The sequence below is a fragment of the Pseudomonas sp. AC211 genome (genome assembly GCF_979258055.1).
On sequence record NZ_OZ409830.1, the window covers coordinates 915,551 to 970,908 of the forward strand.

Here is a 55,358-nt window from a genome sequence, read left to right on the forward strand (position 1 = left end):
TGGCCGGGCTTTTTTGTGGCTGTCGTGGGCGTGGCTTACAGCGCGCCGAACACTTTTTTGGCCAGGCTGGTTGCCGCTGCCGCCGGGTTTTCGCGGATGGTGGCTTCCTGTTTAGCGATCATTTCAAACAAGCCATCGAGCGCTTTCTCCGTCACGTAGTTTTCGATATTGGCGCTTTTTGCATCCACAGCGCCAAGGGTCGCAGCCTGGCTGGCGAAGGCGTTGTACTGCTTAGCCAGGCCAACCTGGTCAGTGGCTTGCTTGACGATGGGCAAGAACTTGGCGCGAATCTGCTCGCGGCTGCTTTTGTTCAAGTATTGGGTGGCGGCGTCATCCTTGCCGGCGAGAATGCCTTTGGCGTCGGCCACAGTCATTTTCTTCACGGCATCTACCAGCAGCGCCTGAGCTTGCGGCACCGCGGCTTCGGCGGCTTTGTTCATGCTGGTTTCGAGTTGGTCGACCTGCGCGCCCATGCCCATCATTTTCATGGCCTTGGCGGCTTTGCCCAGTTTGCCGGGCAACTCGATGCGCACCTCGTCGTTGTTGCTGAAGCCGCCCGGTTTGCCGAGCTCTTTCACGGCAATTTGTGCACCTTGGGTCAGGGCATCTTTAAGGCCGCTGCTGGCGTCGGTTTGCGAGAGGTCGCTAATGGACAACGCGAACGCCTGCGCAGAAAGCGCAATGCCGGCGAGCAAGGTGGCGAAGGTGGCAGTGGAGCGAAGCATGGGCGCATTCCTGTTGTGATGAATGGCCGGAGCTTAGCTGAGCGCACCGCCCAAGCAAACCCGGGCGGTGTGTTGACGATGGTTACTGGCCCATCGGGCCGCGCAGGTATTCCGGCGGCAGGTAGAAGTACCAATACAGAATCGCCGACACCAGCACCGTGGTCAGCGTCAGCACGGAAACGCCCCACACGCTGGAGGCGAACAGGAAGCCTTGCTTCTGGTTATTACGCATAAAAGTGGGCAGGCCAACGTACAGCAGGAACGTTGAATAAGCGCAGGCGGCCAGTAGCACAAACACAGCCAACCAGCGGCTCGGGTAGAGCCCGGCCAAGCCGGCGACAAACAGCGGCGAGGCGGTGTACGCCGCGAAGCCGATGCATTGGTTCAAGGTGGGGCGGGCGTCGAATGTGCGGGACATCCAGCGGATGAAAAAGCCCATTAATGCCGTACCGATCAGCGTGGCGGCATAAATCATGGCGCTCAGGGCTATTGCACTGTCGGCAGTGAGGCGAACGGTCTCGTTCTCCGCCAGGCTCCAGCCCACACGGGTAGTGCCTATAAACAGGGCGAAGGGCGGAATCAACCCAAGAAAAATCAGATGCGGCCAGTAGTTACGGGGTTTCTCTTCCTCTTCCTTGCGGATTTCAGTCCAGACGCGGTCCGGCTGGGTGAAGAGTTTGATCAGGTGCGTACTCATCATTCGGGTCCTCGCGCAGATCGGAGCGACGTATCGATGGATGTCGCCCGGTTACAGGTTTAGACGCGACCTGCGCTGAGGGTTTCAAGAGTTTTTGCCGCTTCGGGCTCAACGGTTGGCAGACGATGGGCTGAGCATGACCACGGGGCGAATGTCGAAATCGCGGGTGAGGTAGTCCATGCGCGTCTCAGCGAAACGCTGCATATGCGGCAGCGCCGAGTGCACGTCGAGGTGCGCTTTGCTTTGCCAGATCTCATAAAAGATGAACAGCGTCGGGTCCTGGGCGTCGCGCAGCATGTGGTACTCGATGCAGCCCGGTTCCGCGCGGCTGGGTTCGACATAAGTGCTGAACAGCGCCTCGAAGGCATCAGACATTTCCGGTTTTGTGTAAGCGTGCAGGATAAAGCCGTAGGGTTGGTCGCTCATGTGAGTCGCTCCAAGGTGAGGTTGATTGCTGCAGTTTAAATGGGCAGTCGGTGAGCTATTCGTGCTTTTTGAGCAAATATCATTTGCGCCCCCTGCGGTTTTTCTCCTCGCGTGAGGCCGGTAGTCTGCCGGCCATCGACTCACTCACCGAGGTTTTCCCCGTGAAAAATATCCTTCTGCTTAATGGCGGCAAACAGTTCGCCCACTCCGATGGCCGCTACAACCAGACCCTGCACGACGCCGCGCTGAGCTTTCTCGATCGCTCCGGTTTTGACGTTCGCGAAACCTTTATCGACGGCGGCTACGACGTGGCCGAGGAAGTGCAAAAGTTTCTCTGGGCCGACGTGATCATTTATCAGATGCCGGGCTGGTGGATGGGCGCGCCTTGGACCGTGAAAAAGTACATCGACGAAGTGTTCACCGAAGGTCACGGCAGCCTGTACGCCAACGACGGCCGCACCCGCTCCGATGCTTCGCAGAAATACGGCAGCGGCGGCTTGCTGCACGGTAAGCAGTACATGATTTCCGCAACCTGGAACGCGCCCCAGCAAGCCTTCGATGACCCCACCGATTTCTTCGAAGGCAAAGGCGTGGACGCGGTGTACTTCCCGTTTCACAAAGCCAATCAATTCCTCGGCATGACCGGCTTGCCGACCTTTCTCAGCGTGGATGTGATGAAGCGTCCGAACGTGGAAGCTGATATCGCTCGTTACGAGCAGCACTTGGCGAGCGTGTTCAAGGTCTGACCTCGCAGCACGTAAGTGCCAGGAGACGGGAGGGCTGGCATTACAAGTGGCAGGTTGGCACTATGCGCGCCCGCCAACGTTCCAGGCGGCGACTATAAGGACATTCCGCGCAATGAAGTTCTCCCGTATTGCCGGCGCGTTGGCGCTGGCCGCTCTGGTGAGTGGCTGCTCCACCGCCGCCTATTTCAAGCTGCCTGAGCACAGCAAAGTCGAAATCTACAAACGCGACACCCAGTACAGCCAAGGGTTGATCAAAACCCGTCCGTTCGCCTGGAGTGCAGCGGGTGGCATTCCCTACAAAATCACCGACGACAACGGCGCCGTGTTGCAAGAAGGCAAACTGCGTGCGCGTTTCCGCGTGGGTTCGATTTTCTGGCCACCGTTCGCGATCATTTATTGGCCAATGAAATTCGGCCAGACCTGCTACGACCTGACCGGCGCATCGCCGCTGACCTGTACACATCAGGACATGATCGACCTGCGCCGCAATCAGCGTTTGCCGCGTTGATCGCCAAGCGTGGTGTTGGCAGGAATCGCGGCTAAAGCCGCTCCCCCAAACACCGCGATTTCTGTAGGAGCGGCTTCAGCCGCGATCCCTGTAAAAGGTGATCTACAGGCAAAAAAAGGGAGCGCTCAGCGCTCCCTTTTTCATTTCTGCCAAACCCTTACAACCCGTCCACCAAATCTTCGCTGCGATCCATCGCCACCTGGCGAATGGACAGCCGAATCTCTGCCGGCAACACGCGTTTGGCGGCGCCTTCAGCCAGCTCGTTAAGCAGCGGATGGTGGCTGAGCTTGCCGGCCTGGTCCTGACGCAGCACGCCTTGGTCGAGCAGCGTCTGGATGAAGTGGCGGAACAGGCTCTTATCGAAAAACTCCGGCGCATTCAGGCCGTGGAGAATCGACAAGCGCTGCGCCATCACCGTACACAGGTCTTCCAGCTCTTCCGCGCTTATGGTGTTCTGCCCGGCATTTAGCAGCAGGGCCGTGGCCATGTAGAAGCGCTGCAAGGTTTGCGCGATGGCGCGCGACAGCAGCGTCAGCAACACGAAATTGCGCGAGCTCGGCGCCGGGCGCACGTAGGCATCGTTCTCGAACTTCAGCAGCCCTTGCTCCACAAACGCTGCCAGCCATTGATCCACCACCGGCTCCAATTCATCCACGCTCCAGCGGATAAATAGCTCCGACTGCAAGTACGGATACAGCGCGCGGGTGTAACGCAGAATCTGCTCGCGGCTCATGCGCGCGCTGCTCTGGAAGAAGCTGGCGAGCAACGCCGGCAGGGCGAAAATGTGCAGCACGTTGTTGCGGTAGTAGGTCATCAGGATGGCGTTCTGCTCATCCAGATACAGAATCTTGCCCAGCGAATCTTTCTGCTCGGCGAGCAGCTTCATGCCTTGCACGTACTGAATCAGCGCCTGGCCGTCGCCCTCGGGCAGCGTGGTGTGCGGCGAATACGGCACGGCGCGCAGCAGCGTCAGGTACAGGTCGAGCACGCGGGTGAGGGCGCGGTCGTCGAGGGCCAACTTGCTGGTGGACAACAGCGCCAGCGCCACCAGGTTCACCGGGTTCACGGCCGCCGCCTCGTTGAGGTGCTGCGCCACGCGCTCGGACAAACGATGGGTGCTGTCGCTCAGCCACTCGGGGCGGTACTGCGGCCCCAGTTCCTGCTCGCGCCAGCCGGGTTGGTCGGCATCGAGGAATTCGGCCAGCTTGATTGGCTCGCCGAAGTTCACCCACACACTGCCAAAACGCTGCTTGAGCGCGCCGATGACTTTGAAAATATCGAAGATCGACTCTTTCTTCTTACTTGCCCCGCGCAGCTCGCCCAAATACGTGCGGCCTTCGAGCACGCGCTCATAACCGATGTACACCGGCACGAATACCACCGGCAGGCGGTTGGAGCGCAAGAAGCTGCGCAAGGTGATCGCCAGCATGCCGGTCTTGGGCTGCAACATGCGCCCGGTGCGCGAGCGACCGCCTTCCACAAAGTATTCAACCGGGAAGCCCTTGCTGAATAAGGTGTGCAGGTATTCGTTGAACACCGCCGTGTACAGCGGATTGCCTTTGAAGGTGCGGCGCATAAAGAAGGCGCCGCCACGGCGGAGCAGGCCGCCAATGACCGGCATGTTCAGGTTGATGCCGGCGGCGATATGCGGCGGTGTCAGGCCGTTGCGGAACAGCAGGTAGGAGAGCAGCAAGTAGTCGATATGGCTGCGGTGGCACGGCACGTAAATCACCTCGTGCCCCTGCGCTACGTCTTGCACGCCCTCGATGTGGTTGACCTTGATGCCGTCGTAAATCTTGTTCCAGAACCAGCTCAGCACCAGCTCCAGGAAACGGATGGCGGTATAGGTGTAGTCCGAGGCGATTTCGTTGCCGTAGCGCAGCGCCAGGGCTTCAGCTTTAGCCGGCGAGATTTTCTCGCGCTCGACTTCCTCGGCAATGGCTTGGCGCACCAACGGACCGTGCACCAGGCCTTTCACCAGATTGCGTCGGTGCGACACGTCCGGCCCAATGACGGCCGCGCGCTGGTTGCGAAAGTGCACCCGCAACAGGCGCTGCACCATGCGCAGGGTGCGCTCGTGGCCTTTGTCTTGCGCCACGATCTCGCGCAGGTGAATAGGCGCCGAAAACTGCACGCGGGTTTTGCGCCCCAGAATCAGAATGCTCACCAGGCGGCGAAGGCGCCCGGTCACGGCCCAGCTGTCGGCAAACAGCAGCTTCCACGGGCTGGTTTCGCGGTCGGGCGACTGCCCCCAAAACACGCTCACCGGCACGATTTGCGCGTCTTCCACGGCATGCTGATTCAGCGCGCCGACCAGGCGTACCAAGGTCGGCGAGGTGCCAGGCTTGCTCGGCGTGCCCAACCAACCCGGCTCGGGGTTGAGATAGAAGAATGCAGCCGGCTCAATCAGATCGCCAACGGCCACCGGCACCACGGGGCGCGGCAGGCCGGCCTTGGTGCACTCTCTGTCGAGCACCGCCAGGTCACTCAGCGACGGCTGTTGCAGCACATAGAGCACCGGTTTGCTGCGGTCGAGCTTGAGGGTAAAGGCGGACTGGTTGATGGTTTCCGAGCGCACCCAGAGATACAGGAGGCGGCGCAAGGTACCGAAGACGAGACGGCGAAACGGGGAGCGGGTCATACGGAGTCTGTCGAAATCGAGCCTCGGCTCGGGGACGCTAGTTTGCCGTATGAAGGGGCCGGCGGCAAAAGGCATCTGGCAGGCGAGCCACCGTCGTTTGAGGGCGCCACAGAGGCGGGGTTACGCCGCTTGCCGCAAGCGGGGGCTGAGCGCTTCGAACGCGCACCGAAATGTTACCGATGCCCACAGACGAGGCTGGGCTGAACGTCTTTTTCGTACGTGCGTACCTGACCTAAAAAGCGGCTGGAGCGCTCTATCACGAGGTGTGTGGCGCTTTGGCGGAAATTGCTTGGCAGGCTTTGTGCTTACGCAATCAGCCGGCGCCGCTTCGCTTCGATGTGCCGCCGCTGATCCGTCGATACCTCCTTCGAGAGGACATAAAAAAATGCGAGTTGGAGAAAGTAGTAATGGCTGAACGCGAGACAGGAACCGTTAAGTGGTTCAATGATTCCAAAGGCTATGGCTTCATTCAGCGTGAAAGTGGCGCCGATGTGTTTGTTCACTACCGCGCGATTCGCGGCGAAGGCCACCGGTCCCTGAATGAAGGCGATCGCGTTGAGTTTGCTGTAATCGATGGTCAAAAGGGCCCGCAGGCCGAGGACGTAACCAAAGGCTGAATGCTCCGGTTACCCAACAAAAAGCCCCGCTCGTGCAGGGCTTTTTGCTTTCAAACGTCAACAGCATCGCGGCTAAAGCCGCTCCCACAAGTTCTGCACCATCTGTAGGAGCGGCTTTAGCCGCGATCCCTGCAAACGACAGTCGTGGGCGCTCTGCTCAACTGGTATGCCAGGTAATCTCTTCTTCCCCATCCGCGCTGATGCGAATCCAGCGATCAGCCTGTTCTTCGGCCTCTTCCTCACTCCAACCACCCGGTGCGCAACGTACTTCCACGTTCAGCGCAGCGAAGGCGGCGCGGGCGCAGGCGAGGTCGTCGTCCCACGGGGTGATGTCGCTTTCCAGAAACAGGCTGTTCCACTTGCCCACGGCTTTGGGCAGCCAGGTCACGGGGATCAGCCCTTCGCTGGTGGTGATGCTGCATTTGTAGGTCTGCCCTTGTTGCCGCCACGCTGAACACGGGCCCAGCGCCTTACTCAGCCAGTCGGTGATGGCGTTGTGGTCGGCGTCTTTTATGTAGATTTCGATGTCGGGTTGGCGCATGGGGGTTCTCTTTGTTCGGGGCCTTACAGTGATGGAGGAAAGTCTCCGAGCGAAGGTCAGGCTAGGCAAAAACAAGCGAGGGTGCGGAGTTGGCTGTAGCCAATGAGCAACCCGAGCTTGTTTTTAACGACGCATGGCCGATGCGCAGGATCTTTCAAACTCGTTCAAACCAATCGTAGCGCATGGAAACGGTGACCTTCAGGGCCGCGGCGATTACTGCCTCACGTCGCTCGGCACTGGCGCGCCAGCCATGAGGCGTCATGGCCAGCAGGTCGGCGCGGGCTTGTTCGCTGTCCACGCTCAGGGTGAATTGCAGCGTTTCGCTGTGGGCGTGGCGCATGCCCTCGGGCACCAGGGCCAGGTGTTTGTCGTCGCTGTAGTCGCGCACCTGGTCGTAGAGCTTTTCGCGCAACTCCATCAGGTGCTCGTTGGTTGGGCCGATGCGCAGCAAGCCGCCGCCGGGGCTGAGCACGCGCTTGGCTTCCTGCCAGTCCAGCGGGCTGAATACGCTGATCAGCGCCTGGCAACTGGCATCGCTCAAGGGAATGCGCGCCATGCTCGCCACCAGCCACGTCAACTGCGGGCTGCGTTTGCACGCGCGCTTCACCGCCTCGCGGGAAATATCCAGCGCATAACCATCAGCAGCCGGCACGGCATCTGCCACGTGCGCGGTGTAATAGCCTTCGCCGCAGCCGATATCCAGCCAGTGCTCCGGCGCGCGTTCGGCCACAAGCTCAGCCAGACGCTTGACCACCGGCGCGTAATGCCCACCTTCGAGAAAGCGCCGACGTGCTTCGACCATGGCCTGGTTGTCGCCAGGTTCGCGGCTGTTTTTGTGCTGCACCGGCAGCAAGTTTAGATAACCCTGGCGTGCGCGGTCGAAGCGGTGGTTGGCCGGGCAGGCGACACCGTTATCGACCGCGTGCAGCGGCGCGCTGCAAATGGGGCAGGCGAGCATCAGGCGAGCAGGTTGACGAGGGTTTGGTAGTAGATCTCGGTGAGGGTGTCGAGATCGCTGGCCAGTACCCGTTCGTTGATTTGGTGAATGGTGGCGTTAACCGGGCCGAGCTCAACGACTTGTGTGCCAAGGGTGGCGATAAAGCGCCCATCGGACGTGCCACCGCTGGTGGACGGCTTGGTGTCGCGGCCGGTAACCGACTTGATCGCCGCCGCCACGCCATCGAGCAAGTCGCCCGGTTCGGTAAGGAATGGCAAGCCCGACAGCGACCACTCCACATGCCAGTCCAGGCCGTGTTTGTCGAGAATCACCGCCACGCGCTGCTGCAATCCCTCAACCGTGGATTCGGTGGAGAAACGGAAATTGAACACCGCCTCCAACTCGCCGGGAATGACGTTGGTGGCGCCGGTGCCGGCGTTGAGGTTGGAAATCTGGAAGCTGGTCGGCGGGAAGAATGTATTGCCGTCGTCCCAATGCTCGGCGGCCAATTCGCTCAGGGCCGGCGCGGCCAGGTGAATCGGGTTTTTCGCCAGGTGCGGATAGGCCACATGGCCTTGCACGCCGCGCACGGTGAGCTTGGCACCGAGCGAGCCGCGGCGGCCGTTCTTGACCACATCGCCCACCAGGGTGGTGCTCGACGGTTCGCCGACAATGCACCAGTCCAGCCGCTCGTTTCGTGCCGCCAAACGCTCGACAACGGCTTTGGTGCCGTGATGCGCCGGGCCTTCTTCGTCGCTGGTAATCAGAAAGGCGATGCGCCCTTTGTGGTTAGGGTGGTCCGCCACAAAGCGCTCCACGGCGATGATCATCGACGCCAGACTGCCTTTCATATCCGCCGCGCCACGGCCGCAGAGCATGCCGTCTTCATCAACCTTGGCATCGAACGGCGCGTGCTGCCACGCCTGCAGTGGGCCAGTCGGCACTACGTCGGTGTGGCCAGCGAAACACAGCACCGGACCTTCGCCGCCGTGGGTCGCCCAGAAATTATCGACGTCTTCGATGCGCATCGGCTCGATGGCGAAACCCAGCGCCCGCAGCCGCTCGATCATCACCGCCTGGCAATCGGCATCCACCGGGGTAACCGAAGGACGGCGGATCAGATCGCAAGCCAATTGCAACGTGGGCGAAAGGGGGGACGAAACGACGGTCATGAAGCAGCTCCAACGGCGGCGTACGAATTGGGGGGGGGGGGCATTCTAGCAATATCGAAGCGGGGTGCCTCGGGTAAAAGCGTCGTCACCAGGCAGCCCAAGGTTAAGACCAAAGGCTGCACTTGTGTGGGAGGCGACGTTAGTTTCCCTGTTATGCCGTTCGCCGCCGCTGGCCAGGAGTGGGGTTGGCTCGCTCGTTTATAAGTGGGTGTCTGCTCCGCTGTCGAGCGAACCTTCCTTTACCTTGAAGCTGTTTTCGTCCCTGCCCAACATCTTTCCCAGTTGGCTTAAAACAACGTCGGTCGAAAGAGTCGGTTTGGCCGGGTCAAGCAGAAGATAAACCTTGGTTGGAATATCGGAACGGAAGTTTGGCGCGATACCAGATTCGTAATGTAGGCCCTTCGAGTCGCCTGCAAAAGTAATGCTACTTGAGGGATGCGCGGCCTGTATTTTGGTTACTTCAGCTGCCGCCTTATCCCCTACAAGATTCACGATTACATGGCTTCTATTTTTCCGTTCCTGGTAAATCCCTTGTGAGTTGTTCGGCTGGTCATGTTCAGGTACGAACTTGAAAGGATGAGCGATTGACGCGCCTGCATGGCTGGCTTTGGGTTGAGTGAGCGATGGGAAGTATTCTTTACCGGATTGAAGGTCTGTGAACATTGGCATGATCTGATGAACTCGATCTTCGGGTACGTTTAGAAGCTCTTGTAAAGCAGGATTCAGGGTGCCTTGATTGGAAACGGAGGTTTTTAGGTGATCCAGTCCGAACAGCCCAAGTGTGCCGGCGGCAATCTCATTTCCATCGGGCTTTATCCGGTTGGCCATGTCCAAGTTTCGCAGGTGAAAAGAATCGCCATCGTACAAGGCTGTACTTTTATCATCGATGTGTTCAACGAGCGTCCTGCCTCCGTCGACGAAGGCTATTTGAGTTCCTGAGCTAAGCGCATGAGTAGCTAGGGTGTTGTACTCGTCAGAGCCTACTGCTGCGGTTGCTTCGCTGAATAAATACTGCGCCTGATGGAAGGTTTCCGATGCAGTATCGCTAGGCTGAAAATTGGCAAGGTAGTTTTCCAGGGAGGCCCATCCAGAACTGTTTAGCTTGTCGGCGAAGGGCTTTATTTTTTCTTGCCAATGTAGAACTGCCTCGATGTGTTCTGAAGACTCTCCCAGCGCTGGAAGGAGGGGAGCGAGCGCCTCAAAGGAAGGTATATTTTTTTCCATCATATAGTTGCTGATGTTGGCGGCCTTTCCATCATGCAGTAATTCGCTCAGCGGCGGAGCCTCGAGTAGCAGTCGCGTAACTTTATTTTCTGAAATAAGCTCCTTGATCAAGAGTGGCGCTTCGGGCCACATATGGTATTCGCCCAACAGCACGGGCCCGGAAGTTAGTTGCTCGGTAATTACCAGTTTTACTTGATCAAGGTACTCTTTAGAGTTTTGGCTGATCATTCGCTCCGCTCTGGCCTGCGCTATAAAGTCGGGCGCCTGCGAGGGCGAGGAAAGGATGGCAAGTGGTGGACCGAGCGCCGCCGCAGCGTCTTCGTCAGCGGCCATGGAGTTAGTGAGTTCGGTATCAGTCGTGACGTTTTGCTCAGGACTTTTTTTCTCCCGCGTGTACTGGCGTTTGCGGGCTATCGAGGTAGATTTTTCTGATTGAAAAATCAGCCAGATCTGCATCTAGCATGAAGGACGTATACATAAGTAGACGGTCTAATATCGCACTGTCGCTGCTCTCTTTACCAAATAAATACACTTTGGTAGGAAGGTCCATGTTGATCCTTTGTCCTGAGACGTATTGGACGCCTTGCGTGTCGGAGGGCTTGAAGATGATGCTGGACGACGGACGTTGCTCGGCGATCTCGATCACCGGCACGCCATTGACGGCGCTGGATACCGTGGCGCCGGTGCTGCGATCCAGCAGAATTTCTGCGGTGGCCCAGCTCGGAACAGCGGCCACCCACATAGAAAGTGCGAGATGCTTAATCGAAAAAGCCGGCGGTTTAGGTGCAACTGCACTAGTAGCAGGCCCCTGCCGCTGCCCAGGTTTGCGTTGGGCGCGAGTGATTTCGGCGACGGGAATAAAAAAGCCCAGAGGCTTGCTGAAAATAAGACGAAAGCAGTGTTTGTTCATGGCCGGGTCCGTAAAACTTGAGTTTCCAAAACACTAAAGGAGGCTCAAAGGTGCAGTTGCAGGACGGTTCCGGCTGAGGCCGCAGAGCGCAACGGCAACGTTATGATCTTTCTGTGCGCACACTAGGACGAATCGGCGAATGTAAAAAAGGCGACCCGAAGGTCGCCTTTTTTACAGGTCACTAAGCGCGGACTATTACAGACGCGGATAGTCGATGTAACCCACCGGGCCGCTGCCGTAGAAGGTTTCCGGGTGCGGTTCGTTCAGCGGTGCATCTTTTTCCAAACGCGCTGGCAGATCCGGGTTGGCGATGAAGGGAATGCCAAACGCTACTGCGTCGGCGCCGCCGCTGGCGAGCAGGGCGTTGGCGCTTTCTTTGGTGAAGCGTTCGTTGGCGATAAACACGCCGCCGAAGGCTGCTTTCAGCTCGGCGCTGATGCTGTCTTCGCCTTGTTTTTCACGGGTGCAGATAAACGCGATGCCGCGTTTGCCCAGCTCGCTCGCCACGTAGGTAAAGGTAGCGGAGCGGTTGGAGTCGCCCATGTCGTGGCTGTCGGCGCGTGGCGCCAGGTGCATGCCGACGCGGCCCGGTTCCCATACCGACAATACGGCGTCGGTCACTTCGAGCATCAGACGGGCACGGTTTTCCAGGGAGCCGCCGTATTGGTCGGTGCGCTGGTTGGTGCTGTCTTGCAGGAATTGGTCGAGCAGGTAGCCGTTGGCGCCGTGGATTTCCACGCCGTCAAAACCGGCGGCTTTGGCGTTCTCGGCGCCGTTGCGGTAGGCCTCGACGATGTCGGCGATTTCTTCGGTGGCCAGGGCGCGCGGGGTGACGAAGTCTTTCAGCGGACGCACCAGGCTGACGTGGCCTTTAGGGGCGATGGCGCTCGGTGCTACCGGCAGTTCGCCGTCCAGGTAGCTGGGGTCGGATACACGGCCCACGTGCCACAGTTGCAGGAAAATCTTGCCGCCGTTGGCGTGCACGGCTTTGGTGATGTTGCTCCAGCCACGCACTTGCGCGTCGGACCAAATGCCGGGGGTGTTGGGGTAGCCCACGCCCATCGGCGTAACCGAAGTGGCTTCGCTGAGAATCAGGCCAGCGGAGGAGCGCTGGGCGTAGTACTCGGCCATCATCGCGTTGGGCACGCGGCCTTCATCGGCGCGGCAGCGGGTCAGCGGGGCCATGACGATGCGGTTTTTCAGTTGCAGGTCGCCAATGGTAATCGGGTCAAAAAGAGTCGCCATGAATACAGTCTCCAGTGGGTCGTAAGTAATGAGTCAGTAAGGGGTAGGGCTTGGTTCGAACAACCGGGCTCAGTCGAGCACCGGCTGCAATTCGTTACGGGCATTGTTGGTAAGTTGTGTGGCGATCAGGGCGACGACCGCCAGCGCGGCGGCGGCCAGGGGCACGTCGGTCAGCCCCATGCCGCGGCTGATGACCACGCCGCCCACCCAGGCGCCCAATGCGTTGCCCAGGTTGAAGGCGCCGATGTTCAGGGTGCTGATCAGGTTCGGTGCGTCTTTGCCAAAGGCCATGACGTTGATTTGCAGCGCGGGCACAGCGGCGAACGCCGCCATGGCCCAGAGAAACAAGGTGATCTCGGCGGGAATCAGCGCTCCAGCGGTAAAGCTGAACAGGCTGGCCAACACCGCCAGGCTGATGAATACGCCAGTCAGCGTTGTGCCCAGACGCCAATCGGCCAGCTTGCCGCCGACAATGTTGCCGATGGTAAGGCCGAGGCCGATGAGCAGCAGGGTCCAGGTCACGCCGGTGGGGGAAACGCCGGTCACTTCGCCCAGCATCGGCGCGATATAGGTGAACAGGGCGAACACCGAGGCCGAGAAAAATACGGTGGTGCTCAATGCCAGCCACACCCCGGCGCCGCGCATGGCACGCAGTTCGCTGCGCAGGTCGGCTTTTTCCTGATCGTGTTGATGGGGCAGGGCGCGCCACAGGCCGATAAGGGCCACCACGCCAATGACGGTGACGGCCCAGAAGGTCGAGCGCCAGCCAGCGGCTTGGCCAAGGGCAGTGCCCAGCGGCACGCCGAGCACGTTGGCGAGGGTCAGACCGGTGAACATCAAAGCCACGGCCGAGGCGCGGCGGTTAGCCGGCACCAGGCTGGCGGCTACGACCGAACCGATACCAAAAAACGCGCCGTGGCACAGGGCGGTGATGATGCGGGCGATCATCAGCATCTGGTAGTCAGCGGCGAGGGCGCAGAACAGGTTGCCGGCGATGAAAATGCCCATTAGGGCGAGCAAGGCGGCCTTGCGTGGCCAACTGGCGGTGACCATGGCCATGAACGGCGCGCCGATGGCCACGCCCAGGGCGTAACCGGTGACGAGCCAGCCAGCGCCGGGGATCGACACACCGAGGTCGGCGGCAACATCGGGCAACAGCCCCATGATCACGAACTCGGTGGTGCCGATGGCGAAGGCGGATAACGCCAGAACAATAAGGGCGAGGGGCATGTCGGGTGCTCCGGAAAAGGCGAGGGCGGCTGTGCTTACAGCGCGTCGTGCAAATGGCTGATGAAGGCCTGGATCACTTCTTCATTACGTTTGAAGAAGTTCCACTGGCCGACTTTCTGCCGAGTGACCAAGCGGGCGCGTTCCAGACCGGCGAGATGGCCAGACACGGTGGATTGCGAAAGGCCGGTTTTGACATCGAACTTGCCGGCGCACACACCGATCTCGAACGGGTGGTGTTCTTGCTCAACGAAGTGCGTGTGCGGGTCTTTGAGCCACACCAGCATCTGGCGACGCACCGGATGGGCGAGGGCTTTGAAGATTTCATCGAGGTCGATTGGCATGGTCGTAACCGTCCGTTCGCTAGAAGGTGCCGGGTGTGTATCGGCGTGGGGCGAACTTTATATCGGTGTTTGCCGATATACAGATTGATCGTGGCGATAGTAGTCATCAGCCCGAGTGATCGGCGCAGCTGGGATTGATCCCCGTTCTGCCTCTACACTCGCCTTATGAATTACCTCGCACACTTGCACTTAGGCGGCGACAAGCCGGAACAATTGCTCGGCAGCCTGTACGGCGACTTCGTCAAAGGCCCGCTGGCCGGCCGCTTTCCGGCGCCCATCGAACAGGCGATCGCCGTGCACCGGCGAATCGACGCCTTCACCGACAGCCACCCATTGGTGCTGCAAGCCAAAGCCCGCTTCCCGCAAGCGCGGCGGCGAACGGCGGGTATTTTGATTGACGTGTTTTTCGACCACTGCCTGGCGCGGCATTGGCAGCGTTACGCTGATGAGCCGCTGGCCCAGTTCACCGCCCGTGTTTACCAAGTGCTCAGCAACGAGCCGGCTTTGCCCGAGCGCTTGGCCTATGTGGCGCCACGCATGGCGGCGCAGGATTGGCTGGGCAGTTATGAAGAATTCGAGGTGCTGCAACAGGTGGTGTTCGGCATGAGCCGACGTTTGTCACGGCCGCAGATGTTGGACGGGGCGATGGAAGAATTGCGCGGCTTGTATGAGCCGCTGACCGAGGATTTTCACGCGTTTTATCCCGAGTTGCAGGCGTTTGCGCGGGGGCAGATCGCGTAGGGGGCGAGGCTTCGCGTTTGCAGGAATCGCGGCTGAAGCCGCTCCTACAGGGTCATCTGTCTGTGGGAGCGGCTTTAGCCGCGATGCTTTTGGGCTAGGCCGCCAGCTCGGTATCTTGCTCTTCAACATCCACAACCTCAGCCTCACCAAACAGCGCCACGCCAATTGCCCGATGCGCCTGCTTGGCCAGCACATTGCGTGAAGCCCCCGCCGTTTCAATCGGTTCCAACAGATGAATGCGCACGCTGGCCACGTCGCTGGAAAGCAGGCGCAGCAGGTGCGACACCAGATCGTCGTCGCCAATGAACGGCGCAATTTCAACGTCTACCTGGTTCTCACGCACATACCGAATGGCCACCGGCTGCGGCGGCGTGCCGGTTTCGATGGCGCTGCTCAGCAGGCGTCCGTGGAAGGTGCGCAGTTGGCGGCCATCGGTGGTGGTGCCCTCGGGGAAAATCAGCAGCGAGCGTTGCCCGTCGAGGTGCTCGCGCAGTTGCTGACCGAGCAGGGCGCTGTCGCCTGAGCCGCGACGAATAAACAGCGTGCCGGCTTTTTTCGCCAGCCAGCCCGCTACCGGCCAGGTGCGCACTTCCGCTTTGGACAGAAACGACAGCGGCGCCAACATGCCCAGCAGCGGGATGTCGGTCCAGGAAATGTGGTTGCTGATCCACAGCATCGGCCGTTGCGGCAGGCTGCCGAGCACTTCTATCTGAAACGGCAGTGCGCCGCTCAGACGGGCCAGAAACCAGCGGGTCAAGCGTTGGCGAATAGCACTTTCGTTGCGCAGGTGCAGGCGCTCCACCACGGTCATGGTGGTCGCCACCAGCAGGCCCAGGCCCACCGTGGCCAGCAACCTGGCGAGGCGCCCGTACAGGCGCAGTTTGCTCATCAGACCGCCGCCTTGAAGTGGCGGGCGTAGCGCGGGCAGAGCTCGTCGCGTTTGAGCAGAATGAACACATCGGCCACTTGGAAATCCTGGTCCCAGCACGGCTCGCCGCAAATTTTCGCGCCCAGACGCATATAGGCCTTGAGCAGCGGCGGCATCTCGGCGATGACGTTGCTCGGCACTTCCAGGCTCGGCAGCGGGGTTTTCGGTTCGGCGCGCAGGTGCTCGTTGCACAGGTAGCGTTCGCGCAGGCGCTGCATGATGGCCTGAGCCTGAATGCCGCCGTCTTGCATGGGAATGCTGGCGCAACCCATCAGGTAGCTGTAGCCGCCTTCGTTGAGCACTTCGGCTAATTCGCTCCACAGCACGGCGATGGTGCCGCCGTTGCGGTAAGCCGGGTCTACGCAGGTGCGACCAATTTCCAGCACCGGGCCTTGCAGATGCGCAAGGCCGTGCAGGCTGAATTCTTCTTCACTGTAGAAGCGCCCCAAGCTGCGGGCGGCGTTGTGGTCGAGCAACCGGGTGGTGGCCACCAGCTTGCCGGTGTTCAGGTCACGCACGCCGATGTGGGCGCAGTGGCCATCGTAATCGTCCATGTCCAGACCCAATTCGGCGCCTTTGAGCTTGGCGTCGAACTCTTTGCTGAATACGCTGAAGCGCAAAGCCTGGGCTTCACGCAGGGCACGAGGGCCGACCAGGCGCTCGGCTTGCAGGCGGCGTTCGGCAGTGGTGTCACGAGTGCGGGCGATTGTAGACATCGAGTAGCCTCCATAAGCCGGCTTGATTGGGTTGCAGCCGGTCGACCTTGTTGGGCAAGCTCAGGCTAGGAACACCCGGTGTCATCACCATGAATCTTTAGTGATGCTTGCATGACAATGAACGAGGACGCGCTTATGTACTGGCAACGACTGCTCGGCTGCACCGAGCGCCTGCCGGCAACCGCTGGTTTGGAAGAGTGGTACGCCGCTTTGTTGGCGAACGTGGGCGAGGGCGTGTCGCCGTTCGAGTTGGCGCTGCTCGGCGGGCGGCTAGCCGCTACCCCCGGCTTGGCGTTTCTGGCCGGTTACCAAGGCGCACTGCGCGCGCTGTGGCCGTCGGCGCCGTGGACCTTGGGCGCCTTGTGCGTCACGGAAAACCGCAGCGTGCGCCCCGCTGACATGCAGGTGCGCCTCGATGGCTTGAGCCTCAGCGGGCGCAAAGATTTCGTTACTGCCGCCGATGCAGCCGACTGGTTGCTGGTCGCCGCCCGCAGCGACCTGCCCGGCAACACACCGCAAGTGGCGGTGTGCGTGGCCTACAACGGCGCGCCGGGCGTGCGCGTGGAAATGCTGCCGCCGTTGTCGCTGATGCCGGACGTCAGCCATGGTCGCCTGCACCTTGAAGGCGCGCAGTGCGAGCGCTTGCCGGGCGATGGCTGGGACGCTTACGCCAAACCCTTCCGCTCCCTGGAAGATTTACATGTGCTGACCGCCCTGGCCGCCTGGCTGTATGGCATTGGCGTCGACAACGCTTGGCCGCAAGCACTCAAGCTGCGCTTGTTGGCATTGCTGAGCAGTGGCGCTGAAGTGTCGCGCCAAGGCATGAACGAGCCCGCTACGCATCTGCTGCTGGCCGGTTTGTTCGAGCAATTCAACAGCCTGCGCGGCGACATCGACGCCGCCATGGCCGGTGGCGATCCGCATTGGCAACACCTGTGGAAGCGCGACGCTGGCTTGTTGGAAATCGCCCGCACTGCCCGTGAGAAGCGTCTGAGCAATGCGCTGTCCAGCTTGGCCGCACGGACCTGACGTATCGCGCCGAACCGCCGCCATCTGCGGCACGTTCGGCGCTATTTGCGTTCATGGGCCGCGTGCTAGGGTTGGCGCCTTTGCCAACAAGAGGCCGTCCAATGCCCGCTCCCGCCTTACGCCGTTTAAGCCTTGCGCTCGGCCTGCTGTGCTCGATTCCTCACGCCTTCGCTGAAACCTGGCCGACTGCCGACTGGGCGGTGACGCCCGCCGCCGCCAGCCCAGCCATCGAAGCACTCGAAACCTACGCCTTTCCCACCCGCGACGATGACAGCCGCAAGGGCATTCGCACCGACGCGCTGCTGGTGATTCGCGACGGTCAGATTATTTACGAACGCTACGCCGGGCCGACCAAAGCCAGCACCCCGCACCTGGCGTGGTCGGTGAGCAAGAGCATCCTGGCCACGACCCTCGGCGTGGCGTATGGCAAGGGTTTGTTCAAACTGGATGACCCGGCGGCCAAGTTCTATCCGCCCATGAACGCCCACCCGCAGGTGAAGATCGGGCACCTGTTGAATTGGGCTTCGGGCCTGGGTTGGCAGGAAGGCTACGAGTACGCCCCGGTGCGCTCCAGCGTGGTCGCAATGCTTTACACCCATGGCCGTAGCGACATGGCCGCGTTTGCCGCCAGCTTCGATCAGGCCGCGACGCCCGGCACGCGCTTCCTCTATTCCAGCGGCGACGCCAATCTGCTCGCCGCCGCCTTGCGCGGCATGGTCGGGGATGAGGCGTACAAGAATTACCCGTGGACCGCTTTGTTCGAGCCGCTGGGCATCACCAGCGCCGTGTGGGAAACCGACGCCAGCGGCACGTTCGTGGGTTCGTCTTATGCCTACCTGACTGCCCGCGACCTGGCGCGCATCGGCCTGCTGATGCAGCGCGACGGCCGTTGGGGCGATAAGCAAGTGCTGCCCAAAGCCTGGGTGGACTTCAACCGCACGCCATTCGCCAACTACCAGCCGTCCAAGGAAACCGAAGGCGATGCGGTGCCCGGCGGGCAGTGGTGGCTGAACGTCGCCGTGCCTGGCGCTGCCAAGCCCTGGCCGGATGCGCCGGACGACACCTTCGCCGCGCTCGGCCATTGGGGCCAGGCGCTTTACGTACTGCCGGCGCAAGGGCTGGTGGTGGTGCGTTACGCCGATGACCGCGACAAAACCTATTCCCATAACGAACTGTTGAAACGGGTTGAGGCGGCCTTCGCGCCGACCGCTCAAACCGCTGCGGAGGCCAACTGATGAGCACTTTTATCAAGCGTCGTCCGTTCACCAGCGTGCTGTTGCTGATCGTGCTGGCACTGGCCGCGTTGGCCTGGCAGAACCGCGTTCACCTGGCAGCGTTTCCCGGCATCATCGGCGCGCTGTCGGCCAAGGAATATTGCTCGTGCCGCTATGTGATGGATAACCCGGCGCAGTACTGCCAGGGCTATGTGAAGCAGTACATTCCCATCAGCGGTTTCTTCGACGACGAAGCCAATAAACGGGTAACCGCGCGCGGCCTGGGCAGCACGCAAACAGCCGCCTGGCAAGGGCCGCGCCAGGGATGCCAGCTGTTGCCAAAGGCTGATTCGCTGCCGCAATCCTGAACCGAACCGGGGTTTGCAGGTCAGTGTGAGGCGGTTAAGGTGCCGCCTCATATTCTTACTTGGAGCTCTAATGCGTTCGCTGTTCACCGGTGCACTTGCCGCCTTTGTCCTCACCGCGCTGACGCCGGCCCAGGCCGATTGGTACTTGGATAATGAGTCTTCGCGACTGTCGTTTATTTCCACCAAGAACGGCAAGCTGTCGGAGGTGCATCGCTTTCTGACGCTGCACGGGCAAATCGATGAAGCCGGCAAGGCCAACTTGCGCGTGGAACTGGATTCGGCCAGCACGGGCATTCCGCTACGCGACGAGCGCTTGCGCACCTTGTTGTTCGATACTCAGCGCTTCCCCGAAGCCTTGGTGAACGCGCAACTCGACCTCGCGCCCATCGCCAACCTGGCCCCTGGTGCGCAGTTGGAATTGCGCTTGCCGTTGACGGTCGAACTGCATGGCCAGACCCAGGCCTATAGCGCCGAGCTGCTGGCGACGCGCCTGGATGAACAGCGTTTCCAAGTCGTTACCCTGGCGCCGCTGGTGCTGCAAGTTGAAGACTTCGGCCTCGCCGACGGGCTCGAAGCCCTGCGCAAAGCGGCTGGCGTTTCCACCATCAGTTGGTCGGTGCCGGTGGGCGCTGTGCTGATCTTCACCGCGCGTTAAGGCGTTTTCCTTTTTGAATCAGGAGTTGAGCGTGGCGCGAGCGCAAAGGATGCAGAGCTGATGCCGGGGCGTATTTATCCTTGGCGCACCGACAACGGCTTCGAGTTGTTGGTGGACGGACCACAATTTTTCCCGCGCATGTTCGCGTGCATCGACCGCGCCCAACGCCAGGTGGAGCTTGAGCTTTACCTGGTTGAATCGGGCGCCTGCGTCGACCAGATGGTGCAGGTATTATGCGCCGCCGCGGCGCGTGGCGTTCCAAGTGCGCTGCTTGTTCGACGGCTTCGGCAGCTCGGCGTTTTCGGCAGTCGACCGCGAGCGCCTGGTGCAGGCCGGCATCGAGCTGCGCTTTTACAACCCGATCAAAATCTGGCGCTGGCAACGCAATTTGTATCGCGACCACCGCAAGCTGTTGCTGGTCGACGGTGCCGTTGCGTTTGTGGGCGGCACGGGCGTGACCGACGCCTTCTGGACACCCGGCGAGCCGACCAGTGCCTGGCATGAAGTGATGGTGGAAATCACCGGGCCGCTGGTACAGGACTGGCAAGCGCTCTTCGAACAGCAGTGGGCAGCCAATCCGCAAAACCGCGCCTGGCTGCCATTTTCCCCGGGGCCGCGTCCGCGTTTGCCGGTGCTGCCGGCCGGCGGCGCCGGGCTGGGCCGCGTGGCGTATGCCAACGCCATGCAGCACAGCGACATCGTGCAGTCCTTGGTGCGCGCGTTGAACAGCGCACAGCGGCGCATTTGGCTGGCCACGCCGTATTTTCTGCCGAGCTGGAAGGTTCGCCGCTCGCTGCGCAAGGCGGCGCAGCGCGGCGTTGACGTGCAGCTGCTGCTCACCGGCCGGCAAACGGATAACCCGCCGGTGCGCTTCGCCGGCCAGCGCTATTACCCGAAGCTGTTGCGCGCCGGGGTGAAAATCTTTGAATACCAGCCGTGCTTCCTGCACCTGAAAATGGTGCTGGTGGATGACTGGACCAGCATTGGCTCGTGCAACTTCGATCACTGGAATTTGCGCTTCAATCTGGAAGCGAACCTGGAAGCCGTTGAGCCGCCGCTGACCGAGGCGGTGGTGCAGAGTTTTCTCAACGACTTCGGCCAGAGTCGCGAAATAACCATGGACCTGTGGAAGTCGCGGCCGTTGTGGAAGCGGATGCAGCAGCGGTTGTGGGGGTGGTTGGATAGGTTGGTGGTTAACGTGCTGGATCGGCGCAAGTAGCGGAGGGCCAATCGAGGCTGAAGCCTCTCCTACAGATAGGTGTTTATTTTTAGCATCGAGGCTGCAAACAGTGGATCCCAGCCTTTTGTCGGGTGCCTTCAGCGGGGCACCTCGCTAGTCTCATCGCCATAACCATAAGAGGAATGCGCGCTTGAGCCGACATCACCCGCTGCTTGTTTTGCTGCTGCTGTGCCTCGCCGGTTGCTCCTCGCCCGGCGCCTTTCTGAATACCAATGACGGCCCGTTGTTTACGCCCCATTCCCCCGAGGAAGACCTTGCGCTGGTGTATCTCTATCGCCCGCAAAGCGATTGGGCGGACCAGGAGCTGGAAGCCCCCGGCCTGTTTCTGAACAAACGCCTGATCGCCAGTCTGCCGAGCAATAGCTACCTGGTGCTGGAACTGGACGTGGCTAGTTATCCGCTGGAAATGCGCCGGCCGCTGTTCGGTTCGTTCTGGACGGCGCTGGCCGACGGCATGCTCGATTTCAATCGCATTGCCGGCTTCAATCTGGATGTAGGCGCGGGCGGCACCTACTACCTGCGCTATGACGAGCTCAATCCGCCGCCACTCGGCGAAGGCGTGGCCACGCTGGGGGACGGGCCGTTGCAACTGGTGCCGGCAAGTCTCGCGGAAAAGGAGATCGTGGCTACCCATGAGTTCCAGCCGCCGCAGCGCTTTGCCATGGAGCCATCGCCGGGTTTCTGGGGCGCGTTGGGTTTCGGCGAGCAGTGATCGGGTAGTAGTCGCCTATTACCTGTTCGCCACACGGCGCGGGGATACTGGCTGGGTTGGCATGCATCTGCCCTTTCCCCTGCTGGAGATACCCCGATGGCCGCGAAGAAAATTCTCATGCTGGTTGGCGATTACGTCGAAGACTACGAAGTGATGGTGCCGTTTCAGGCGCTGCAGATGGTGGGGCACACCGTGCACGCCGTATGCCCAGACAAAACCGCCGGGCAAAGCGTGCGCACCGCCATTCACGACTTCGAAGGGGATCAGACCTACAGCGAAAAGCCGGGCCACAACTTTGGCCTGAATTTCGACTTCGCCAAGGTCAAGGCCAAAGACTACGACGCCCTGGTGGTGCCGGGCGGGCGTTCGCCGGAATACCTGCGGCTAAATAAGAAAGTGCTGGATCTGGTGAAAGCCTTCGACAAGGCCGGCAAGCCGATTGCCGCCGTGTGCCATGGTGCGCAGTTGCTGGCGGCCGCCGGCATTCTCAAGGGCCGCGAATGCAGCGCCTACCCGGCCTGCGCGCCGGAAGTGGAGCTGGCCGGCGGCACCTATGTGGAGATTGCCGTTGACCATGCGCACATCGAAGGCAACCTGGTGACAGCGCCTGCATGGCCGGCGCACCCGAACTGGCTGGCGGGCTTTCTGCTGCTATTGGGCACCACCATCACGCTGTAAGCTCAGGTCTTTCAGGCTCGGCGGTTGCCGTCGAGCCTCGCCAGTTTAGGAGCAGGGCGCATGTGCGAGCTCTATGTTAAAGCCGATCCCATCCTTTACGAATCCCGCTCACGCTCGCTGCGTATTTGCGGCGTGGTGACCACGTTGAGGCTGGAGAACCAGTTCTGGGACATCCTTTCGGAAATCGCGGCGGTCGATGGCATGACCACCAATCAGCTCATCAGCAAGCTGTATGAAGAGGTGATGGATTACCGCGGCGAGGTGGTGAACTTCGCGTCGTTTCTGCGGGTGAGTTGCTGCCGCTATCTGGCGCAGCCGCAAGAGAAGCGGGCACCGTTGGCATTGGTGGCGAGTCGGTCGTGAGCAGCCGGTGAATGCAAAAAGCATCGCGGCTGAAGCCGCTCCTACGGGTTCTGTAGGAGCGGCTTCAGCCGCGATATTTTTCGATACTTATGTGAGCCTGAAACCTGGCCGATGTAAGCCATCACTTACAAGAACCCGCTGATGACTTACTTTTGTAGGACAATCACCAGTACAAGGTGACCACGGTCGGAGCCGCTTGGGTGCCTTTCACTTCGCTGACAGCGTTGCTGGAAAGGGGGGCTTCAGAACGCACGCCGTTGCTTTCACGGTCTACACGGAAGCTGTTGATGCCGTCGCAGTTCTGGTTTTCAACACGCAGGGACTGGCCGTTGGCATTGCTGCTGAGTGCGCAGCTGGAGGTGATGGTGATGCCGACCGCCAGATTGCCCGAGGCTTGGCCTGCCTGGGCTTGAGCGCCCATGAACAGCAGTGCGGAGGCGGTAACGAGGGAAGCAAAACGACGGGTGCGGTTCATACTGTTCGCTCAGTGTGATGGTTCGGGTTGACTGCACTCAGGCAGCAAAGCGTTTACAACCATCCGTAGCGAACCGGTTCCTAAACCCGGCGATGCGCGCATATTCCGTCATTTCCTTGGGAGGCGATCCTACCTACAGGGATGTCAGCCTGCCACTACCGTCTGTAGGACATTCGCCATAGTGTCGCGTACGACATCACCTATGTCGCTTTTCCCACACTTTTCTGACGCCAAAAAAATACCCGGCGCTTGGCCGGGTATTTTTCCTTCCTTTAACGACTCAGCGGCGGCTTAAATTTCGACCGCCAAGCTGTCACTTATCTTCTTCTGCCAGATAGCCGGTCCTGTGATGTGCACCGACTCGCCGTTGGTGTCGACCGCCACTGTCACCGGCATGTCTTTCACCTCGAACTCGTAAATCGCTTCCATGCCCAGTTCGGCGAACGCCAGCACTTTGGACTTCTTGATCGCTTGCGCCACCAGGTAAGCGGCGCCGCCGACGGCCATCAGGTACACGGCTTTGTTGTCCTTGATTGCTTCGATGGCAATCGGGCCGCGCTCGGATTTACCGATCATGCCCAGCAGGCCGGTTTGTTCGAGAATCTGACGGGTGAATTTGTCCATCCGGGTTGCCGTGGTTGGACCGGCTGGGCCCACGACTTCGTCGCCAACCGGATCAACCGGGCCGACGTAATAGATGAAGCGACCTTTAAGGTCCACCGGCAGGCTTTCGCCTTTGTTGAGCATTTCCACCATGCGCTTGTGCGCGGCGTCACGGCCGGTGAGCATTTTGCCGTTGAGCAACACGGTTTCGCCCGGTTTCCAGCTCTGCACGTCTTCGGGTGTCAGGGTGTCGAGGTCGACGCGACGGGCCGATGGGCCAGCTTCCCAGACAATTTCCGGGTAGGCGTCCAGCGGTGGCGCTTCCAGCGACGCCGGGCCGGAGCCGTCGAGCACGAAGTGCGCGTGACGGGTGGCGGCGCAGTTGGGGATCATGCACACCGGCAGGGAGGCGGCGTGGGTGGGGTAGTCCATGATCTTTACGTCGAGCACGGTGGTCAGGCCGCCGAGGCCTTGAGCGCCAATCGCCGAGCTGGTTGACCTTCTCGAACAGCTCAAGGCGCATTTCTTCCAGCTTGTTCTGCGGGCCACGGGCTTTCAGCTCGTGAATGTCGATGGACTCCATCAACACTTCTCTGGCCATCACGGCCGCTTTCTCGGCGGTGCCGCCGATACCGATGCCGAGCATGCCGGGTGGGCACCAGCCCGCGCCCATGGTCGGCACGGTTTCGCAGTACCCAGTCGACGATGGAGTCGGACGGGTTGAGCATGGCCATCTTCGATTTGTTTTCAGAGCCGCCGCCTTTGGCCGCCACGTCCACTTCCACGGTATTGCCGGGAACGATGGAGTAGTGGATGACCGCCGGGGTGTTGTCCTTGGTGTTTTTACGCGCGCCTGCCGGGTCGGCGAGGATGGATGCACGCAGCACGTTTTCCGGCAGGTTGTAGGCGCGACGCACGCCCTCGTTGATCATGTCGTCCAGGCCCATGGTGGCGCCGTCCCAGCGCACGTCCATGCCCACGCGTACGAATACGGTGACGATGCCGGTGTCCTGGCAGATTGGCCGATGGCCGGTGGCGCACATGCGCGAGTTGATCAGAATTTGCGCCATGGAATCACGGGCCGCTGGCGATTCTTCGCGCAGGTAGGCTTCGTGCATCGCTTGGATGAAGTCCACGGGGTGGTAATAAGAAATGAACTGTAAAGCGTCGGCGACGCTCTGAATCAGGTCGTCTTGCTTGATCACGGTCATGCAGCGCGCTCCTCTCTAAACACGGGAACATCTAAGCGCGCAGGGCTAGGCCCGGCAGGCTCGGTAAGGCAAAAAAAGGCGCGGCAGTATAACGCGCAGGGCGTTGTTGGCGCACCCGCTGACGATAGACCTTGGTCGATTAACGCACGTGTTGGTGTACTAGGTTTTTTGCCTTCAGCTAGGTACAGTGACGGCACGATGCCAGTACGGGACGGAGCCCATGAGCAGCGCCACTAAAAAGGGGACACAGAAAGCCCTGCAGAGCCTGCTACTGAAGCGGTTTGGCATGGCGGCGGCTACTTATGGATTGGCACTGCTGTTGTTCGGCCTGCTGGTGGTGGGCGGTCAATACTCTGCCGAACCCGGCGCTGCGCTTATTTGTGCGGGCATGGTGATTGTCAGCCAACTGATTTTCTTCGCCATCTTCATCAGCGGCATCAACCTTCGCTTTAACGACCCCAGCCTCACCGCGCCTCAGGTACTCGTCGCCCTGAGCATGCACACCTTCCTCATGTACAACCTGCACACCGCGCGCGGCACGATGCTGGTGTTCTACCTATTGATTCTGATGTTCGGGGTGTTCCAACTGGCGCCCCGGGTGTTTCGCACGCTGCGCCGCGTTCGCGTTTTTTGGTTTCGCCAGCGTGAATTTGTGGGACGCCTACCAGATGCGGCTGCCCGACCCGAAACTGGCGTTGCTGCAAGTGGGCGTGCTGCTGGTGACGTTGGTCTGGTTCAGCCTGTTCGCCGGCTATGTGCAGGCGCTGCGCCAACGCATGCGCCAACGCCGCTTCGCCTTGCAAGCTCACCAGGACACCTTGCGCGGCATGATGCGTCAGCTTGAAGACCTAGTGGCCACCGACGAACTCACTGGCCTGTTCAACCGCCGTCATTTCTTGCGCCTGGCGGCCCGTGAATTGGCCAGCCTCAGCCCTGGCATGCAACACGGCCTGGCACTGATCGACCTCGATCACTTCAAACGCATCAACGACCAACACGGCCACGCCAGCGGCGACCGCGTGCTGCAAACCTTTGCCACGGTGGCACAAGCCTGCCTGCGCGACGGCGATGTGCTGGCGCGCTACGGCGGCGAAGAGTTTGTGCTGTTGTTGCCGTGCACCGACGCCGACCAACTCACCGCGTGCTGCGAGCGCCTGCGTGAGGCATTTGCCAACGCGGAACCGGTGGGCTTGAAGGTGAAGAGCATCAGCTTGTCCGCCGGCATGACCTTGCTTGAAGCCGGCGACGACCTCGACGAAGCCCTGCACCGCGCCGATCAGGCGCTGTACCGCGCCAAGCACAGCGGCCGCAATTGCTGCCACGCGGCGTGGGAGAACAGTGGTGCCTGAACTCAAGGTGAGCGGGCAGGCGTACCCGTTAACCGCTGGCAGTAACCTGTTGGATGCCTTGCTCGCAGCCGGCATTGCCGTGCCTTACAGCTGTCGCGCCGGCAGTTGCCATGCGTGCATGGTGCGCTGCGTTGGCGGCGAACCGCTGGACGCCAAACCCGAAGCATTGACCGCCGCCCAGCGTGAGCAAGGCTGGCGGTTGGCTTGCCAGTGCCGGGTAATGGAAGACCTCAGCGTTGAGGTATACGACCCGCTGCGCGACGGTCTGCCGGCCACGGTGGCGCAGCTCGATTGGCCCAGCGCCACGGTGCTGCGTCTGCGGCTGGTGCCGGAGCGCCCGCTGCGCTATTGGGCGGGGGCAGCACGTGCTGCTGTGGACGGCCTCTGGCATTGCACTGGCCGTATTCGCTGGCGAGCGTGGCGGGTGAAGATCCCTGGCTGGAGTTTCACATCGACTGTCGTCAGCACGGCGCGTTTAGCGACGCGGCGCGGCAGTTGCAGGCGGGCGACATGTTGCGCTTGGGCGAACTACGCGGCGGCGCCTTGCACTACGACCCGGACTGGCAGCAGCGCCCGCTGTTGCTGATTGCGGCGGGCACCGGTCTGGCTCCGCTGTATGGCGTTCTGCGTGAGGGCGTTACGCCAAAACCATGAGGGCGCGATCCGGCTGATGCATGTGGCCCCGAACGCCGAGGCGCACTACCTGGCCGGTGAATTAAACGCCCTCGCTAATGCCCATCCGCAGCTTGAAATTCAGCTGGTGAATGCGGCCGAGTTGCCAGCCGCTTTGGCCGAACTACGCCTTGTTTCGCGGCAAACCCTCGCCTTACTCTGCGGCCAGCCGGCCGTTGTTGAAACCTTCTCGCGCCGGCTCTACCTGGCAGGTTTGCCGCGCAGCCAACTGTTCGCGGACCTGTTCCTGCCCCACGCGTGAGGATGGTTATGAGCGAACATGTACTGGTCGAGCGCGAAGCGGGTCTGCTGACCCTGCGCCTGCACCGTCTGGATAAAAAGAACGCGCTCACCCGCGCCATGTACAGCCGCATGGCCGAAGTTCTGGAAGAAGCCGACGCCGATTCGAGCATTCGTGCCGTGCTGATCTGCGGTGGTGAAGACTGCTTCACCAGCGGCAATGACATCGCCGATTTCCTGCAAGAGCCACCCACCGGCATGGACAGCCCGGTGTTCTTTTTTATGCGCGCCTTGTTTGAAATGAAAAAGCCCGTGGTGGCAGCCGTGGCCGGCCCGGCTGTTGGCATCGGCACCACGTTGCTGCTGCACTGCGACCTGGTGTACGTCAGCCAGGACGCCGTGTTGAAAATGCCGTTCGTGGCGTTGGGCTTGTGCCCCGAATATGGCTCCAGCCTGATCCTGCCGCAAATGCTCGGCCACGCCAAAGCTGCCGAATTGTTGCTCCTGGGCCAGTCTTTCAGTGGCGAACAGGCTGCCGCGTGGGGCATTGCCAACGAAGCGTTGAAAGATGGCGCGGCGACGCTGGCCCGCGCTAAAGAAATGGCCAAGCGCTTCCTGCACCTGCCGCCCAAAGCGGTGGAAGACAGCAAAGGCCTGATGCGCAAACCGGGAAGGGAACAGCTGAGAAAGGTGATCGAGGAGGAGGGCGCTTTATTCAACCAGCGCCTGCGGTCACCGGAAGCGATTGAAGCGTTGTCGGCGTTTATGCAGCGGCGCAAAGCGGATTTTTCCAAGTTCGCGTAACGGCGTCACACAGCCCAAAATGCGTAGGAGCCAGCAAGCTGGCTCCTACAAATCATGATCTGAGGCGTATTTGTAGGAGCGGCTTTAGCCGCGATGCTTTAAAGATCAAAAAACATCGCGGCTAAAGCCGCTCCCACAGGGTTGCATCGTGCCTTTAGCAACCGAGATTTCCGGGGCTAAGGCCAGGCAAGAGCGCCCCGCAGCTTTTAAGCGCAGCGTACTGCAGTACGTGAGCATTAAAAGCGAGGACGCAACGCCGCCTGGCCGACGACCCGGAGATCGTCCAGGGAATCTCAGACCTGGGGTTCACCCACGTGCAAGATCTTCATCGAGTTCGTGCCACCGGTGGTGTGGTAGCTGTCGCCCTTGGTCAAAATCACCCAGTCCCCCGGCTGCACCACGCCGCGTTTCACCAGCTCTTCAATCGCCGCTTCACTGATCTTGTTCGACGGCAGCGATGCCGGGTCGAACGGTACGGTGTACACGCCGCGGAACATGGCCACTCGGGCCTGGGTTTCACGGTGTGGGGTAAAGGCGAAGATCGGAACTTGCGAGCGCAGGCGCGACATGATCAGCGGGCTGTAGCCGCTTTCGGTCAGCGCGATGATCGCTTTAACGCCCGGGAAATGGTTGGCGGTGTACATGGCGGCCAGCGCTACGCTTTCATCGCAACGCTCGAAGGTGTGGCCCAGGCGGTGGCTGGAGCGCTTGTTGGTCGGGTGCTTTTCAGCGCCCAGACACACGCGGGCCATGGCCTTGACCGCTTCGATCGGGTACATACCGGCAGCGCTTTCGGCCGAGAGCATCACGGCGTCGGTGAAGTCCAGCGCGGCGTTGGCCACGTCCGATACTTCGGCGCGCGTCGGCATCGGGCTGCTGATCATCGACTCCATCATCTGCGTGGCGGTGATCACCGCTTTGTTCAGGCGACGCGCGTGGAGAATGATTTTCTTCTGAATGCCCACCAGCTCGGCATCACCGATTTCTACGCCTAGGTCGCCACGGGCGACCATTACGGCGTCACTGGCGCGAATCAGGCCATCCAGGGTTTCGTCGTCGGCAACCGCTTCGGCGCGTTCGATTTTCGCCACCAGCCAGGCGGTGCCACCGGCTTCGTCACGCAGACGGCGGGCCAGTTCCATGTCGGCCGCATCGCGCGGGAAGGAGACGGCGAGGTAGTCCAGCTCCATTTCGGCAGCCAGCTTGATGTCGGCTTTGTCCTTGGCGGTCAGGGCTGGCGCGGTGAGGCCACCGCCACGACGGTTGATGCCTTTGTGGTCCGACAGCGGGCCGCCGATCAGCACGCGGCAGTGCAATTCGTCAGCGGTGGTGGATTCCACCAGCATCACCACACGACCGTCGTCGAGCAGCAGCTCGTCGCCGGTTTTGCAGTCTTTGATCAGGTCCGGGTAGTCGATACCGACCACTTCTTGCGTGCCGGCATCGCGCGGGTGGGTGACCGAGAAGCGGAAGCTGTCGCCTTCTTTGAGTTCGATGCGCTTGTCAGCGAATTTGGCGATACGGATTTTCGGGCCTTGCAGGTCGCCGAGCAGTGCGACGAAACGCCCGTGCTTGGCGGCGATTTCACGAACCAGGAGGGCGCGCGCTTTGTGTTCGTCGGGGGTGCCGTGGGAGAAGTTCAGGCGACAGACGTCGACGCCCGCGAGAATCAATTGTTCCAACACTTCCGGGGAATTGCTGGCGGGACCGAGGGTGGCGACGATTTTGGTGCGGCGAAAGGTCATGCGAAAGACTCCGAAGGGCGAGCAGAAGCCGAGGCTACTATGCTGCGCCGCTGTAGTCATTGTTCGCTTGCACTACCTTACTCCTCGTTATATGGCGCACTGCTCAAGGTGTGATGGTGTTCAGCGCGGTGTCCAGATGACGCTCGGCTTTGTCGCGCAATTCGCTGTTGGGGTATTGCGCCAGCAATTGGCGCAGGTACTCGATGGCCTTGTCGCGACTGGGGTGCGGGTTGTCCGGCGCCAGGTACATGAGCGCTACTTGGTACAGCGCTTCTTCTTTGATCGAGGGTTCGACTGCGGGGTCTTTGAGCGCCACGCGGTACAGCTCCTCCGCGTCGGCGACGCGGTCTTTGAGCACCGCGCGGCGTGAGAGCAGGGTCATATCCGGGTCGAGGCTAGGCTGGTCCAGGTTGAGGTTCTGGCTGGGCTTCCAGTTGGCCAGCAGTTCGCGGGCGTTCTGTTGCAGCGGCTCGTTGGCGCGCTGATTGATCAGCGCAATGCGCTGTTCACTGCGCGCTGCGGCGCGGGTTTGGCCGAACTCATTGCGCACTTTATAAAAGGTGTTGAGGGCTTTGGTGTCGTCGCGTTGGTCATTGAAACGACTCATATAAATGAGGCCGATCTGGTACAGCGAGATGGCCCGCACCTCGTCGCTCAGCTTGTCGTCCTGATAGCCCTGCAAGTACGTGTTTTCAGCTTTGGCGCTGGTGCCGTCGCGAATGGCCATGGCGCTGTAGGTGAGCAAGTCGCCTTCGTCTTCGATGGCGCCGAGCATGCGGTTGTTTTTGCTTTCCTTGGATTCGGCCACTTCCTGCGTGGTGACCTGGGCGATAAACAGCGGCGTGGTAGGTGCGCAGCCGGGCACAAGTAGGCAATACAACAGCGGCACAAAGCGGCGGGCGGGCATGGGCGTTCCTTGGCTTTTATAGAAGTGCCGGGCGGTGCGCTGCGGCCCGGTTCGGCCAGTCTCAGTCAGGCGGCGCAGATGGACCAAGGGCGCTGACGCATCTCCAATCGGAGGATATGCTCAGCCTGCTCTGCAGTTTTTCTGAAGGCTGTCGATACACTCCACATCGGAGGATTTGCCCATGCGATTTTTACTTATTGGTGCGTTGGTGCTCTACGCCGCAGGCTGCAACAGCATGACCATGGATTACCACCTGGATCAGGCTTACCAGGAATACAACGCCGGCAATTGCGACAAGGCCATGCTGGAGCTGTCGCAGGCCGAGCGCAAAAGCCGTTCGCGCAGTTATGTACAACCGGAAATCTCGCTGTTGCGCGGCCAGTGCCTGGAGCGTGAAAACCTTTCGTGGACGCGGCGCAAACGTACCAGTTCATCATCGCGCGCTACCCGTCGAGCGAGTACGCCTACCGCGCCCGCGCGCGTTTGGACACGTTGCAGCAGCTTGGCCACCGGCCGAGCGAAACCGCCAAAACGTCCGCTGCACCGCTGTAGTTTTCTCAGCGCCGGCGTTGCGCTATTGGCAAGCCCACAGCGCTTAGCGAAGATAGCCAGGCGCTGACGTGGCGTTGATTCAAGGAGGAAGGTGATGCGCGTGTGGTTGTTATGCGTCGCGCTGCTGCCTAGTGTGGCGGCGGCAGAAATCTACAAATGGACGGATGCCAATGGCACGGTGCACTTCGACCAGCGCCAGGTATCAGGCTCGGCGCCTGTGGCGGTGAAGCCGCAAGTGATCGAGCGCGATGAAGCCACCCGCCAGCGCCAGGAACGCACCGACAATTTCTACAACGCTCGCCGTGAAGAGCAAGCGCAAGCCCAGCAGCGCGCGAGCAAACAGCAGGCCGAAGTCCACAACTACTGCGCAAGCCTACGCAACAAACTGGCGCAGATTCCCCCTGGTAGCACGTACTACTCCGTCAACGACAAGGGCGACCGCGAGTATTACAGCGACCAGCAACTGGACACCGCTCGTCGCCAAATCAGCCAACAAATTGCTCGCGACTGCGACTGAGGCTGGCCCTCCCTATAAGCAGCGGCCATACTCAGGGGCCGTCCATAGCGATTTGCCATCATGCGAAGTGAACGCCGAATCGATCGACATCAGCTGCCGTCTTACCTGAATGTCTTCAACCGCATCACCGACAAACCCATGGGCCATATCGGCAACGTGTCGCTGGATGGCTTGATGCTGATCAGCGAGCTGCCCATGCTCGTTGGCGCGCGGTTTGAAATGTGTTTGAAAATTCCGGGGCCGACTGGCCAGCGCATCATCAACTTCTCCGCCACCTGCCAATGGTGCCGCGAAGATGTAACCCCCGGCGGCTGGGACTCCGGCTTCTCGCTGGTGGCACCGCCGCCGGACTACGTGGAAATGGTTGACGCGTTGCGTCAGTACTTCACGTTTCAAACCTTGGCTACGCCGGTTTAGCCGCTTTTTCGCTCTGCAATCAAAACCCTCTCCCCAGCCCTCTCCCGTAAACGGGCAGAGGGGGCGAAGTTGTGCACGATAATTCCGTCGACCGCTTGTGAGGAGAGGAGAAGGCGGGCCGTAACGCGGATTCAAAATTCTGTGTTGGGCTTCGCCTGTGGCTCAACCCAACCTACGGCCTGGCAAGGCGCCCCGCAGCTTTAAAGCGCAGCGTACTTTTGTACGTGAGCATTTAAAGCGAGGACGCAACGCCGCCAGGCCGACGCCCCGGCGATCGTCCAGGAATATTCCAACCAAATCGAGATCGTCGGGGCTAAGGCTTGGCAAGGCGCCCCGCAGCTTTAAAGCGCAGCGTACTTTTGTACGTGAGCATTTAAAGCGAGGACGCAACGCCGCCAGGCCGACGACCCGGCGATCGTCCAAGAAGAATCAAAACACTCCGGCTTTTTTCCAGGCCAGATAGCGTTCAACCAACTCCGGCCCCAACTGGCTCGGCCTTGCATCCAGCACCGGCACGCCATGGGCGATCAACCGTTCATGCAGCCCGGCCCGCGCGTTCAAATAATCCACCGTGCCGCAATAGGCCAGCGCCTCTTCGTAGTTGTGCACGGGGTTGTGGCGCAGGCTGTCGAGCACTTCTTCGCGCAAGCTGGTGATCAATACCCGGTGTTGGCGGCCGAGGCGTTTGGCGGCGGCTAGGAGCTCTTCGTCGTCTTCGTCGCGCAGGTTGCTGACGATCACCACCAGCGCGCGGCGGCGTTGGCGGGCGAGCAGGGCGTCGATGGCCGCGGCGTAATCGGCGGGACGTTGCGTGCTTTGCAGGTCGTACACGGCGTTAAGCAGCACGTTCAAATGCGCCTGCCCTTTGACCGGTGCCAGAAAGCGCGGCTGGTCGCCGGCAAACGTCGCCATGCCCACAGCGTCGCCTTGGCGCAAGGCCACGTAGCTGAGCAGCAGGCAGGCGTTGAGGGCGTGGTCGAAGTGCGAAAGGTCGCCGTCCTGGCTGCGCATACGCCGGCCGCAGTCGAGCAGGAAAATAATCTGCTGGTCGCGCTCGTCTTGGTATTCGCGGGCAATCGGGGTGCGTTTGCGCGCGGTGGCTTTCCAGTCGATTTGCCGCAAGGTGTCGCCGTCACGGAATTCGCGTAGCTGCTGAAACTCCTGACCCAAGCCACGGCGCTGTTGCTGGCGCACGCCCAGTTGCCCGAGCCAGTCGTCCACGCCTTTGAGGCTGGCGTCGTAGAGCCTTGCGAAGTCCGGGTACACGCGCGTGGCGCCTGGCAGCTCCACGTAGCGCCGGCCTTGCCAGAGTTTCAGTGGGCTGGGGATGCCCAACTCACAGCGTTCGAACGCGAAGTGCCCACGCACCAATGGCCGCACGCGGTAGCTGAATTGCGTTTGCTCGCCAGGGCGCAGCTCGATGCGTTGCGGCAGGTAGTCGACGTCCATGCCGGCGGGCACGTGGTCGAACACCTCGAGTTGCTGGCGATGTCGCAAGCCGTGTTGCGCAATCAGTTGCACCTCACCCCAGCGGCCGAGCGACAAGTTGCCGGGCAAGGTGCGTGTCAGCTGTGGCGAGGGCAGTTGCCGCAGCCACAACACGTCCAGGCCGCTGACCAGCAACAGTGCCAGCAGCGCCGCCCACCACAGCGTGTGCAAGGTTGGCGGCACATGCACGTCCACGGCCTGCAGAATGCCCAGCACAATGGCCAGGCTCAGCAAGCCGGCGAGCAGCAGCAACAGCAGGCGCGACGGTTTCATTGCGGCCCTTTATTAGCCGACATGGCGAAGTGGGTCATGGACGCGGCGCTGCCACCTGGTCGAGTAACTGTTGCAGCACCTGATCCACCGACAACCCTTCGATATCCAGTTCCGGCGACAAGCGCACGCGGTGACGCAGCACCGCCAGGGCGCAGCCTTTTACGTCGTCGGGGGTCACGAAGTCGCCGCCACGCAGCAGCGCACGGGCACGGCCGCCACGCACCAGGGCGATGGAGGCACGCGGGCCGGCGCCAATGGCCAGGCCTGGCCAGCTGCGTGTGGCGCGCGCCAGGCGCACGGCGTAGTCGAGCACTTGTTCATCAAGGGCCAGGTCGCTGGCGATTTTCTGCAGCGCCAGTACGTCTTTGGCTTGCAGCAGCGGGCGCAGTGGCACCACGTCGAGCATGTCGGCGCGCGATGAACGACTGACCTGGCGGACCATGGTCAGCTCTTCGTCGAGCTGCGGGTAATCCATGCGCAGCTTGAGCATAAAGCGGTCGAGCTCGGCTTCTGGCAGCGGGTACGTGCCTTCCTGCTCGATCGGGTTCTGCGTGGCCAGCACCATAAACGGCTGGGCCACCGCCAGCGCGCGACCTTCGAGCGTGACCTGACGTTCTTGCATCACTTCCAGCAGCGCCGCCTGGGTTTTCGCCGGGGCGCGGTTGATTTCGTCCGCCAGCAGCAAGTTGGTGAACACCGGGCCTTTGCGCAGCTTGAATTGCTCGGACTGCAGGTCGTACACCGCGTGGCCGGTGACGTCGCTTGGCATCAAGTCGGGCGTGAACTGGATGCGCGCGAATTCGCCGCCAAAACAGCGGGCCAGGGCGCGCACCAACAGGGTTTTACCCAAGCCGGGCACGCCTTCTAGCAACACGTGGCCGCCGGCCAACAGCGCCGTGAGCACGTCGTCGATAACGGCAGTCTGGCCGATCAGCGCTTTTTGCAATTCCTGGCGCAACGCTTGGGCCAGTTGAGTGGCGCGTTGACGCTGGGCGTTCGCCGGCGGCGCGGCAGGGGCCGGGGCGGGCGGTGGCGTCAGCGCGCCAACAATGGCAGCGGATGCTGGAGCCGGGGTGGGCTCCAGGGCTTGCGGGTCCAGCTCCAGTTCGGTGGCGGGGGCATCGACTGGGCGGCCGGGCTGATCGGGCGTCTGTTCGCTCATAGGGCATTCCTGAGGGTTTGCAGGTGGGCGACCTGGCGGGTGAATTCGGTGGCGGAGATCCGCTGTTTCGGCAGCGGACGCATGGCTTGGCTAATGGCACTGCTGGGTAAGCGACTGAGACGGCCGAGCACTTGCCATTGGGTGGCAATGTCCAGCCGTTCAAAACCTGGGTGACGACGGCGGGCCTGGCGCTGGATATCGCGCTGCAGCCCTTGCAGCAAGCTTTGCGCGCCACTGTTGCGGCGCAGGAAATCAGCGCTACCGCGCAGGTGTTCTTGAAGCTGGCGGCGGGCCAGGCTGGCCGGCGCGAGCAGCGGACCCTGACGACGGCCGTTGGCCCACAGTACCAGGGCGATCAGCAGCGCCAAGGCCACCAGCGCTTCGGGGAAGTTGCGCCACAGCAGCGTGAGCAAGTCGTCGCGGTCGGCGCGATACAGCAGCGTGACTTTGCTGTCTTGCGTCAGGTACCAGAGCAGCCAGGCGTTGTCGTAGTCGGCGATGCTTTCGTTCTGCCAGATCCAGCTGTCCGTCAGCACCGTTACCAGGCCGTCGCCGTGGTTGAGCTGCAGCATGTGCGTGGAGTCGGCACTGTTGGCCCAGGCTTGGGCCTGGTTCTTGGCGTCGAACAAGTGGTAGTCGGTATCGAAGTTGATATAGGCCGGCGCCTCTTCGTTTTCCAGGTACAGCTTGGTCAGCTCGGGGTAAAGGTCCGCGTCGGCCTCGTCGCCAGGCCCGGGTTCTTGCGGCTCGTCTGAATCGTCGCGCTGTGCGTCTTGTTCGCTGCTGTCTTCGGCAGTGGCTTGTTCTGAGTCTTCGCTGTCTTGGACTTCGGTGTCTTGGTCGAGGTCTTCCGTCAGCAGTTGGTGGATGCCCAGTTTGTCGAGCAGCAGGTCGTCACTTTTGCCTTCGTCTTCATCCCACAGCGACTCTGCCACCACCAGCAGATGCCCGCCTTTGGCTGCCCATGCCAACACGCGCTCGGTTTGCCGTGGGGTCATCTTTTCTCGCGTGCCCAACAGCAGCAAGGTATTGCCTTGGCTCGGCAAGGTGCTGAGCACCTCCAGGCCGTCGGCACGGGTGACGCTGATCTGCCGGTCTTTCAAAAAGGTTTCGGCCGCCAGGTAGGGGTTGGCGCCCACTTCCGGCGAGGGGCCGTGTTTGATTTCTTTTTGATAGGGCGTAGCCAGGCTCATCACATAGATAGCGGCCAAGCCGAGGAGGAAAAAGATCACCGCCGCGACGGCAAACGTGACGCGCCGGTTCATGCCTGCGCCCCCGTTTGGAACAAGCGACGCCAGCCTTCGCAAAGGCCGCGCTTGAGGTTGTCGGGTGGGTTTTGGTGCCCGTACGCGAGGTTTTGCCAATGGCGCGTGAGCACTTGGGTGAAGCGGGTGAGGTCGCCAAGCTCAAGGTTCTGGACCAATTGCTGCACTTCGCCCTCGGTGTGCGAGCCTTTGAGCGGCAGGTGGTAGTCGTGCAGCAAACGGCTGAGCAAGGCGCGGTAGAGCAAGCCCAGGGCTTCACGCGGCTGTTCGTTCCACAAGCGTTCGACGGTGCTGGCGACATCGTCTGGCAAGCTCTCCGGCGCCACGTCGAGGCCGAACAGCATGCTCGGCACCTCGCGCTTCTGCCGTTTGGGCAGAGATAGGCGTCCGGTGAACGTGCTCAGCCATTCGCGGTAGCGCCAGATAATCAGCACCACCAGCGCAATGACTGCGCCCCACAGGAACACTTCGACCGCCTTGGCCACCCACTTCATGCCTTGCCACGCTTCGAGCAGGTGCTTGATGCCCTCGAGCAGCGAGGACGCCTCGTCTTCTTTGCTGTCTTTGGCTTTTTTCGGTTCTTTCTTGGCATCGTCTCCGAAGCGCCAACGGGTGACGGTTTCGCGGTTCTCGAACGGCGGCGCGTCGAGAATTTTGCTGATGCTGGCTTGCGCGGCTTTGCTGGTCAGCGATTGGTTGGCGAGCCGGTCTTTGTCGGGGCCGAGCGGGTCGTCGAACGGAATCGGGCAACTGCCAACCACAGCCGGCTCATCGTCGGCCCAGGCGCTGCCCGGTGTGCTCAGCAGCAATGCGCTGAAGCCGAGCACCAACACATAGGCGATGCCGGTCAGCCGTTGGCGCAGGCGCCGGAACGTCAGCTCAATGTCCCAACCTTCCAGCGTGGTGCGCCGGTTCAGGTACAGGGTGAAACCGCACGCCACGTATACCGGCTCCCACACACACAGCACCAACACGTACAGGGAGTTGTACAAATGCTCCAGCCACAGCCATTCGCCGGCTTCCGGATTGATCAGGTTTTGCCAGTCCCAATCGGTTTTCATCTGCTGCGGCAGCATCAGGTAGAACAGTGCGGTAAGGCCGAACAGCAGCGCGGTTTCAACGTGCACGCCAATCACGGTGAGCCAGGTGGCGGCGCCGGTGCTGCGTTGGCCGAGCACCACCAGGCGCTTGCTGCGTGCTTCGCCGCCCAAGCCTTCCAGTTGCATGACCGGCAAATCGAAGCTGCGGGTGAAGCTCAGGCGTCGCCAGGTCAGGCTCGCCAGCAGTTGCGGCTTAAGCAGGCGCGGCCAGGCTTTGACGGCCTGCTTGATGGTCGGGGTATTGCCGAACAGTGCTTGCGACAAGATATGCAGCGGCAAGCGGTCGAACGCCGGCTTGAGCAACCAGAACAGGAACATAGTGACGCTAGGGTAGTTCCACAGCACCGCAGTGATCAGGGCGAACACCGGAAAGCTGATGAGGAAAAAACTGCCGAACAGCACGCGCAGGTGTTGCCGCGCCAGCAGCACGCCGAGGTCGATGGCTTCCCAGTTGCTGCGCGGGCGAATGGCCACGCTGGCGTCAGTCAGGCGCATGCACACCCCGACCGGCAAACACGAAATAGCTCAGCACCAACGTCCACAACCCGGCGCCGACGATGTATTTCACCATCGGCGTTGTGAAGGTCATCGACGACCAATAGGCCTCGATAAACGCGGCGATCAGCAAGAACAGGATGACCCCGGCTACCAGTTGCACGGCGCGCCCGGCAGCCAGGCGCAAAGCCTCGGCGCGGGTAAACCGGCCCGGCGCGAGCAGCGCCCAGCCCATCTTCAAGCCCGCCGCGCCGGAGAATACGATGCCAGTCAGCTCAAACGCGCCATGGCCGATCACGAACGACCAGAAGGTTTCGGTGTAGCCCACCTGGGTTAAGTGACCGGCCACGGCGCCGATGGTCAGGCCGTTGAATAGCAGGAAAAACAGACTGCCCAGGCCAAACAGCAAGCCGCTGGCGAAGGTCTGAAAGGAGATGCCGATGTTGTTCATGATGTAGTAGCCGAACATCATCCAGTCATCACCGGCGTCGCGTTCATTGCGGCCGATACGGCGGGCGTCGGGGTCGTACATCTGTTCCATGTCTGCGACCTGATCGGGCGCCATCACGCTGTAGATCAGGTCGGGGAAGGCATACACCAGCACGCCCATCAGAATCAGCGTGCCGAAGAACACCAGCGTGGCGATCAGCACGCTGCGCCATTCCTCACGCACCAAGCGGGCAAAACCGCCCAGCACAAATTGAATGATCTGTGCGCCCAAGTGGCTGCGGTGACGGTAGAACTGCTGGTGCCCGCGCATGGCCAGCAGTTGCAACTGATCGATCAGGTAACTGCTGTAACCACGTTCCTGCGCTAGCGCCAGTTGATGACACAGGCGCCGGTAGTCAGCGGCAAAGGCTTGGCTGGCTTCGGCGGAGGCTTTGCCACGCTCAAGGCTTTCGAGCAACGCGGTGAAGCGTTGCCACTCAGCTTGATGACGGCTCTCGAACACGGTCTGTTTCATGTTGGCCCCAGCAAGCCGCTGGCGATGCGGTTGAGCTGCTGTTCGGCCTGCTCGGCAGGCACTTGCAAGGGCTCGGCAAGAATGGCGGCCAATTCCTGACGGCGCGCGGCGGAGAGTTCGCCCTGACGTTCACTGAAGGCCATCACCGCGCGCTGCTCGTTGAGGCTCAGCGGGAACGGCGCCCGCAGCGGTTCGGCATTGGCGAGCGGCGGGCGCTTCAGCGCGACGTCGCGGTACACCACCACGCTGCCGGCGGCCAGGTCGCCAAGGCGCTTGAAGGTTCGGCTGTTCAGGCAGCTGACGATGCCGAAGGCATAGGAGAAGGGCAGCACATCCACAAAGCGCAGCAGGTTGCGTGTCAGCGAGGCGGCCCAGCCAATCGGCGTGCCGTCGTCGTGCACCACGCGCAGGCCCATGAACTGCTTGCCCGGAGACTGCCCTTGGTTGAGCACCTCGAACAGCACCATGTACCACCAGTTCACCAGGAAATACAAAATCGCGCCCAGGCCCATGCCCAGTTGGCCCAGCAGGGCTAACACAATGGCGGCGAAGCCCAGAATAAGGCCGCGAAGGCCCAGGTCGATGGCGAAGGCGAGGGCGCGTACCAGCAGGCCAGCAGGGCGCAAGGCCAGGTCGATGCCTTCCGGCGTTTCCACGTGAAAGCGCGTATCCAGCAAGGTGCCAGGCGCGGAGGGAAGAGCGGGGGAAGGGGAGTGAGGCATCGGGGCACGGCGTCGAGGAAAGCCCGATGCTAGCGAGCAGCAGGCGGGGAAGCAACCGGGCTATGCAGCAAGCCCGGTCGCATCGGGTCGACTTAGTTAGTCGGCACCGGACGCACACCGAAGATGGTGCGGTACAGCACGCCAATGGCCACAACCATCAACGGAATCAGCCACAGCAGGCCGATGAACAGGGTCAGACCGCTGAGGGCCATCAACACGCCGAAGATCATCAGCAAGCCGAACACTTTGAACCAGTGCTGGCCGATGGCTTTGCGGGAGGTTTCCAGTGCTTGCCACGGCGACAGGCCGCGCTCTACTACGAGCGGGATGGCGAGCATGTAGGCAACGCTCAGGTAGATGCCAGGAATCACAAACAGGAAATAGCCGACCATGATCAGCACGCTCATCAGCAACGCGGTGATGACAACCGGCACCGAGCGACCGAAGTGGCTGAACATTTCACCGAAGCGCACCGGCTGGCCGGCGGCGGCACGGATACCGACCATGTTGATGCCCGCCAGGAACGGGTAAACCATGGCGGTGGCCAGGAAGCCAAGGAGCATTGAGCCGATCATGAAAGCGAACATCGCGCCCACGGCCATGGAGCCGTCGTCGCCGCTCATCAGACCCAGGCCCGCTACGCCGGCCACACCGAAGATGGTGAGCACGATGGTGAGGATGTTCATGACCGCGAACAGCGCGGCGTAGAACACCACGAAGCCGCCGATGATGATGCCTTTGGTGCCCTTGGTCAGGCGCCAGGCTTCGCCCAGCAGGTCGCTGACGCCGAAGTCGTAACGGCGGCTCAACGCTTCTTCAATAGTGGGAACGCTGCCGGTATCTGCAATGGCTTGCAGGTTGCTGGCGGGTGCGGCGAAGGGATTTGGAGCAATGGATTCGGTCATGCTTACTTCCTTGTGGGTAGGTTCTCCGAGTGGCCGCATGCTAGCCGTCGGCCATCTCGGCGACAAGCCCCGCGCACGCGGCGTGTGCGGCGCTTCATACTTAGCGATGCCGCGTAAGCAGTAGCTTTCGGGTGACTGAGCGTCTGCGTCGTGGTTTTGCGCGGTGCTAGACTGCCGCCGCTTTCCATTCGCCATTTTCGCCCCGCAGGCCCGCATAAGGATTCGCCGTGAGCGCAAGCATCTTCTGGTACGACTACGAAACGACCGGCATCAACCCGCGCAGTGACCGACCGCTGCAAGTTGCCGGCATTCGCACCGATGAAGCGCTGAACGAAATCGGCGAGCCGGTGAATCTGTATTGCCGGCCCAGCGAAGACATCCTGCCGCACCCCATGGCCTGCCTGATTACCGGTATTACCCCGGAAACATTAGCCAGCAAGGGCCTGGATGAAGCCGACTTCATGACCCGCGTGCACGCTGAAATGGCCGCGCCCGCCACGTGCAGTGCCGGCTATAACAGCCTGCGCTTCGACGATGAGGTCACGCGCTACAGCCTGTACCGCAATTTTTTCGACCCTTACGCCCGTGAATGGCAAGGCGGCAATAGCCGCTGGGATTTGATCGACGTGGTGCGCACCGCCTATGCGTTGCGGCCCGAGGGCATTAATTGGCCGCAAGAAGAACAGCGCGTCAGCCTTAAGTTGGAACGATTAACTGCAGCCAACGGCATTGACCATGGCCAAGCACACGATGCGTTGTCGGATGTGCGCGCCACCATCGGCCTGGCCAAGTTGGTGCGCAGCGCGCAACCAAAACTGTACGACTACCTCTATCAACTGCGCAGCAAACAGAAGGTGCTCGACCAAGTTCGTCTTTTGCAACCGATGGTGCATATATCTGGCCGATTCTCTGCGGCGCGTAATTACTTGGCGGTGGTAATGCCGCTGGCCTGGCACCCGCGCAATCGCAACGCCCTGATTGTTTGCGATTTGCAGAGTGACCTCTCACCATTGTTGGAGCTTGACGGCGAAAACTTGCGCCGGTTGCTGTACACCCGCCGCGAGCAATTGGCTGAGGGGCAATTGCCGGTGCCGCTGAAACTTGTGCATATCAATCGTTGCCCCGTGGTAGCGCCCATGGGCGTGCTGCGTGAAGAAGATAAACAGCGCTTGCAACTGGATATGGCAACAATCGAACAGCGTGCCGAGCAACTACGCGCCAGCCAGGCAACTTGGCAGGAAAAATTGCAAACGGTTTATGCCGCCGAAGAATTCACCCCCAGCGAAGATCCGGAACAGCAGTTATATGACGGTTTTATAGGCGACCGTGATCGACGCTTGTGTGAACAAGTGCGCACCGCTGAACCGCAACGATTGGGCCAGGAACAATGGCCGTTCGATGATGCGCGATTGCCCGAACTATTGTTTCGCTACCGCGCGCGGAACTTTCCTCACACCCTCACGCCGGGCGAACAAGAGCAATGGCGCTTATTCTGCCAGCAGCGTTTAAGCGCGCCACAATGGGGCGCGCCCAATACCTTGGCGGCGTTCGACAGCGCTTTGCAGCAGGCCTGGGGCACGGCAGATGCCGCGCAGCAGGCTATGCTGCAGCAATGGCAGAACTACGCGCTGGATTTGCGCCAGCGTTATGAGCTGCCCTAGGCATCAGAAAAACCAGGCAATAAAAAACGCCGGCATAAGCCGGCGTTTTTTCATGTCTCGCTGAGCAATCTGAAACGCACTCGCGTGGTTTGCAGATTGGCCAAGCTGCATTAGTCGAGCAGAGTTGCCCAGCCTTCAACGGCTGCAGCGCCCCACTTGGCTTTCCACTCTTTCAAGGTTTTGTGGTTGCCACCTTTGGTTTCGATGACTTCACCGGTGTTCGGGTTTTTATATTGCTTAACTTTACGAGCACGCTTGCTGCCAGTGGCTTTAGCGGCACGTGGGGCTTTGCTGGATTTAGCATCTGGATCGAGCATGGCAACGATGTCACGCAGCGATTTCTGGTATTCGCCCATCAGCGTGCGCAGTTTGCCTTCGAATTCCAGTTCTTTTTTCAGCTTGTCATCCTGCGAGAGGTTTTTCAGGCGCTCTTGCAGTTCTTTGATGGCTTCTTCTGTTGCGCGGTATTCATTGATCAGAGACATGGGCGATACCTTGAATCGGAGGTCGGGGGTTAGTGTTGGTGATAATAGTCACGCACTTAATACAAGTAAACATGTTTGAAAAGTTTTGCCTGAATTAGTTTCGAGACTATTGCGCTCGTTGTGTAAGACCAACCCAGCGCTAAATAGTTAAAGTGACTTTGCGTTACTCGGGTTTAAATCCCTGCACAGTGCAGGGCCATATGCACGCGGCGCCAAGGTGCGTGCGCCACTGCTGAAGTTTTCCCGCGCTGTCGCTAGAATGGCGGCCTTTGTGAGTTTCTGGAGTTCCCGCATGCGCACTTTTCGCTTGGTAATCGCCTGCCCCGACGGCGTCGGTATCGTTGCCAAGGTCAGTAACTTTCTGGCGACCTATAACGGTTGGATCACCGAAGCGAGTCATCATTCGGATAACCAAAGTGGCTGGTTCTTTATGCGCCACGAAATTCGCGCCGACTCGCTGCCCTTCGATCTCGACGGTTTCCGCCAGGCCTTCGCGCCCATCGCCAAACAGTTCTCGATGGAATGGCGCATTACTGATTCAGAGCAAAAGAAGCGCGTGGTGCTGATGGCCAGCCGCGAATCGCACTGCCTGGCCGATTTGCTGCACCGCTGGCACAGCGATGAGCTGGACTGCGAAATTCCGTGCGTGATCTCCAACCACAACGACCTGCGCAGCATGGTCGAGTGGCATGGCATCCCCTTCCATCACGTGCCGGTCAATCCGTTGAATAAAGAGCCGGCATTCACCGAGGTGACCCGCCTGGTGCGTGAAGTGGGCGCCGACGTGGTGGTGCTTGCCCGTTACATGCAGATTCTGCCGCCAGAGCTGTGCCAAGAGTTCGCCCAGCGCGTCATCAACATTCACCACAGCTTCCTGCCCTCGTTTATCGGCGCCAAGCCTTATCACCAGGCCTCGCTGCGCGGCGTCAAGCTGATTGGCGCGACCTCGCACTACGTCACCGAAGAGCTGGATGCCGGCCCGATCATCGAGCAAGACGTGGTCCGCATCAGCCACCGCGACAGCATTGAAGAGCTGGTGCGCCTGGGTAAAGACGTGGAAAAAATGGTGCTCGCCCGTGGCTTGCGCTATCACTTGGAAGACCGCGTGCTGGTGCACAACAACAAAACCGTGGTGTTCGATTAACCCTTGCGAGGCAGCCCATGAGTGATCCCCTCGACCGCGCCACCTCCACCGCGCCCGCGACGTTGGGCGAAGGTTGCCTGAGCCGCTATGACCCGGAGGCGATGGACGAACAAACGGGTACCGAGTTTGAAGAGGCGGCCAGGCTTTGGGATGAGTTGCATCCAGAGTCGGATAAAAAGCCTGACGCGTGAGGGAGGGCTGGGTTGGGCGTCGCTGCGCAGCGACGCCCAACGGCTAGAACGACGCGTTAAATGCGGAAACTGTCCACCAACTGCTTGAGCCGCGTGGCCTGCTGTTCAAGGTCACCACATGCACGCAAGGTGGCATGCAGGTTCTCGACACCTTCCTGGTTGAGCATGTTGATCTCGCTGATGTCCATGTTCAGCGATTCCACCACCGAGGTTTGCTCCTCGGTAGCGGTGGCAACCGATTGGTTCATGCCGTCGATTTCGCCAATGCGCTGGGTCACGCTGCCCAGGCGCTCGCCGGCGCGGTTGGCGATTTCCACGCTTTCTTCGCTGTAGCGCTGGCTCTCGGTCATGGTGGTGACCGACTCACGCGAGCCCACTTGCAGCTCTTCGATCATCTTTTGAATTTCCTGCGCCGATTCCTGGGTGCGGTGCGCCAGGTTGCGCACTTCATCGGCCACCACGGCAAACCCGCGCCCGGCTTCACCGGCCCGCGCGGCCTCGATGGCGGCGTTGAGCGCCAGAAGGTTGGTTTGCTGGGAGATGCTCTTGATCACTTCCAGAATCTGACCGATGTCGACGGTTTTGCCGTTGAGCGTTTCGATGTTGCCGCACGAGGTGCGGATTTTGTCGGACAGCTCGTTCATCGCCACGATGGTTTTCTCCACCACCTGACGCCCGTCTTCGGCCAGCACCTTGGCGTCCGACGCTTGCGTGGAGGCGTCGGCGGCGTTGCGGGCGATTTCCTGCGCCGCTGCACCGAGCTGGTTAATCGCCGCCGCCACGCTATTGGTGCGGTTGGCCTGCTCGTCGGAGTTCACCATTGAGGAGTTGGAGGCATTGACCACCAGCTTCGCCACTTCATTGACCTGTGCCGTGGCCGAGGACACTTCCCGGATCGAGCTATGAATACGTTCGACGAACTGGTTGAACGAGGAGGCCAGGTCGCCGAACTCGTCGTTGGACTGCACAGCCAGGCGCTTGGTCAGATCGCCTTCGCCTTGGGCGATGTTGCGCATGGCGCCGGCCATGACATGCAGCGGTTGCATCAGCACGCGAATCAGCATGCCCAGCAGGAACAGGATTCCGACCACGGCGACGATGGTCATGATGATGGCCGAGGCGCGAAATTCGGTGAGCATTGAATACGCTTTGTCTTTATCGACCGACAAGCCCAGGTACCACTTCACCGACGGCAGGCCGTTCACCGGGGCAAAGGTGAGAATGCGCGCTTCGCCATTGGCCTCGGCTTCGCTGATGGCGCTGCTGATGCTCGGCGTGTTGGTGGGGTAGAGGTCTTTGAGGTTTTTCATCACCAGATTTTTGTCTGGGTGCACCAGGATCTTGCCGTCGGCGCTTACCAGAAAGGCGTAGCCCATGCCGCCGAAGTCCAGGGAGTTGATGATTTTCACCAAGGCATTAAGGCTCAGGTCTCCGCCAACCACACCGGCCGTTTGCGCGGGCGTGGCGATCGTGATGATCAGCGCGCCGGTGGCGGCATCCACATAGGGTTCGGTCAGCGTGGTGGTGCCGGCGGCCATGGCGTCTTTGTACCAAGGGCGTGTACGCGGATCGTAACCGGCGGGCATTTCGCTGGTGGGGCGCATGATGAATGAACCATCGGCACTGCCCAGGTAGGTGAAGTCGAAGGTGGATTTCTGCGCCTTTTGCTCCAACAGTTTGGCCACGGCATCGGGTTCGCTGTTGGCGGCAATGCTTTGCGCGGTGCTCTCCACCAGCACGATGCGCCCCGCCAGCCAGTTCTGGATGTTGCTAGCCGTCACCTCACCCATTTCTTGCAAATAGTTGTTCAAGTCGTCCCGGATGGCATTGCGTTGCAGGTAATCGTTGTACAGCGTGAATAGCGCGAATGCGGCGATCACCACTAACGAGGCCGCAAGCAGAATCTTGTGGCTGAACTTCAGGTTTTTGGTCATGGCTTGTTGCGTCCGGTTGGCGCTGGCGCCAGTCTTGGCTGGCTAGCAGGCGTGTGTCGATCGACTCGGCTCCGTGTCTTTTTTTATGTCGGCCACACTGCATTAAAGCTTTAAATCAGGAGAGCGAAATGCCAGGGCATAACGAATTCTTTCTCGGCGCCGATCCGGCCGGGCAACCGGTGGCGCAGGCGATGCGCTTGGCCAACCGTCACGGCCTGATCGCCGGCGCCACCGGCACCGGCAAAACCGTGACCTTGCAGCACTTGATGGAAGCCTTCAGCGACGCTGGTGTGGCGGTTTTTGCTGCTGACATCAAGGGCGACTTATGCGGCATCGGTGCAGCCGGCACGCCGCAGGGCAAGGTGGCCGAGCGCATCGCCAGCATGCCCTGGCTCAACCACACGCCGCAGGCCTACCCCGTTACCCTGTGGGATGTGCAGGGCAGCAGCGGCCATCCGCTGCGCACCACGTTGAGCGAGATGGGGCCGCTGCTGCTGAGTAATCTGCTTGAGCTGAGCGACAGCCAGCAAGCCGCGCTCTACGCCACCTTTCAAGTGGCCGACCGTGAAGGCTTGCTGCTGCTGGATTTGAAAGACCTCAAAGCCATGCTCCATCACCTCAAAGAGCACCCACAACTGCTCGGCGATGACAGCGCGTTATTCACCAGCGGCTCCAGTCAGGCACTGTTGCGCCGGCTGGCGGTATTGGAACAGCAGGGCGCCGACGCCTTGTTTGGCGAGCCGGCGTTGCAGCTGGAAGACATTCTGCACCCCGACGCCGATGGCCGTGGCCGCATTCACCTGCTCGACGCCAGCCGGCTGGTGCACGAAGCGCCAAAGGTGTACGCCACCTTTTTGCTGTGGCTGCTGGCCGAGTTGTTCGAACAACTGCCCGAGCGCGGCGACGCCGACAAACCATTGCTGGCGCTGTTTTTCGACGAAGCTCACCTGTTATTCGCCAACACGCCCAAGGCCCTGCAAGAACGATTGGAGCAGGTGGTGCGGCTGATTCGTTCCAAAGGCGTCGGCGTGTATTTCGTCACCCAGTCGCCGAGCGACCTGCCAGACGACGTGCTGGCGCAATTGGGGCTGCGCATCCAGCACGGCTTACGCGCGTTCACCGCCAAAGAGCAGAAATCCCTGCGCGCCGTCGCCGATGGGTTCCGCAGCAACCCGGCGTTCGACACCTTGAGCGTGCTGACCGAGTTGGGCATTGGCGAAGCGCTGGTCAGCACGCTAGAGGAAAAGGGCACGCCGGCCATGGTCCAGCGCGTGGCCATTGCACCGCCGCAATCGCGCATCGGGCCACTGACCGAAGCCGAGCGCACGTCGTTAATTCGCCAGTCGCCACAAGCCGGGCGCTACGACAAACCCATCGACCGCGAGTCTGCCTACGAACGCCTGACCACGCGCGCCGCCGCCAGTAGCGAAGCGCAAAACGCGCCGCCTGTGGAGGCAGGCAAGAGCGGTGGCAGCTTCGCCGACATGGCGGGCGAGTTGCTCGGCGGTGTCGCCGGTCAGGCGTTGAAGAGCGCAGCACGGCAAGCGGCCAATCAAATTGGTCGCGAGTTGGTGCGTGGCTTGTTGGGTTCGTTACTTGGAAAGAAACGCCGCTGAAGCACTTGTTTATCGGCGCACTTTATAAAGGTGCGCCGTTAAACGTCGGTGTCTTTAACCGACTCCAGACGGGCTTGATGTTCTTTTTCAATCTTTTCCATTTCTCGCTCAAACGCTTGATCGAGGACATTGGAGCGTTTGCGCCATGGCTTGCGTTCAGGTTCCGGCTGGGCGGCGTAGGTCACAACTTCTCCGCCATAAACTTCCGTATAACGCTGCGCCTGGCGCTCAAGTTCGGCGCGCAGTTCGTCTTTGGTCACGTCGTGTCTCTGCTCATGGTTAAGGCCTGGCCGTCTGCGTTCTGGCATGCGCTGCATCAGCGGCCGGCACCGGGGAGCGCAAGGCTCCGCCTGGTTTTTATGAATGTGATTGATTAAAAGTCTAGCTAAATCAACTGCTTGGATTGACTGGCTGGGATCTCCAGCAGGCCGACGGTATTCCGTCGTGGGAAGATTATAGTCAGGCGCAATTAAAAATCTATGCGCTGAAAATGATTAAGCGACATTCACCAGAACGTTAGCCAAGTTCCCCACCTAAGTTAGGAAACGGCACGCACAACTTAATGGTGTTGTTGGGTGGGGCGCTAAACGCGTCAATCCAATAACGCTCCGTCTGGTTTAAACGAAACGGATTGACGCTGCGTTATTAGCGCCGTCAGGTGTCACGGATTCAGTTCTTTAATTGGCTGGCGAATTGGCCAATGGCATCCACCACTTTTTGCGCGCCGTCTTGAATCTCCACAATAACCGCGCCGGCTTCATTAGCCAGGCCCAGGCCTTGTTCGGCTTGTTGCCGGCTGCTGGCCATACTGCCCACTGCCGTCTGTGCCAACTGCTGGTTTTTCTGCACAACCTCGACAATTTCTTCCGCTGCCTGGCTCGTGCGGCCGGCCAGTAAGCGAACTTCATCGGCCACCACGGCAAAGCCACGGCCTTGCTCGCCGGCGCGCGCGGCTTCAATGGCTGCGTTCAGCGCCAACAGGTTGGTCTGGCCCGCGATACCGCTGATGGTTTTGATGATTGAGCTGATCAGCTGCGACTGTTTATCCAGGGCCTCGATGCCTTCGGCTGCTTCCTGAACCTGCTGGGTAATCTGGCGCATCACGTCCACCGTCTGCTGCACCACGGAGGCGCCTTTCTGCGCGCTCAGGTCGGTTTGCTGCGAGGTGCTGTAAGCGATGTTGGCGGCCTCGGCGACGGCGATTTCCTGATTAACCTGATCGGAGATAACCGTGGCGAATTTCACCACTTTGTACAAATGGTCATGAGCGTCATGCACCGGGTTGTACGACGCTTCCAGCCACACCGGGCGGCCCATGGCATCCACGCGCTTGAAGCGGCTGGCCACGTATTCGCCGCGATTGAGCTTGGCCCAAAAGTCTTTGTAGCTCGGACTATTCACTTCCTGCGGATCACAGAACATGGCGTGGTGTTTGCCCTTGATCTGCTCAAGGCTGTAGCCCATGGCGTTGAGGAAGTTGGGGTTGGCGGTGATGACTTCGCCCTTGAGGTTGAACTCGATCACGGCAGTAGAGCGCAGCAAGGCGTTGATGATGCCTTCATGTTCTTTGGAGGTTTCAATAGTGCGGGTCAGGTCGTTTGCGTACAGACCAAAACTCACTAATTGGGCGTGGCTGTTGCGAATCGGCTGAAAAATCATGCGCAGCCAGGCTTCTTCGCCGTTGCCCCGCAGCAACCGGAAAGCCCCGACCAAATGATCGCCAACTTGCAGCGCTTGTTTGATGCGCCGGTAGTTCTCTTCTCTGCGGAAACTATCGGGAAAAAAACTCGTCAAGCGCGCGCCCCATTAGCTGGTCGGCGCGGTAGAACATTTCTTTTAGGAAATTTTCGTTGGCTTTGATGATGCGACCGCTCGTATCAACTTCCAGCACCAGCATTTCGTCATAGAGCGACTGCTTGATTTGCCGGCTGCGGGCCACTTCTTCTTCAAGTTCGGCCAGTCGTTCTTTGAGCTGCTTATTGAACATGCTGTGTTACCCGCGTGTTAGATGTGCATTCCATTTGCTGTTAGGTCGGCACGGCAGAATGTTCCTGAAGCGTAGAAGATAAAAAAAACTCCGGCATGAGGCCGAGCCAAATTGTTCGGGTCGCGCGGTACCGCTGTCCGGGGCAGGGCTCGCCGGAAAACGCCTCATCCCCTGCGACACCTGTCGCACCACCTGTTGCGCCGCTGCGACACCTGCCCGCACCAGTCTCGCCACGTCAGTTTGCTGCAAGCCGCGGCATGCTTGGGTTGCAAGCCGGTATGGCAGCGCTGGCACAGCCGTTGCTCCAGTCCCTTTCGTCAGCAGCGCGACGCTGCGGCTTCTAATAAGAACTGGAGATTCCACGATGAATCAGATTGGCCTGCAGCGGTGCCTATTCGCTTCCCTGCTTCTGAGTGCGGCCATTAGCGGCCACGCCCTGGCGACAGACAAACCGGCCGCCGTCGATGGCGCGCGCATCAGCGCGGCCGACAGCGAGCCCGGCAACTGGATGACCACCGGCCGCACCTACGACGAACAACGCTACAGCCCGTTGAAAAAGATCAACGACGGCAACGTCGACACGCTCGGCCTCGCCTGGAGCTACAAGCTGGATATCGACCGAGGCGTGGAAGCCACGCCGATCATCGTCGACGGCGTGATGTACACCACCGGGCCGTTCTCCATCGTTTATGCCCTCGACGCCCGCAACGGCAAATTGCTGTGGAAGTATGACCCGCAATCGGACCGTTCCCGCGCTGGCGAGGCGTGCTGCGACGCGGTGAACCGTGGCGTGGCTGTATGGAATGGCAAGGTCTATGTCGGCGTTCTGGACGGCCGTCTGGAAGCTATCGATGCCAAGACCGGGCAGAAGGTCTGGAGCGTCGATACCCGCAACGACCCGACCCGCAGCATCACCATCACCGGCGCACCACGCATCGTCAAAGGCAAGGTCATCATCGGCAACGGCGGCGCCGAGTTTGGCGTGCGCGGCTATATCACCGCCTACGATGCCGAGACCGGCAAGCAAGACTGGCGCTTCTTCACCGTGCCCGGCGACCCCAAAGAAATGCCCAAGGGCAAAGGCATGGAAATCGCCGCGAAAACCTGGTTTGGCGACAACTACGTCAAGCAGGGCGGTGGCGGCACGGTATGGGATTCGATGTCCTACGACCCCGAGCTGAACCTGCTGTACATCGGCGTCGGCAACGGCTCGTCGTGGAACCCGCGCATTCGCAGCGAAGGCAAGGGCGACAACCTGTTCCTGTCCTCCATCGTGGCCATCAATCCGGACAACGGCGAATACGTCTGGCACTACCAGACCACCCCTGGCGATGCCTGGGACTACACCGCCACGCAGCACATCATGCTGGTGGACCTGGAGCTCAACGGCAAAAAACGCAAGGTGCTGATGCAGGCGCCGAAGAACGGTTTCTTCTACGTGATCGACCGCGAAACCGGCGAGCTGCTGTCGGCGAAAAATTTTATTCCGATCAACTGGGCGACCGGCATCGACATGAAAACCGGCCGACCGATTCGTAACGAGAAAGTCGCCGAATACTGGAAAGACCCCGAGAAAAAAGCGCGCCTGATTCAGCCGGCGTTCTGGGGCGCCCACGACTGGCAGCCTATGTCGTACAACCCCAACACCGGGCTTGTGTACATTCCGGCGCACATCATGTCGGCCATGTACCAGGACGTTGACGGCGCACCGCCGCGCACCAAGTTCAAAAGCATTTATCAGCTCGACGTGAACACCGGCATGATGCCCGAAGACCCCGAAGGTCTGCGCAAAATTGCCGACACCTGGACAGGCAAACTCATCGCCTGGGACCCGGTCAAGCAAGAGGCCGCGTGGGAAGTGCCGTACACCACCATCTTCAACGGCGGCACGCTGAGCACCGCCGGCAACCTGGTATTCGAAGGCACCGCCAATGGCCGCGTGGTGGCTTACACCGCCGACAAAGGCAAGAAGGTGTGGGAGCAACCGGCCAACACTGGCGTAATGGCCGCACCGGTGACCTATGAAGTGGACGGCGAGCAGTACGTAACCTTCATGGCTGGCTGGGGCGGCGCGTTCTCGACCTTTGCCGGCGCGCTGTCGCTGCGTGCCGGGGTGAAACCGAACGCGCAAGTGCTCACCTACAAACTCGGCGGCACCGCCAAGTTGCCAGAGTTGAACGACCGCTTCGCCGACCGCAAACCCGAGCCACCGGAGCTGACCGGCACCACCGCGCAAATCGACCAGGGCCGCGAACTGTTCAACGCCAGTTGCTCGCAGTGCCACGGCATCAACGCCATCAGCGGCGGCGTGGTGCCAGACCTGCGCACCCTGAGCAAGGAAAACCACGAACGCTTCCTCGGCATCGTCTATGGCGGGCGCATTCCTGACGGCATGCCCTCGTTCCAGGGCCATCTCGATATTCAGCAAGCCGAGGCGGTGCACCAGTACCTGATCAAGCGTGCCTATGACCTGCAAGAACAGCAGGCCGCCGCGAAGAAAACCGCCAGCAACTAATCCGTAAACCCGTCACCACGCAGACGCTCGCCACGGCGAGCCGATGCGTGGACAGGAGAAGAACGCATGAGCAGCATCGTTACCTACGAGAACTACATCGATAATTCCTTTATCGGCAGCGAAGAACTGATCGAAGTATTCAACCCGGCCAACGCCGAGCTGCTGGCCCGCGTGCCGCAAGCCACTAACGTACAAGTGGAACGGGCCATCGCTGCCGCGCGCAAAGCGCAAAAAGGCTGGGCAGCAAAACCGGCCATCGAGCGCGCCGGCTACCTGCGCCGCATCGCCCAGAAAGTGCGCGACAACGCCGAGCGCCTGGCACGCATCATCACTCAGGAACAAGGCAAGGTACCGGGGCTGGCGATGGTGGAAGTGAACTTCACCGCCGACTACCTCGACTACATGGCCGAGTGGGCGCGCCGCCTGGAAGGCGAAGTGCTAACCAGCGACCGCGCCGGTGAACACATCTTCCTGCAACGCAAACCCTTGGGCGTGGTAGCCGGTATTTTGCCGTGGAATTTCCCGTTCTTTCTGATCGCTCGCAAGATGGCGCCGGCACTGATTACCGGCAACACCATCGTCATCAAGCCCAGCGAAGAAACGCCGATCAACTGCTTCGAATTCGCCCGCCTGGTGGCGGAAACCGATCTGCCCACGGGCGTGTTCAACGTCGTCAGCGGCACCGGCGCTGGCGTCGGCCATGCGCTGACCAGCCACGCCGGTATCGACCTCATCAGCTTTACCGGCAGCGTCGCCACCGGCTCGCGCATCATGGCCGCTGCCGCGCCGAACATCACCAAGCTCAACCTGGAACTGGGCGGCAAGGCGCCGGCTATTGTGCTGGCCGACGCCGACCTGGAACTGGCGGTAAACGCCATTACCGCCTCGCGGGTGATCAACACCGGGCAGGTGTGCAACTGCGCCGAGCGGGTGTACGTGGAGCGCAAAGTGGCCGATCAATTTATCGACAAACTCGCCAGCGCCATGGCCGCCACCAAGTATGGCGATCCCTCGGCCGAGGCGGACTTGGACATGGGTCCGCTGGTGAACCAGATCGGCCTCGACAAGGTCGCGCAAATGGTCAAAACCGCGAGCGGGCAGGGCGCGCAGATCATCACGGGCGGCGCGGTGGCCGACCTTGGCAAAGGTTTCCACTACCAGCCAACCGTGCTGGCTGGCTGCACCGCTGGCATGGAAATCATGCGCAAGGAAATCTTCGGCCCGGTGCTGCCGGTGCAGATTGTCGACGACCTCGACGAAGCCATCGCCCTGGCCAACGACAGCGAATACGGCCTGACGTCCTCGCTCTACACCCGCAACCTCAGCGCCGCGATGAAAGCCAGTCGCGAAATCGACTTCGGCGAAACCTACATCAACCGCGAGAACTTCGAAGCCATGCAGGGCTTCCATGCGGGCACGCGTAAATCCGGTATCGGCGGTGCGGATGGCAAGCACGGCCTGTATGAATTCACCCACACGCACGTGGTGTACATCCAGGAGTAAGCGCACCCGAACCGATTAGGTAAGCAGTGCTTTGGCGGGCTCACGTTTCGGCGTGTGCCCGCTTTTTTTTACTTACGCCTGCCGGTTTTTTTGTGGGAGCGGCTTTAGCCGCGATTGGATTTGTGCACGGATCAAAAGCATCGCGGCTGAAGCCGCTCCCACAGGTTAAAGGGGTGCCTCTGCGGGAGGTGGTGTATGTGGGAGTGGTCGGGCGGCATTTTTGCCAATACCCCGGTCATCCCCGCGCACGCGGGGATCCAGAATTTCGAGCCGGGCGCACCTGCGAAAAATGTGCAGCATTGTGTGTGAGCTCTACGTGCGATGGCCTTGGCGGAAGATCAACAGCATCGCGGCTAAAGCCGCTCCCACAGAGGGCGGAATAGCTTCTGTGGGCGGCATCCCTGTAGGAGCGGCTTTAGCCGCGATGCTGTTGATCCGTGCACAAATCCAATTGCGGCTAATCGGGATGCTGCAGATGATCAAAAATATCGCGGTCAATACACAGCAATATGCGAATCCGCCCGCGGTTCGGTGCCACCGCACAGCACACCCGTATCCGGGTCGCGCAGGATGATCTGGCCGCGACCAAAGTCGGTCAGGTCATGGGCAATTTCCACCTGATGCCCACGCCGGGCTAGGGCAAACGCCAGGTCGCGCGAGGCGGTCTGTTCGATGCCAACTTTCATCTCGCCGAGCCATTGCCAGCGCGGCGCATCCAGCGCCGCCTGCGGGTTGAGGCCGAAGTCGACGAGGTTCATCACCATTTGCACGTGGCCTTGCGGCTGCATATAGCCGCCCATTACACCGAACGGGCCGAGGGCTTGGCCGTCTTTGCTGAGGAAGCCGGGGATGATGGTGTGAAAGGTTTTCTTGCCGGGCGCCAGGCTGTTGGCGTGGCCGGGGTCGAGGCTGAATTCCGAACCGCGATTTTGCAGAGAAATGCCACTGTCGGGCAGCACCACGCCAGAACCGAAGCCGTGGTAGCAGCTTTGGATAAACGACACCATGTTGCCCTCGGCATCGGCCGTGGCCAGGTACACCGTGCCGCTGGCGTGCGGGTCGCCGTGCTGCGGCGGTTGGGCGCGGTCGCCAATTTGAGCGCGACGGCGTTCGATGTAGCCGGGGCTCAGCAGCTGCTCGACCGCTACGCGCATGTGCTCGGCGTCGGTGATGTGGTGCAAGCCGTCGCTGTAGGCCAATTTCATGGCCTCCAATTGGCGGTGCCAGGTGAGCTGGCTGTCGCGCTGGTCGAACTGAAAACCTTCGAGGATTTTCAGCGTCATCAAGGCAATCAAGCCTTGGCCGCTCGGGGGAATTTCCCAGACATCCACGCCTCGGTAATTCACGCTAATCGGTTCAACCCACTTGGCTTGGTAACCGCTCAGATCGCTGGCGCGCAAGTAGCCGCCGGTAGCCTCTGAATGCGCCGCCAGGCGCTCGGCAATGCTGCCGCGATAGAAGCTTTCGCACCCTGTGGCGGCCAGCTCGGCCAAGGTTTCGGCTTGCGCCGGATTACGAAACAGCTCGCCCGCCTGAGGCGCGCGGCCGTCGATCAAGAAGGTCGAGAACCAGCTTTCCAGCACGGGCTGGCGCTCGGGGGTGTATTCGTCCAGCGCGGTTTGCCATTGATGCGCGACCACCGGCGATACCGGAAAACCGTCGCGTGCCAACTCAATGGCCGGTTGCAGCAGGTCTGCAAACGGCAACCGGCCAAAGCGTCGGGAAAGTTCTGCCCATGCCGCCGGACAGCCCGGCACCGTCACCGGCGCCCAGCCATACACCGGCATTTTTTCATGCCCTGCCGCCTGCATGGCCTCAATGCTCAACGCTTGCGGCGCATGGCCGCTGGCAT

Annotated in this window: 50 protein-coding genes and 6 pseudogenes (1 of these 56 cut by a window edge); 24 read left to right on the plus strand and 32 right to left on the minus strand. The window is 60.9% G+C overall.

Annotated features, from left to right (window positions below; genetic code table 11):
* Positions 1–35 precede the first annotated feature (35 nt).
* From ACZZZP_RS04375 to ACZZZP_RS04385, 3 genes are all read right to left on the minus strand, one after another.
* On the minus strand, positions 36–725 hold the full coding sequence (locus ACZZZP_RS04375) for a DUF4197 domain-containing protein (protein ID WP_463381920.1): 690 nt from the start codon (positions 723–725) through the stop codon (positions 36–38).
* A gap of 82 nt (positions 726–807) precedes the next feature.
* Complete coding sequence (locus ACZZZP_RS04380) at positions 808–1,422, minus strand: Yip1 family protein (protein ID WP_122492711.1); 615 nt, start codon at positions 1,420–1,422, stop codon at positions 808–810.
* A 108-nt stretch (positions 1,423–1,530) separates the two neighbouring features.
* Complete coding sequence (locus ACZZZP_RS04385) at positions 1,531–1,848, minus strand: putative quinol monooxygenase (protein ID WP_463381921.1); 318 nt, start codon at positions 1,846–1,848, stop codon at positions 1,531–1,533.
* 161 nt (positions 1,849–2,009) lie between these two features.
* Here ACZZZP_RS04385 and mdaB point away from each other — a divergent pair, with 161 nt between their 5' ends.
* Positions 2,010–2,594: an NADPH:quinone oxidoreductase MdaB gene (mdaB, locus tag ACZZZP_RS04390; RefSeq protein WP_463381922.1), complete on the plus strand. Its 585-nt coding sequence runs from the start codon at positions 2,010–2,012 to the stop codon at positions 2,592–2,594.
* A 112-nt stretch (positions 2,595–2,706) separates the two neighbouring features.
* Positions 2,707–3,102, plus strand: a complete 396-nt coding sequence (locus ACZZZP_RS04395) for a hypothetical protein (protein WP_122492709.1) — start codon at positions 2,707–2,709, stop codon at positions 3,100–3,102.
* A gap of 157 nt (positions 3,103–3,259) precedes the next feature.
* On the opposite strand, the gene plsB is transcribed toward ACZZZP_RS04395, so the two are convergent.
* Positions 3,260–5,743: a glycerol-3-phosphate 1-O-acyltransferase PlsB gene (gene plsB, locus ACZZZP_RS04400; RefSeq protein ID WP_122492708.1), complete on the minus strand. Its 2,484-nt coding sequence runs from the start codon at positions 5,741–5,743 to the stop codon at positions 3,260–3,262.
* A gap of 407 nt (positions 5,744–6,150) precedes the next feature.
* On the opposite strand from plsB, the gene ACZZZP_RS04405 reads away from it, so the two are divergent.
* Entirely contained in the window at positions 6,151–6,360 is a 210-nt protein-coding gene (locus ACZZZP_RS04405; RefSeq protein ID WP_110616040.1) for a cold shock domain-containing protein, read from the plus strand.
* A gap of 157 nt (positions 6,361–6,517) precedes the next feature.
* On the opposite strand, the gene ACZZZP_RS04410 is transcribed toward ACZZZP_RS04405, so the two are convergent.
* The 8 genes from ACZZZP_RS04410 to ACZZZP_RS04445 all read right to left on the minus strand — a co-directional run bounded on the left by ACZZZP_RS04410 (position 6,518) and on the right by ACZZZP_RS04445 (position 13,960).
* Positions 6,518–6,901, minus strand: coding sequence for a hypothetical protein (locus ACZZZP_RS04410; protein ID WP_122451951.1), 384 nt, complete (start codon positions 6,899–6,901; stop codon positions 6,518–6,520).
* Positions 6,902–7,055: 154 nt separating this feature from the next.
* Positions 7,056–7,859 (minus strand): putative RNA methyltransferase, encoded by an 804-nt coding sequence (locus ACZZZP_RS04415; protein WP_463381923.1) that lies wholly within the window; start codon positions 7,857–7,859, stop codon positions 7,056–7,058.
* Positions 7,859–9,010 carry a succinyl-diaminopimelate desuccinylase gene (dapE, locus tag ACZZZP_RS04420; RefSeq protein WP_122492705.1) on the minus strand — a complete coding sequence of 384 codons (1,152 nt, stop codon included), beginning with the start codon at positions 9,008–9,010 and terminating at the stop codon, positions 7,859–7,861. Before dapE ends, ACZZZP_RS04415 begins: the two co-directional genes overlap by 1 nt.
* A 198-nt stretch (positions 9,011–9,208) precedes the next feature.
* The gene (locus tag ACZZZP_RS04425; RefSeq protein WP_463536294.1) at positions 9,209–10,690 is read right to left on the minus strand and encodes a hypothetical protein; all 1,482 of its coding nucleotides are present in this window, start codon (positions 10,688–10,690) and stop codon (positions 9,209–9,211) included.
* Positions 10,605–11,144, minus strand: coding sequence for an ESPR-type extended signal peptide-containing protein (locus tag ACZZZP_RS04430; protein ID WP_463536295.1), 540 nt, complete (start codon positions 11,142–11,144; stop codon positions 10,605–10,607). Before ACZZZP_RS04430 ends, ACZZZP_RS04425 begins: the two co-directional genes overlap by 86 nt.
* Before the next feature lie 195 nt (positions 11,145–11,339).
* Complete coding sequence (locus ACZZZP_RS04435) at positions 11,340–12,389, minus strand: alkene reductase (protein ID WP_122492703.1); 1,050 nt, start codon at positions 12,387–12,389, stop codon at positions 11,340–11,342.
* A 69-nt stretch (positions 12,390–12,458) separates the two neighbouring features.
* Complete coding sequence (locus ACZZZP_RS04440; protein WP_463381925.1) at positions 12,459–13,619, minus strand: MFS transporter; 1,161 nt, start codon at positions 13,617–13,619, stop codon at positions 12,459–12,461.
* Positions 13,620–13,654: 35 nt separating this feature from the next.
* Positions 13,655–13,960, minus strand: a complete 306-nt coding sequence (locus tag ACZZZP_RS04445; RefSeq protein ID WP_122492701.1) for an ArsR/SmtB family transcription factor — start codon at positions 13,958–13,960, stop codon at positions 13,655–13,657.
* Positions 13,961–14,125: 165 nt separating this feature from the next.
* On the opposite strand from ACZZZP_RS04445, the gene ACZZZP_RS04450 reads away from it, so the two are divergent.
* Complete coding sequence (locus ACZZZP_RS04450) at positions 14,126–14,701, plus strand: acyl carrier protein phosphodiesterase (protein ID WP_463381926.1); 576 nt, start codon at positions 14,126–14,128, stop codon at positions 14,699–14,701.
* 94 nt (positions 14,702–14,795) lie between these two features.
* Here the strand turns inward: ACZZZP_RS04450 and ACZZZP_RS04455 are convergent, their stop codons facing one another.
* Together ACZZZP_RS04455 and olsB are read right to left on the minus strand one after the other, a co-directional pair.
* Positions 14,796–15,590 (minus strand): lysophospholipid acyltransferase family protein, encoded by a 795-nt coding sequence (locus tag ACZZZP_RS04455; protein WP_463536296.1) that lies wholly within the window; start codon positions 15,588–15,590, stop codon positions 14,796–14,798.
* The gene (gene olsB, locus ACZZZP_RS04460) at positions 15,590–16,345 is read right to left on the minus strand and encodes an L-ornithine N(alpha)-acyltransferase (RefSeq protein ID WP_122451943.1); all 756 of its coding nucleotides are present in this window, start codon (positions 16,343–16,345) and stop codon (positions 15,590–15,592) included. Before olsB ends, ACZZZP_RS04455 begins: the two co-directional genes overlap by 1 nt.
* 135 nt (positions 16,346–16,480) lie before the next feature.
* On the opposite strand from olsB, the gene ACZZZP_RS04465 reads away from it, so the two are divergent.
* The 8 genes and pseudogenes from ACZZZP_RS04465 (at position 16,481) to ACZZZP_RS04500 (ending at position 22,604) form a co-directional block, all read left to right on the plus strand.
* Positions 16,481–17,374, plus strand: a complete 894-nt coding sequence (locus ACZZZP_RS04465) for an acyl-CoA dehydrogenase middle domain-containing protein (RefSeq protein WP_463381927.1) — start codon at positions 16,481–16,483, stop codon at positions 17,372–17,374.
* A 101-nt stretch (positions 17,375–17,475) separates the two neighbouring features.
* Complete coding sequence (locus ACZZZP_RS04470) at positions 17,476–18,609, plus strand: serine hydrolase domain-containing protein (protein WP_463381928.1); 1,134 nt, start codon at positions 17,476–17,478, stop codon at positions 18,607–18,609.
* On the plus strand, positions 18,609–18,956 hold the full coding sequence (locus ACZZZP_RS04475) for an amidase (RefSeq protein WP_463381929.1): 348 nt from the start codon (positions 18,609–18,611) through the stop codon (positions 18,954–18,956). Before ACZZZP_RS04470 ends, ACZZZP_RS04475 begins: the two co-directional genes overlap by 1 nt.
* Positions 18,957–19,026: 70 nt before the next feature.
* Complete coding sequence (locus ACZZZP_RS04480; RefSeq protein ID WP_122492693.1) at positions 19,027–19,611, plus strand: YceI family protein; 585 nt, start codon at positions 19,027–19,029, stop codon at positions 19,609–19,611.
* 60 nt (positions 19,612–19,671) lie between these two features.
* Positions 19,672–20,830 (plus strand): annotated as a pseudogene (locus ACZZZP_RS04485) (phospholipase D-like domain-containing protein).
* A 151-nt stretch (positions 20,831–20,981) separates the two neighbouring features.
* The gene (locus ACZZZP_RS04490; RefSeq protein WP_463381931.1) at positions 20,982–21,563 is read left to right on the plus strand and encodes a DUF2846 domain-containing protein; all 582 of its coding nucleotides are present in this window, start codon (positions 20,982–20,984) and stop codon (positions 21,561–21,563) included.
* A gap of 96 nt (positions 21,564–21,659) precedes the next feature.
* The gene (locus tag ACZZZP_RS04495; RefSeq protein ID WP_463536297.1) at positions 21,660–22,241 is read left to right on the plus strand and encodes a DJ-1/PfpI family protein; all 582 of its coding nucleotides are present in this window, start codon (positions 21,660–21,662) and stop codon (positions 22,239–22,241) included.
* Between the two features lie 60 nt (positions 22,242–22,301).
* Positions 22,302–22,604, plus strand: a complete 303-nt coding sequence (locus ACZZZP_RS04500) for a ribbon-helix-helix domain-containing protein (RefSeq protein WP_122451933.1) — start codon at positions 22,302–22,304, stop codon at positions 22,602–22,604.
* Between the two features lie 163 nt (positions 22,605–22,767).
* On the opposite strand, the gene ACZZZP_RS04505 is transcribed toward ACZZZP_RS04500, so the two are convergent.
* Both ACZZZP_RS04505 and ACZZZP_RS04510 read right to left on the minus strand, forming a co-directional pair.
* Positions 22,768–23,079 (minus strand): hypothetical protein, encoded by a 312-nt coding sequence (locus ACZZZP_RS04505; protein ID WP_463536298.1) that lies wholly within the window; start codon positions 23,077–23,079, stop codon positions 22,768–22,770.
* Between the two features lie 291 nt (positions 23,080–23,370).
* Positions 23,371–24,893, minus strand: a pseudogene (locus tag ACZZZP_RS04510) (fumarate hydratase).
* A gap of 220 nt (positions 24,894–25,113) precedes the next feature.
* Between ACZZZP_RS04510 and ACZZZP_RS04515 the strand changes: the two are divergent.
* The 3 genes and pseudogenes from ACZZZP_RS04515 (at position 25,114) to ACZZZP_RS04525 (ending at position 27,958) form a co-directional block, all read left to right on the plus strand.
* Positions 25,114–26,242, plus strand: a pseudogene (locus tag ACZZZP_RS04515) (GGDEF domain-containing protein).
* Positions 26,235–27,176 (plus strand): annotated as a pseudogene (locus tag ACZZZP_RS04520) (iron-sulfur-binding ferredoxin reductase). Before ACZZZP_RS04515 ends, ACZZZP_RS04520 begins: the two co-directional pseudogenes overlap by 8 nt.
* 8 nt (positions 27,177–27,184) lie before the next feature.
* Positions 27,185–27,958, plus strand: a complete 774-nt coding sequence (locus ACZZZP_RS04525; protein WP_463381935.1) for an enoyl-CoA hydratase-related protein — start codon at positions 27,185–27,187, stop codon at positions 27,956–27,958.
* 293 nt (positions 27,959–28,251) lie between these two features.
* On the opposite strand, the gene pyk is transcribed toward ACZZZP_RS04525, so the two are convergent.
* Together pyk and ACZZZP_RS04535 are read right to left on the minus strand one after the other, a co-directional pair.
* On the minus strand, positions 28,252–29,703 hold the full coding sequence (gene pyk, locus ACZZZP_RS04530; protein ID WP_463381936.1) for a pyruvate kinase: 1,452 nt from the start codon (positions 29,701–29,703) through the stop codon (positions 28,252–28,254).
* Between the two features lie 103 nt (positions 29,704–29,806).
* Positions 29,807–30,610, minus strand: coding sequence for a tetratricopeptide repeat protein (locus ACZZZP_RS04535; RefSeq protein WP_122492684.1), 804 nt, complete (start codon positions 30,608–30,610; stop codon positions 29,807–29,809).
* Between the two features lie 181 nt (positions 30,611–30,791).
* Here ACZZZP_RS04535 and ACZZZP_RS04540 point away from each other — a divergent pair.
* The 3 genes and pseudogenes from ACZZZP_RS04540 (at position 30,792) to ACZZZP_RS04550 (ending at position 32,096) form a co-directional block, all read left to right on the plus strand.
* A pseudogene (locus ACZZZP_RS04540) lies at positions 30,792–31,162 on the plus strand (tetratricopeptide repeat protein).
* Between the two features lie 94 nt (positions 31,163–31,256).
* Positions 31,257–31,679 (plus strand): DUF4124 domain-containing protein, encoded by a 423-nt coding sequence (locus ACZZZP_RS04545; RefSeq protein ID WP_122492682.1) that lies wholly within the window; start codon positions 31,257–31,259, stop codon positions 31,677–31,679.
* A 60-nt stretch (positions 31,680–31,739) separates the two neighbouring features.
* Positions 31,740–32,096, plus strand: a complete 357-nt coding sequence (locus ACZZZP_RS04550) for a PilZ domain-containing protein (protein ID WP_122492681.1) — start codon at positions 31,740–31,742, stop codon at positions 32,094–32,096.
* Between the two features lie 429 nt (positions 32,097–32,525).
* Here ACZZZP_RS04550 and ACZZZP_RS04555 read toward each other — a convergent pair whose 3' ends face one another.
* The 7 genes from ACZZZP_RS04555 to ACZZZP_RS04585 form a co-directional block, all read right to left on the minus strand.
* Entirely contained in the window at positions 32,526–33,857 is a 1,332-nt protein-coding gene (locus ACZZZP_RS04555) for a DUF58 domain-containing protein (protein WP_463381938.1), read from the minus strand.
* 34 nt (positions 33,858–33,891) lie between these two features.
* A complete protein-coding gene (locus ACZZZP_RS04560; protein ID WP_463536299.1) occupies positions 33,892–35,019 on the minus strand; it encodes an AAA family ATPase in 1,128 nt (375 codons plus the stop codon).
* Positions 35,016–36,284, minus strand: a complete 1,269-nt coding sequence (locus ACZZZP_RS04565) for a DUF4350 domain-containing protein (protein ID WP_463381940.1) — start codon at positions 36,282–36,284, stop codon at positions 35,016–35,018. The genes ACZZZP_RS04560 and ACZZZP_RS04565 overlap by 4 nt, the downstream gene beginning before the upstream one ends.
* Positions 36,281–37,879, minus strand: coding sequence for a DUF4129 domain-containing protein (locus tag ACZZZP_RS04570; RefSeq protein ID WP_463381941.1), 1,599 nt, complete (start codon positions 37,877–37,879; stop codon positions 36,281–36,283). Before ACZZZP_RS04570 ends, ACZZZP_RS04565 begins: the two co-directional genes overlap by 4 nt.
* Complete coding sequence (locus ACZZZP_RS04575; RefSeq protein ID WP_122493119.1) at positions 37,866–38,843, minus strand: stage II sporulation protein M; 978 nt, start codon at positions 38,841–38,843, stop codon at positions 37,866–37,868. Before ACZZZP_RS04575 ends, ACZZZP_RS04570 begins: the two co-directional genes overlap by 14 nt.
* Entirely contained in the window at positions 38,840–39,565 is a 726-nt protein-coding gene (locus tag ACZZZP_RS04580; protein ID WP_122492677.1) for an RDD family protein, read from the minus strand. Before ACZZZP_RS04580 ends, ACZZZP_RS04575 begins: the two co-directional genes overlap by 4 nt.
* A gap of 92 nt (positions 39,566–39,657) precedes the next feature.
* Entirely contained in the window at positions 39,658–40,470 is an 813-nt protein-coding gene (locus ACZZZP_RS04585; protein WP_122492676.1) for a DUF975 family protein, read from the minus strand.
* 227 nt (positions 40,471–40,697) lie between these two features.
* On the opposite strand from ACZZZP_RS04585, the gene sbcB reads away from it, so the two are divergent.
* Complete coding sequence (sbcB, locus tag ACZZZP_RS04590; protein ID WP_463381942.1) at positions 40,698–42,131, plus strand: exodeoxyribonuclease I; 1,434 nt, start codon at positions 40,698–40,700, stop codon at positions 42,129–42,131.
* Positions 42,132–42,241: 110 nt separating this feature from the next.
* On the opposite strand, the gene mvaT is transcribed toward sbcB, so the two are convergent.
* Entirely contained in the window at positions 42,242–42,616 is a 375-nt protein-coding gene (mvaT, locus tag ACZZZP_RS04595; RefSeq protein WP_122492674.1) for a histone-like nucleoid-structuring protein MvaT, read from the minus strand.
* Positions 42,617–42,908: 292 nt separating this feature from the next.
* Here mvaT and purU point away from each other — a divergent pair, with 292 nt between their 5' ends.
* On the plus strand, positions 42,909–43,760 hold the full coding sequence (gene purU / locus ACZZZP_RS04600) for a formyltetrahydrofolate deformylase (protein WP_463381943.1): 852 nt from the start codon (positions 42,909–42,911) through the stop codon (positions 43,758–43,760).
* 17 nt (positions 43,761–43,777) lie between these two features.
* Complete coding sequence (locus ACZZZP_RS04605; protein ID WP_463381944.1) at positions 43,778–43,951, plus strand: hypothetical protein; 174 nt, start codon at positions 43,778–43,780, stop codon at positions 43,949–43,951.
* Positions 43,952–44,007: 56 nt separating this feature from the next.
* On the opposite strand, the gene ACZZZP_RS04610 is transcribed toward ACZZZP_RS04605, so the two are convergent.
* Positions 44,008–45,885: a methyl-accepting chemotaxis protein gene (locus ACZZZP_RS04610; protein ID WP_463381945.1), complete on the minus strand. Its 1,878-nt coding sequence runs from the start codon at positions 45,883–45,885 to the stop codon at positions 44,008–44,010.
* A 128-nt stretch (positions 45,886–46,013) separates the two neighbouring features.
* Between ACZZZP_RS04610 and ACZZZP_RS04615 the strand changes: the two genes are divergently transcribed.
* A complete protein-coding gene (locus tag ACZZZP_RS04615; protein ID WP_463381946.1) occupies positions 46,014–47,501 on the plus strand; it encodes a helicase HerA-like domain-containing protein in 1,488 nt (495 codons plus the stop codon).
* 38 nt (positions 47,502–47,539) lie between these two features.
* Here ACZZZP_RS04615 and ACZZZP_RS04620 read toward each other — a convergent pair whose 3' ends face one another.
* The 4 genes and pseudogenes from ACZZZP_RS04620 to ACZZZP_RS04635 all read right to left on the minus strand — a co-directional run bounded on the left by ACZZZP_RS04620 (position 47,540) and on the right by ACZZZP_RS04635 (position 49,488).
* Positions 47,540–47,761, minus strand: coding sequence for a hypothetical protein (locus ACZZZP_RS04620; protein WP_122492670.1), 222 nt, complete (start codon positions 47,759–47,761; stop codon positions 47,540–47,542).
* Between the two features lie 409 nt (positions 47,762–48,170).
* Positions 48,171–48,779 (minus strand): methyl-accepting chemotaxis protein, encoded by a 609-nt coding sequence (locus tag ACZZZP_RS04625; protein WP_463536935.1) that lies wholly within the window; start codon positions 48,777–48,779, stop codon positions 48,171–48,173.
* Positions 48,777–49,295: pseudogene (locus ACZZZP_RS04630) on the minus strand (PAS domain-containing protein); the annotation flags it as partial. The gene ACZZZP_RS04625 and the pseudogene ACZZZP_RS04630, both read right to left, overlap by 3 nt.
* A complete protein-coding gene (locus ACZZZP_RS04635) occupies positions 49,273–49,488 on the minus strand; it encodes a hypothetical protein (RefSeq protein ID WP_463536300.1) in 216 nt (71 codons plus the stop codon). The gene ACZZZP_RS04635 and the pseudogene ACZZZP_RS04630, both read right to left, overlap by 23 nt.
* A 364-nt stretch (positions 49,489–49,852) precedes the next feature.
* Here ACZZZP_RS04635 and ACZZZP_RS04640 point away from each other — a divergent pair, with 364 nt between their 5' ends.
* Complete coding sequence (locus ACZZZP_RS04640; protein WP_205898677.1) at positions 49,853–52,003, plus strand: PQQ-dependent dehydrogenase, methanol/ethanol family; 2,151 nt, start codon at positions 49,853–49,855, stop codon at positions 52,001–52,003.
* 66 nt (positions 52,004–52,069) lie between these two features.
* Complete coding sequence (aldA, locus tag ACZZZP_RS04645) at positions 52,070–53,506, plus strand: aldehyde dehydrogenase (RefSeq protein ID WP_463381947.1); 1,437 nt, start codon at positions 52,070–52,072, stop codon at positions 53,504–53,506.
* Positions 53,507–54,000: 494 nt separating this feature from the next.
* On the opposite strand, the gene ACZZZP_RS04650 is transcribed toward aldA, so the two are convergent.
* Positions 54,001–55,358 carry the 3' portion of a gamma-glutamyltransferase family protein gene (locus ACZZZP_RS04650; protein ID WP_463536301.1) on the minus strand. The gene runs 253 nt beyond the window's last position, so only the last 1,358 of its 1,611 coding nucleotides appear in the window; its start codon lies beyond the right edge, outside the window; its stop codon occupies positions 54,001–54,003.

Excerpts from the sequence above, each read along its gene's own strand:
- ACZZZP_RS04375 (WP_463381920.1), bottom strand. The coding sequence starts at position 725 with ATGCTTCGCTCCACTGCCACCTTCGCCACCTTGCTCGCCGGCATTGCG.
- ACZZZP_RS04380 (WP_122492711.1), bottom strand. The coding sequence starts at position 1,422 with ATGAGTACGCACCTGATCAAACTCTTCACCCAGCCGGACCGCGTCTGG.
- ACZZZP_RS04385 (WP_463381921.1), bottom strand. The coding sequence starts at position 1,848 with ATGAGCGACCAACCCTACGGCTTTATCCTGCACGCTTACACAAAACCG.
- ACZZZP_RS04395 (WP_122492709.1), top strand. The coding sequence starts at position 2,707 with ATGAAGTTCTCCCGTATTGCCGGCGCGTTGGCGCTGGCCGCTCTGGTG.
- plsB (WP_122492708.1), bottom strand. The coding sequence starts at position 5,743 with ATGACCCGCTCCCCGTTTCGCCGTCTCGTCTTCGGTACCTTGCGCCGC.
- ACZZZP_RS04405 (WP_110616040.1), top strand. The coding sequence starts at position 6,151 with ATGGCTGAACGCGAGACAGGAACCGTTAAGTGGTTCAATGATTCCAAA.
- ACZZZP_RS04410 (WP_122451951.1), bottom strand. The coding sequence starts at position 6,901 with ATGCGCCAACCCGACATCGAAATCTACATAAAAGACGCCGACCACAAC.
- ACZZZP_RS04415 (WP_463381923.1), bottom strand. The coding sequence starts at position 7,859 with ATGCTCGCCTGCCCCATTTGCAGCGCGCCGCTGCACGCGGTCGATAAC.
- dapE (WP_122492705.1), bottom strand. The coding sequence starts at position 9,010 with ATGACCGTCGTTTCGTCCCCCCTTTCGCCCACGTTGCAATTGGCTTGC.
- ACZZZP_RS04425 (WP_463536294.1), bottom strand. The coding sequence starts at position 10,690 with ATGCAGATCTGGCTGATTTTTCAATCAGAAAAATCTACCTCGATAGCC.
- ACZZZP_RS04430 (WP_463536295.1), bottom strand. The coding sequence starts at position 11,144 with ATGAACAAACACTGCTTTCGTCTTATTTTCAGCAAGCCTCTGGGCTTT.
- ACZZZP_RS04435 (WP_122492703.1), bottom strand. The coding sequence starts at position 12,389 with ATGGCGACTCTTTTTGACCCGATTACCATTGGCGACCTGCAACTGAAA.
- ACZZZP_RS04440 (WP_463381925.1), bottom strand. The coding sequence starts at position 13,619 with ATGCCCCTCGCCCTTATTGTTCTGGCGTTATCCGCCTTCGCCATCGGC.
- ACZZZP_RS04445 (WP_122492701.1), bottom strand. The coding sequence starts at position 13,960 with ATGCCAATCGACCTCGATGAAATCTTCAAAGCCCTCGCCCATCCGGTG.
- ACZZZP_RS04450 (WP_463381926.1), top strand. The coding sequence starts at position 14,126 with ATGAATTACCTCGCACACTTGCACTTAGGCGGCGACAAGCCGGAACAA.
- ACZZZP_RS04455 (WP_463536296.1), bottom strand. The coding sequence starts at position 15,590 with ATGAGCAAACTGCGCCTGTACGGGCGCCTCGCCAGGTTGCTGGCCACG.
- olsB (WP_122451943.1), bottom strand. The coding sequence starts at position 16,345 with ATGTCTACAATCGCCCGCACTCGTGACACCACTGCCGAACGCCGCCTG.
- ACZZZP_RS04465 (WP_463381927.1), top strand. The coding sequence starts at position 16,481 with ATGTACTGGCAACGACTGCTCGGCTGCACCGAGCGCCTGCCGGCAACC.
- ACZZZP_RS04470 (WP_463381928.1), top strand. The coding sequence starts at position 17,476 with ATGCCCGCTCCCGCCTTACGCCGTTTAAGCCTTGCGCTCGGCCTGCTG.
- ACZZZP_RS04475 (WP_463381929.1), top strand. The coding sequence starts at position 18,609 with ATGAGCACTTTTATCAAGCGTCGTCCGTTCACCAGCGTGCTGTTGCTG.
- ACZZZP_RS04480 (WP_122492693.1), top strand. The coding sequence starts at position 19,027 with ATGCGTTCGCTGTTCACCGGTGCACTTGCCGCCTTTGTCCTCACCGCG.
- ACZZZP_RS04495 (WP_463536297.1), top strand. The coding sequence starts at position 21,660 with ATGGCCGCGAAGAAAATTCTCATGCTGGTTGGCGATTACGTCGAAGAC.
- ACZZZP_RS04500 (WP_122451933.1), top strand. The coding sequence starts at position 22,302 with ATGTGCGAGCTCTATGTTAAAGCCGATCCCATCCTTTACGAATCCCGC.
- ACZZZP_RS04505 (WP_463536298.1), bottom strand. The coding sequence starts at position 23,079 with ATGAACCGCACCCGTCGTTTTGCTTCCCTCGTTACCGCCTCCGCACTG.
- ACZZZP_RS04525 (WP_463381935.1), top strand. The coding sequence starts at position 27,185 with ATGAGCGAACATGTACTGGTCGAGCGCGAAGCGGGTCTGCTGACCCTG.
- pyk (WP_463381936.1), bottom strand. The coding sequence starts at position 29,703 with ATGACCTTTCGCCGCACCAAAATCGTCGCCACCCTCGGTCCCGCCAGC.
- ACZZZP_RS04535 (WP_122492684.1), bottom strand. The coding sequence starts at position 30,610 with ATGCCCGCCCGCCGCTTTGTGCCGCTGTTGTATTGCCTACTTGTGCCC.
- ACZZZP_RS04545 (WP_122492682.1), top strand. The coding sequence starts at position 31,257 with ATGCGCGTGTGGTTGTTATGCGTCGCGCTGCTGCCTAGTGTGGCGGCG.
- ACZZZP_RS04550 (WP_122492681.1), top strand. The coding sequence starts at position 31,740 with ATGCGAAGTGAACGCCGAATCGATCGACATCAGCTGCCGTCTTACCTG.
- ACZZZP_RS04555 (WP_463381938.1), bottom strand. The coding sequence starts at position 33,857 with ATGAAACCGTCGCGCCTGCTGTTGCTGCTGCTCGCCGGCTTGCTGAGC.
- ACZZZP_RS04560 (WP_463536299.1), bottom strand. The coding sequence starts at position 35,019 with ATGAGCGAACAGACGCCCGATCAGCCCGGCCGCCCAGTCGATGCCCCC.
- ACZZZP_RS04565 (WP_463381940.1), bottom strand. The coding sequence starts at position 36,284 with ATGAACCGGCGCGTCACGTTTGCCGTCGCGGCGGTGATCTTTTTCCTC.
- ACZZZP_RS04570 (WP_463381941.1), bottom strand. The coding sequence starts at position 37,879 with ATGCGCCTGACTGACGCCAGCGTGGCCATTCGCCCGCGCAGCAACTGG.
- ACZZZP_RS04575 (WP_122493119.1), bottom strand. The coding sequence starts at position 38,843 with ATGAAACAGACCGTGTTCGAGAGCCGTCATCAAGCTGAGTGGCAACGC.
- ACZZZP_RS04580 (WP_122492677.1), bottom strand. The coding sequence starts at position 39,565 with ATGCCTCACTCCCCTTCCCCCGCTCTTCCCTCCGCGCCTGGCACCTTG.
- ACZZZP_RS04585 (WP_122492676.1), bottom strand. The coding sequence starts at position 40,470 with ATGACCGAATCCATTGCTCCAAATCCCTTCGCCGCACCCGCCAGCAAC.
- mvaT (WP_122492674.1), bottom strand. The coding sequence starts at position 42,616 with ATGTCTCTGATCAATGAATACCGCGCAACAGAAGAAGCCATCAAAGAA.
- purU (WP_463381943.1), top strand. The coding sequence starts at position 42,909 with ATGCGCACTTTTCGCTTGGTAATCGCCTGCCCCGACGGCGTCGGTATC.
- ACZZZP_RS04605 (WP_463381944.1), top strand. The coding sequence starts at position 43,778 with ATGAGTGATCCCCTCGACCGCGCCACCTCCACCGCGCCCGCGACGTTG.
- ACZZZP_RS04610 (WP_463381945.1), bottom strand. The coding sequence starts at position 45,885 with ATGACCAAAAACCTGAAGTTCAGCCACAAGATTCTGCTTGCGGCCTCG.
- ACZZZP_RS04615 (WP_463381946.1), top strand. The coding sequence starts at position 46,014 with ATGCCAGGGCATAACGAATTCTTTCTCGGCGCCGATCCGGCCGGGCAA.
- ACZZZP_RS04635 (WP_463536300.1), bottom strand. The coding sequence starts at position 49,488 with ATGTTCAATAAGCAGCTCAAAGAACGACTGGCCGAACTTGAAGAAGAA.
- ACZZZP_RS04640 (WP_205898677.1), top strand. The coding sequence starts at position 49,853 with ATGAATCAGATTGGCCTGCAGCGGTGCCTATTCGCTTCCCTGCTTCTG.
- aldA (WP_463381947.1), top strand. The coding sequence starts at position 52,070 with ATGAGCAGCATCGTTACCTACGAGAACTACATCGATAATTCCTTTATC.